Source organism: Desulfoconvexum algidum (genome assembly GCF_055382125.1).
The window spans coordinates 5,648,498-5,706,168 of record NZ_AP042394.1 but is presented as its reverse complement, the minus strand read 5'-3'; the positions used below and the strand labels follow the sequence as shown (position 1 = coordinate 5,706,168).

48 protein-coding genes and 1 other RNA gene (1 of these 49 cut by a window edge) are annotated in these 57,671 nt (G+C 45.5%); 36 read left to right on the top strand and 13 right to left on the bottom strand.

Annotation, left to right across the window (positions count from 1 at the left end):
- From ACZ45G_RS25745 to ACZ45G_RS25725, 5 genes are all read left to right on the top strand, one after another.
- Position 1, top strand: a 1-nt sliver of a protein-coding gene (locus ACZ45G_RS25745) for an ABC transporter substrate-binding protein (protein ID WP_464173442.1). The gene continues 803 nt to the left of window position 1, outside the view; just 1 of its 804 coding nucleotides falls inside the window; the start codon falls outside the window, past its left edge; the stop codon is cut by the window's left edge — 1 of its three bases falls inside, at position 1.
- A 101-nt stretch (positions 2-102) separates the two neighbouring features.
- A complete protein-coding gene (locus ACZ45G_RS25740; RefSeq protein ID WP_464173441.1) occupies positions 103-771 on the top strand; it encodes an amino acid ABC transporter permease in 669 nt (222 codons plus the stop codon).
- Positions 772-773: 2 nt separating this feature from the next.
- Complete coding sequence (locus tag ACZ45G_RS25735) at positions 774-1,430, top strand: amino acid ABC transporter permease (RefSeq protein ID WP_464173440.1); 657 nt, start codon at positions 774-776, stop codon at positions 1,428-1,430.
- Positions 1,431-1,502: 72 nt separating this feature from the next.
- The gene (locus tag ACZ45G_RS25730) at positions 1,503-2,231 is read left to right on the top strand and encodes an amino acid ABC transporter ATP-binding protein (protein WP_464173439.1); all 729 of its coding nucleotides are present in this window, start codon (positions 1,503-1,505) and stop codon (positions 2,229-2,231) included.
- An 87-nt stretch (positions 2,232-2,318) separates the two neighbouring features.
- Entirely contained in the window at positions 2,319-3,302 is a 984-nt protein-coding gene (locus ACZ45G_RS25725; RefSeq protein ID WP_464173438.1) for a D-cysteine desulfhydrase family protein, read from the top strand.
- 18 nt (positions 3,303-3,320) lie between these two features.
- Here the strand turns inward: ACZ45G_RS25725 and ACZ45G_RS25720 are convergent, their stop codons facing one another.
- Both ACZ45G_RS25720 and ACZ45G_RS25715 read right to left on the bottom strand, forming a co-directional pair.
- Positions 3,321-3,815, bottom strand: a complete 495-nt coding sequence (locus tag ACZ45G_RS25720; RefSeq protein WP_464173437.1) for a universal stress protein — start codon at positions 3,813-3,815, stop codon at positions 3,321-3,323.
- 237 nt (positions 3,816-4,052) lie between these two features.
- Positions 4,053-5,645, bottom strand: coding sequence for an N-acyl-D-amino-acid deacylase family protein (locus ACZ45G_RS25715; RefSeq protein ID WP_464173436.1), 1,593 nt, complete (start codon positions 5,643-5,645; stop codon positions 4,053-4,055).
- A 145-nt stretch (positions 5,646-5,790) separates the two neighbouring features.
- Here ACZ45G_RS25715 and ACZ45G_RS25710 point away from each other — a divergent pair, with 145 nt between their 5' ends.
- The 15 genes from ACZ45G_RS25710 (at position 5,791) to ACZ45G_RS25640 (ending at position 25,860) form a co-directional block, all read left to right on the top strand.
- A complete protein-coding gene (locus tag ACZ45G_RS25710; protein ID WP_464173435.1) occupies positions 5,791-6,441 on the top strand; it encodes a GntR family transcriptional regulator in 651 nt (216 codons plus the stop codon).
- 35 nt (positions 6,442-6,476) lie between these two features.
- Complete coding sequence (locus tag ACZ45G_RS25705) at positions 6,477-8,060, top strand: ABC transporter substrate-binding protein (protein WP_464173434.1); 1,584 nt, start codon at positions 6,477-6,479, stop codon at positions 8,058-8,060.
- Positions 8,061-8,165: 105 nt separating this feature from the next.
- Positions 8,166-9,095, top strand: coding sequence for an ABC transporter permease (locus tag ACZ45G_RS25700; RefSeq protein WP_464173433.1), 930 nt, complete (start codon positions 8,166-8,168; stop codon positions 9,093-9,095).
- 13 nt (positions 9,096-9,108) lie between these two features.
- Positions 9,109-9,945 carry an ABC transporter permease gene (locus tag ACZ45G_RS25695; protein ID WP_464173432.1) on the top strand — a complete coding sequence of 279 codons (837 nt, stop codon included), beginning with the start codon at positions 9,109-9,111 and terminating at the stop codon, positions 9,943-9,945.
- A 19-nt stretch (positions 9,946-9,964) separates the two neighbouring features.
- Entirely contained in the window at positions 9,965-10,966 is a 1,002-nt protein-coding gene (locus ACZ45G_RS25690; RefSeq protein WP_464173431.1) for an ABC transporter ATP-binding protein, read from the top strand.
- A gap of 3 nt (positions 10,967-10,969) precedes the next feature.
- On the top strand, positions 10,970-11,953 hold the full coding sequence (locus ACZ45G_RS25685) for an ABC transporter ATP-binding protein (RefSeq protein WP_464173430.1): 984 nt from the start codon (positions 10,970-10,972) through the stop codon (positions 11,951-11,953).
- 1 nt (position 11,954) lies between these two features.
- Positions 11,955-13,547, top strand: a complete 1,593-nt coding sequence (locus ACZ45G_RS25680) for an amidohydrolase (protein WP_464173429.1) — start codon at positions 11,955-11,957, stop codon at positions 13,545-13,547.
- Positions 13,548-13,659: 112 nt separating this feature from the next.
- Entirely contained in the window at positions 13,660-14,571 is a 912-nt protein-coding gene (locus ACZ45G_RS25675; RefSeq protein WP_464173428.1) for an AAA family ATPase, read from the top strand.
- 59 nt (positions 14,572-14,630) lie between these two features.
- Positions 14,631-16,034 carry a VWA domain-containing protein gene (locus ACZ45G_RS25670; RefSeq protein WP_464173427.1) on the top strand — a complete coding sequence of 468 codons (1,404 nt, stop codon included), beginning with the start codon at positions 14,631-14,633 and terminating at the stop codon, positions 16,032-16,034.
- Positions 16,035-16,065: 31 nt separating this feature from the next.
- On the top strand, positions 16,066-17,214 hold the full coding sequence (locus ACZ45G_RS25665; protein ID WP_464173426.1) for an acyl-CoA dehydrogenase family protein: 1,149 nt from the start codon (positions 16,066-16,068) through the stop codon (positions 17,212-17,214).
- Positions 17,215-17,329: 115 nt separating this feature from the next.
- The gene (locus ACZ45G_RS25660) at positions 17,330-17,947 is read left to right on the top strand and encodes a TetR/AcrR family transcriptional regulator (protein ID WP_464173425.1); all 618 of its coding nucleotides are present in this window, start codon (positions 17,330-17,332) and stop codon (positions 17,945-17,947) included.
- A 28-nt stretch (positions 17,948-17,975) separates the two neighbouring features.
- Positions 17,976-19,976 carry an oxidoreductase gene (locus tag ACZ45G_RS25655; protein WP_464173424.1) on the top strand — a complete coding sequence of 667 codons (2,001 nt, stop codon included), beginning with the start codon at positions 17,976-17,978 and terminating at the stop codon, positions 19,974-19,976.
- Between the two features lie 102 nt (positions 19,977-20,078).
- Complete coding sequence (locus tag ACZ45G_RS25650) at positions 20,079-21,473, top strand: efflux transporter outer membrane subunit (RefSeq protein WP_464173423.1); 1,395 nt, start codon at positions 20,079-20,081, stop codon at positions 21,471-21,473.
- Between the two features lie 47 nt (positions 21,474-21,520).
- Complete coding sequence (locus ACZ45G_RS25645) at positions 21,521-22,705, top strand: efflux RND transporter periplasmic adaptor subunit (RefSeq protein ID WP_464173422.1); 1,185 nt, start codon at positions 21,521-21,523, stop codon at positions 22,703-22,705.
- Positions 22,702-25,860 (top strand): efflux RND transporter permease subunit, encoded by a 3,159-nt coding sequence (locus ACZ45G_RS25640; protein WP_464173421.1) that lies wholly within the window; start codon positions 22,702-22,704, stop codon positions 25,858-25,860. The genes ACZ45G_RS25645 and ACZ45G_RS25640 overlap by 4 nt, the downstream gene beginning before the upstream one ends.
- Before the next feature lie 636 nt (positions 25,861-26,496).
- On the opposite strand, the gene ACZ45G_RS25635 is transcribed toward ACZ45G_RS25640, so the two are convergent.
- Entirely contained in the window at positions 26,497-27,339 is an 843-nt protein-coding gene (locus ACZ45G_RS25635; RefSeq protein WP_464173420.1) for a hypothetical protein, read from the bottom strand.
- 770 nt (positions 27,340-28,109) lie between these two features.
- On the opposite strand from ACZ45G_RS25635, the gene ggt reads away from it, so the two are divergent.
- From ggt to ACZ45G_RS25600, 7 genes are all read left to right on the top strand, one after another.
- Positions 28,110-30,125: a gamma-glutamyltransferase gene (ggt, locus tag ACZ45G_RS25630; RefSeq protein ID WP_464173419.1), complete on the top strand. Its 2,016-nt coding sequence runs from the start codon at positions 28,110-28,112 to the stop codon at positions 30,123-30,125.
- A gap of 94 nt (positions 30,126-30,219) precedes the next feature.
- Positions 30,220-30,354 carry a PEP-CTERM sorting domain-containing protein gene (locus ACZ45G_RS25625; RefSeq protein WP_464180019.1) on the top strand — a complete coding sequence of 45 codons (135 nt, stop codon included), beginning with the start codon at positions 30,220-30,222 and terminating at the stop codon, positions 30,352-30,354.
- Between the two features lie 608 nt (positions 30,355-30,962).
- The gene (locus ACZ45G_RS25620) at positions 30,963-31,985 is read left to right on the top strand and encodes a MarR family winged helix-turn-helix transcriptional regulator (protein WP_464173418.1); all 1,023 of its coding nucleotides are present in this window, start codon (positions 30,963-30,965) and stop codon (positions 31,983-31,985) included.
- Between the two features lie 57 nt (positions 31,986-32,042).
- Entirely contained in the window at positions 32,043-34,076 is a 2,034-nt protein-coding gene (locus tag ACZ45G_RS25615; RefSeq protein ID WP_464173417.1) for a urocanate hydratase, read from the top strand.
- Positions 34,077-34,096: 20 nt separating this feature from the next.
- Entirely contained in the window at positions 34,097-35,350 is a 1,254-nt protein-coding gene (gene hutI / locus ACZ45G_RS25610) for an imidazolonepropionase (RefSeq protein ID WP_464173416.1), read from the top strand.
- A 56-nt stretch (positions 35,351-35,406) separates the two neighbouring features.
- The gene (gene ftcD / locus ACZ45G_RS25605; protein ID WP_464173415.1) at positions 35,407-37,023 is read left to right on the top strand and encodes a glutamate formimidoyltransferase; all 1,617 of its coding nucleotides are present in this window, start codon (positions 35,407-35,409) and stop codon (positions 37,021-37,023) included.
- 17 nt (positions 37,024-37,040) lie between these two features.
- The gene (locus tag ACZ45G_RS25600) at positions 37,041-37,625 is read left to right on the top strand and encodes a HutD/Ves family protein (protein WP_464173414.1); all 585 of its coding nucleotides are present in this window, start codon (positions 37,041-37,043) and stop codon (positions 37,623-37,625) included.
- A 34-nt stretch (positions 37,626-37,659) separates the two neighbouring features.
- Here the strand turns inward: ACZ45G_RS25600 and ACZ45G_RS25595 are convergent, their stop codons facing one another.
- The 8 genes from ACZ45G_RS25595 to ACZ45G_RS25560 form a co-directional block, all read right to left on the bottom strand.
- Positions 37,660-37,974 carry a PilZ domain-containing protein gene (locus ACZ45G_RS25595; RefSeq protein ID WP_464180017.1) on the bottom strand — a complete coding sequence of 105 codons (315 nt, stop codon included), beginning with the start codon at positions 37,972-37,974 and terminating at the stop codon, positions 37,660-37,662.
- A 46-nt stretch (positions 37,975-38,020) separates the two neighbouring features.
- Complete coding sequence (locus ACZ45G_RS25590) at positions 38,021-41,575, bottom strand: hypothetical protein (RefSeq protein WP_464173413.1); 3,555 nt, start codon at positions 41,573-41,575, stop codon at positions 38,021-38,023.
- Between the two features lie 21 nt (positions 41,576-41,596).
- Positions 41,597-42,925 carry a hypothetical protein gene (locus ACZ45G_RS25585; protein ID WP_464173412.1) on the bottom strand — a complete coding sequence of 443 codons (1,329 nt, stop codon included), beginning with the start codon at positions 42,923-42,925 and terminating at the stop codon, positions 41,597-41,599.
- A 22-nt stretch (positions 42,926-42,947) separates the two neighbouring features.
- Complete coding sequence (locus ACZ45G_RS25580; RefSeq protein ID WP_464173411.1) at positions 42,948-44,555, bottom strand: hypothetical protein; 1,608 nt, start codon at positions 44,553-44,555, stop codon at positions 42,948-42,950.
- Positions 44,556-44,772: 217 nt separating this feature from the next.
- Entirely contained in the window at positions 44,773-46,116 is a 1,344-nt protein-coding gene (locus tag ACZ45G_RS25575) for a sigma-54-dependent transcriptional regulator (protein WP_464173410.1), read from the bottom strand.
- Positions 46,109-48,658 carry a sensor histidine kinase gene (locus tag ACZ45G_RS25570; RefSeq protein WP_464173409.1) on the bottom strand — a complete coding sequence of 850 codons (2,550 nt, stop codon included), beginning with the start codon at positions 48,656-48,658 and terminating at the stop codon, positions 46,109-46,111. Before ACZ45G_RS25570 ends, ACZ45G_RS25575 begins: the two co-directional genes overlap by 8 nt.
- Positions 48,659-49,009: 351 nt before the next feature.
- Entirely contained in the window at positions 49,010-49,534 is a 525-nt protein-coding gene (locus ACZ45G_RS25565) for a gamma carbonic anhydrase family protein (protein WP_464173408.1), read from the bottom strand.
- Between the two features lie 27 nt (positions 49,535-49,561).
- On the bottom strand, positions 49,562-50,713 hold the full coding sequence (locus tag ACZ45G_RS25560; protein ID WP_464173407.1) for an acyl-CoA dehydrogenase family protein: 1,152 nt from the start codon (positions 50,711-50,713) through the stop codon (positions 49,562-49,564).
- 178 nt (positions 50,714-50,891) lie between these two features.
- Between ACZ45G_RS25560 and ACZ45G_RS25555 the strand changes: the two genes are divergently transcribed.
- The 3 genes from ACZ45G_RS25555 to ACZ45G_RS25545 all read left to right on the top strand — a co-directional run bounded on the left by ACZ45G_RS25555 (position 50,892) and on the right by ACZ45G_RS25545 (position 52,500).
- Positions 50,892-51,032: a hypothetical protein gene (locus tag ACZ45G_RS25555; protein WP_464173406.1), complete on the top strand. Its 141-nt coding sequence runs from the start codon at positions 50,892-50,894 to the stop codon at positions 51,030-51,032.
- 139 nt (positions 51,033-51,171) lie between these two features.
- Positions 51,172-51,783: a ferric reductase-like transmembrane domain-containing protein gene (locus tag ACZ45G_RS25550; protein WP_464173405.1), complete on the top strand. Its 612-nt coding sequence runs from the start codon at positions 51,172-51,174 to the stop codon at positions 51,781-51,783.
- Between the two features lie 129 nt (positions 51,784-51,912).
- Positions 51,913-52,500 (top strand): YceI family protein, encoded by a 588-nt coding sequence (locus ACZ45G_RS25545; RefSeq protein WP_464173404.1) that lies wholly within the window; start codon positions 51,913-51,915, stop codon positions 52,498-52,500.
- A 9-nt stretch (positions 52,501-52,509) separates the two neighbouring features.
- On the opposite strand, the gene ACZ45G_RS25540 is transcribed toward ACZ45G_RS25545, so the two are convergent.
- Positions 52,510-53,043 carry a class I SAM-dependent methyltransferase gene (locus tag ACZ45G_RS25540; protein ID WP_464173403.1) on the bottom strand — a complete coding sequence of 178 codons (534 nt, stop codon included), beginning with the start codon at positions 53,041-53,043 and terminating at the stop codon, positions 52,510-52,512.
- Positions 53,044-53,254: 211 nt separating this feature from the next.
- Here ACZ45G_RS25540 and ACZ45G_RS25535 point away from each other — a divergent pair, with 211 nt between their 5' ends.
- Both ACZ45G_RS25535 and ACZ45G_RS25530 read left to right on the top strand, forming a co-directional pair.
- Positions 53,255-53,794: a DUF255 domain-containing protein gene (locus tag ACZ45G_RS25535; RefSeq protein WP_464173402.1), complete on the top strand. Its 540-nt coding sequence runs from the start codon at positions 53,255-53,257 to the stop codon at positions 53,792-53,794.
- A complete protein-coding gene (locus tag ACZ45G_RS25530; protein ID WP_464173401.1) occupies positions 53,781-54,650 on the top strand; it encodes a hypothetical protein in 870 nt (289 codons plus the stop codon). The genes ACZ45G_RS25535 and ACZ45G_RS25530 overlap by 14 nt, the downstream gene beginning before the upstream one ends.
- 191 nt (positions 54,651-54,841) lie before the next feature.
- Here ACZ45G_RS25530 and ssrS read toward each other — a convergent pair.
- Positions 54,842-55,027, bottom strand: a non-coding RNA gene (gene ssrS / locus ACZ45G_RS25525) — 6S RNA.
- Positions 55,028-55,232: 205 nt separating this feature from the next.
- On the opposite strand from ssrS, the gene ACZ45G_RS25520 reads away from it, so the two are divergent.
- From ACZ45G_RS25520 to ACZ45G_RS25505, 4 genes are read left to right on the top strand one after another with little or no spacing between them, the layout of a single operon-like run.
- The gene (locus ACZ45G_RS25520; protein WP_464173400.1) at positions 55,233-55,838 is read left to right on the top strand and encodes a TetR/AcrR family transcriptional regulator; all 606 of its coding nucleotides are present in this window, start codon (positions 55,233-55,235) and stop codon (positions 55,836-55,838) included.
- A gap of 26 nt (positions 55,839-55,864) precedes the next feature.
- On the top strand, positions 55,865-56,269 hold the full coding sequence (locus ACZ45G_RS25515; protein ID WP_464173399.1) for an SCP2 sterol-binding domain-containing protein: 405 nt from the start codon (positions 55,865-55,867) through the stop codon (positions 56,267-56,269).
- Between the two features lie 32 nt (positions 56,270-56,301).
- Entirely contained in the window at positions 56,302-56,973 is a 672-nt protein-coding gene (locus ACZ45G_RS25510; protein WP_464173398.1) for a DUF2148 domain-containing protein, read from the top strand.
- A gap of 23 nt (positions 56,974-56,996) precedes the next feature.
- The gene (locus ACZ45G_RS25505) at positions 56,997-57,647 is read left to right on the top strand and encodes a DUF2148 domain-containing protein (RefSeq protein ID WP_464173397.1); all 651 of its coding nucleotides are present in this window, start codon (positions 56,997-56,999) and stop codon (positions 57,645-57,647) included.
- The last annotated feature ends 24 nt before the right edge of the window (positions 57,648-57,671 follow it).

Here is a 57,671-nt window from a genome sequence, read left to right as displayed (position 1 = left end):
GATTCTGTCTAAAAAATATTTGATCTTTGTGTTGGTAAATTTCAGTAAATGGTGTGCGCCGGTTTTTGCGGCGCACATCCCCTAACCCAAACGGACAACACCATGCTGACAGATTTTAATTTTAGAATTATAATGGAGTATCTGCCCCTTTTTCTGGGGGGCCTTAAAGCCACATTTTTCATATCCATTGTCTCCATCCTGCTGGCATTGGCCACGGGAATCATCGCCTGTTCCGCAAGGATATCCAGTATCAAAGCCCTAAAATACCCGGCCATTGCCTATATTGAGATCATCCGGTCCACCCCTTTACTGGTGCAGATATATTTTCTTTATTTCGGGCTGCCCACCCTGGGGTTGAGAATTCCCGAGCTCCAGACGGGGATTTTGGCCCTGACACTTAATTCCGGGGCCTATATTGCAGAGATCATCCGGGCCGGGATCAATGCGGTGGAGCCTGGCCAGCTTGAGGCCGGGGTCGCTTCGGGTTTAAGCTATCTCCAGCGGATGCGCTTTATTATCCTGCCCCAGGCCCTGGGGGTCACGGTACCGCCCCTGTTGGGCCAGGCCATTGTCCTGGTAAAGGACTCGGCCCTGCTTTCCCTGATTTCTGTGGCGGAATTGACCCGAGCGGGCCAGACCATGACATCGGAACGATTCATGCCCTCGGAAGCCTTTTTTACGGTGGCTTTCTTTTACATGTGCATCTATTTTGTCCTTAAAGCCCTGGCAGACTGGTCCCAGAAACGATTGATTTTCAGGGAGGCATACTGATTATGATGTCTTTTTATTTTAGCCGGCTTGTGGAAATTTATCCCTTTTTCTTCACGGGGCTGTGGATGACCTGCAAGATCGCCTTTATCAGTCTTTTAACCTGCACCATCATCGGGTTTGTCCTGGGCATTTTTCGGGCCGGAGACAATAAGATTCTCAAATTTATCATCGGGATTTATGTTGCCTTTGTCAGGGGCACCCCCTTTGTGGTCCAGATTTTTATTATTTTTTTTATTCTGCCTGAGTGGGGAATCCAGCTGGAAGCATTCCCTGCCGCATTGGTGGCCATGGCCATCATGGGATCGGCCTTTATTTGCGAGATTGTGGCCGGTGGTATCAACGCTGTCCCAAAAGGCCAATGGGAGGCAGCTGTTTCTTCCGGCTTAAGTTTTGTCCAGCAGCTGCGCCTGGTGATTGTTCCCCAGTCCATGCGGGTGATTCTGCCCCCCCTGGTGGGCCAATATGTGCTGTTGATAAAAGACACCTCCGTGGTATCGGTCATCGGTGTCATGGAACTCACCCGGGTGGGGTGGGTGACCGTGGTCAGAATCCCCGAGGGGCTCATGGTCTTTTCATTGGTCGGAATCCTTTATTTTTCGATTTCATACCCCCTGATCCTGTTGTCCAATTATCTGGAGCAAAGAATGGCGGTTAAATAAGCCGTTTGCACCAAAGGCATCGGGAGATACAGGGCAAATCAGGGATATAAACTTAAAAATTTGGGAAAAATTATGATCGAATTTAAAAATGTAAACAAATGGTATGGCAAGCTTCATGTGTTAAACGATATCAATTTAAAAATAGAAAAGGGGGAGGTGCTGGTCATCTGTGGCCCCAGCGGTTCCGGAAAATCTACATTGATCCGGTGTATCAACCGGCTTGAAAAGATTCAGAAGGGGAAAATTACGGTCAATGAGACCGCTGTTCACACGAGGACAATTAACCTGACAAAACTGAGGGCCCAGGTGGGGTTTGTCTTCCAGCAATTCCATTTGTACCCCCATATGACAGTGCTGCAAAACATCATGCTGGCACCGGTCAATGTCAAACATATCACCAAAAGCCGTGCGGAAGAAATTGCCAGGGAAAAATTGGCACAGGTGGGGATGCCGGAAAAATCAGGTGCCTATCCGGCCCAGCTTTCCGGCGGACAACAGCAGCGGGTGGCCATTGCAAGGGGGCTTGCCATGTCGCCTGAAATCATGCTCTTTGATGAGCCAACGTCTGCCTTGGATCCGGAAATGATCGGCGAGGTTCTGGATGTCATGGTTAATCTGGCATCCGAGGGCATGACCATGTGTGTGGTCACCCATGAAATGGGGTTTGCCAAGAAGGTGGCAGACCGGGTGCTGTTCATGGATGAGGGGAAAATCATTGAAACCGGTACACCGGTCCAGTTTTTTGACAATCCCCAAACCGAGCGGGCAGCGGATTTTATCAGTAAGATTTTGACCCATTAATCCTTGCCAACAGATGGCAGCAAACACTATTTACCAATTGTACAAAATTTATCAATCTAACCCAATTGACCAGAAGAGGGGGGCGTTATGAAACTTGCAAAATTGCCACGATTTAATCTGGCTGAATTCCCAACACCCATTCATTTCCTTGAAAGACTGACCAAATCTTGCCAGGGTCCTGACATCTATATGAAGCGCGATGACCTCACCTCTCTTGGGATGGGGGGCAATAAAACCCGAAAACTGGAATTTTTGGTGGGTCAGGCCCTATCCCAGGGGGCCGACACTCTGGTCACGGCAGGCGGGATTCAATCCAACCATTGCCGCCTCACGGCCGCTGCCGCCTGCAAGGTGGGGCTTGATTGTGAACTGGTGTTAAACGGCACAAAACCAGGCATTCCCAACGGGAATTTGCTGCTGGACACCATTTTTAAGGCCAGGGTTCATTATTGCCAAAGAGAGAACCGGGATGAAACGCTTGTCCAGGTGGCCCAAGATCTTGCTGCCAGCGGGAAAAAGCCTTTTGTGATCCCCATCGGGGGCTCCAACGGCATCGGATCCGTGGGCTATGTGAATGCCATGGTTGAACTTAAGGCCCAGCTTTCCGCCATGGCCCTCAAACCCGTCGCCATTGTCGTTGCCAGCAGTTCCGGCGGCACCCAGGCAGGGCTTGCCCTGGGGGCGAAACTTATGGGGTTTACCGGTGAGATCCTTGGTATCAGCATTGATCAGACCAAAATTGGGGAGGATTCTTTTTTGCCGGTTCTGGCAGAAATTGCCAAAGAAACCGCCACAAGAATCGGTAGTGACATGATGCTCAAAGAGACAGACTTTTCACTCAATTGTGACTACCTGGGGGCAGGGTATGCAAAACCCGGAGACCTGGAGTTCAATGCAATTGAACGTCTGGCCCAAACCGAAGGGATTCTTCTGGGTCCTGTGTACACGGCCCGGGCCATGGGCGGATTGTTGGATTTGGTCCAAAAAAAGGTCTACACCAAAGGGCAGTCCATTTTGTTCTGGCACACCGGCGGCACCCCTGAATTGTTTGCCTGGGCAGACAGGTTTTAAAAATACCCACCCGGACCTCTATTTTTTTTTGGGCAGGCGGATGACCATGACAGGAACTTCAGAGTTTCTGACAACTTTCCGGGCAGTGCCGCCAATTAAGGCATCCTTGAGTATGTTGTATCCATGGGTTCCCATGACAATGAGGTCTGCCCCTATTTTCTGGGATGTTTCCAGGATAACTTCCTGGGGATTCCCCCGTTCAATTAGGATATTTTGACCCAAAAGTTGGTAGGAATCATGGCGGGTTGCCATTTCTGTGCAAAAAGTTTCCACCCGGTCCTGAATTTTCTGGACCAGGTATTCCTGTTTTTGTCGTTTGAGTTCTTCCCATGTTTTGCGTCCCACCATTTCACCGACCTGCACTTCCGAAGTGTAATTCAGATTTTCCATTACATAGAGGATGGTAAGTGTGGCCTTGTATTTGGCGGCCAGGTCCGCGGCATATCCAAAGGCATGCCGGGCACTTTCAGACAGGTCTGTTGCATAGAGTATTTTATTGATGTCAGGGGTCATGATTTTTCTCCTTCTTTTATATTTTAATAAGAATGCATCTTATATGCCGCTGGAGAATAGTTTTTTGCTTTTATTGTAGGGGGGGGGATGGGCCCTTTCAGGCAGGAACGATTGTAAACAAAACAATCTGGAAAAACACGGCTATCTTTATTTTATCGGGGCGGTCTGGGTATAAAAATGATTTATTTTACAGGTAGTAAAGGTTTTTGACATTTATTCGATTTTGTCCCCAGGTCGTCAGTTGCGAAAATCAAATTTGCCTGGTTTTTCCCCTGTGTGGACACCCTTGTTTATCACAACCTTGCCATTGACAATAACCCTATTTATTCCTGAAGGGGATTGGCATGGATCATGGTAGGTGGCTTGGTCACAAATGGTATCAGGATCAAACAGCACGGCATCTGCCTGGAACCCTGTTTTAATGAGGCCTGCATTTTTGAGTTTAAGACGAAGGGCAGGCAGTCCGGTCATTTTATGGATGGCTTCCTCAAGGGTTAGAATTTTTAATTCCCGGACAAAACGGCGGATTACCCTGGGAAAGGTTCCATAAAGCCTGGGATGTGGTTTGCCTTTGGAAAAGTGGCTGTCCGAACCGACCATGGCAAAGGGAAGTTTAAGAAAGGCGGCCACATTTTTTTCATTCATGGTCTCGGAGATGATTTTAACCCCTTCACCTTCTTGTTCTATGAGGTCCAGGATAAGTTCAAAGGGATCGGCATTTTTCTGGCTTGCTATCTGTGCAACGGTTCTTCCTTCAATCTCATTTTTTCCCGCAGAATCGAACTGGGAAATAGTGATTTTTTCCCACCCGGCATTGTGGTACATGTCTTCCCAGCCGGGAATTCCGTATTTGATGTCATGGATTATTTTTTTCCTTTGCACGGCATCATGCATCCGGGGGATCAGATTTGCCACCCCACCTTCAATGGCCCAGGGGGGGATCAATGCCGTTAATGAGGTTGCAGAGGAGAAATAGGGGTATACGTCACAGGTCAGGTCCATACCGTTTTTCCTGGCATTGAGCAATTTTTCAATGACCTGGTCCACAAGATCCCAGTTCCGGTTACCGGTTATTTTGAGATGAGAAATCTGAATGGGAATTTTGGCCTGTTCTCCAATGAAAATAGTTTCATCAATGGCTGCAAGGACTTCTTCTGCCTCATTGCGCATATGGGAAGCATAAAATCCGCCTTTTTGGGCAACCACACGGGAAAGGGCAACAATTTCATGGGTTTTGGCAAATATACCCGGTGCATAAATGAGCCCTGTGGACATACCCAGGGCACCCTGGTCCATGGCCTCATCCATTATGGCTTTCATTTTGTCCATCTGATCGAGATTCGGAATTGCATCTGAAAAACCCATGACGGCTATGCGAAGGTTCCCATGGCCTATGAGCCCCATTAGATTATTGGAGAGCCCTTTTTTCTCAAGCAATGTTCTGTAATCTTTGAATGAAAACCCATCCAGGGGGTTTTTATGTTTTTCAAGACCGACCAGGGCGTCCTTAAAATCAATATGCCGAGATTCTGGGTCCATGGGCGTAAGAGAAATACCACAGTTTCCGATGACTTCTCGGGTTACCCCCTGTTGCAGTTTGATCTCACAAAGAGAATCCTCCACCCAGCAATCATCTGAATGGGTGTGAATATCAATGAATCCGGGCGTTAACACCATACCTTTTCCTTCAATTACAACCCTTGCCGTTGCAGTCGCAAGGGAAGATTCAATTGCAGAAAATTTGTCATTTTTTATGCCCACATCTCCGATCCATCCGGGTTTTCCTGTTCCGTCAATGATCTTTGCCTGTTTGATTATCAGATCATACATTTTGCATTCACCTTAATATATTTAAGCGCCAAGCCTTTTTATCCAAACATAGAATAATAATTTTTTCTTGACCGATATTAATGCGCTTGTTAATGTGCGCATTAATAAATGGCGTAACATATGGCGAATGAAAGGGCAAGAGCATATGAAAAAAGAAAACCTTGAAGAATTTGCTTATAATGCCATCATGGAATTAGTCCTGGACAATCATTTTCAACCAGGCGAATTTTTGCTGGAAACTGAAATAACGGATCTTTTAGGCCTTAAAAGCAGAACACCAATACACCATGCCCTGGGCCAACTTGTGGCAAAAGGATTTCTTGACCGTAAAAATAAAAAAGGGTGTTTCATTCCTTTCCCCACACCTGAGGATGCAGAACATGTTTTTTTCGTGCGGGAAAATATTGAGTCCCAGTCTGCAAAATCTGCAGCCATCCATGCATCGGATGAAGATATTAACGAACTTGAACTGATTATTGAAAAAGAGGCAACTATCAGGAAATCCCAGGATATTGTTGCCTATTCCGCAATTAATGAAAATTTTCATGGGTGTGTGGCAAAAATATCTAAAAACCGATACCTGCAGCAATTCAGCCAATATATTTTCTGGCGATCCAATATCTATGTTTTTTTTTATCACTATAAGTTCAAACTTAAACACAAAGGGGAAGAGCTGAAAAATTCGCCCTTGCAGCACATGAAAATTTTAGAAGCAATTAAAAACAGAAAACCAGAAGAAGCCGGAGAACTGATGTTAGAGCACGTTCGCTGTACTTACAATAGTATTTGGTCCTAGGCTTTAAGTATTAATCCACAAAAGAGGAGAAAAAAATGAAAAAAATTTGTTTGTATCTTTTAACCGTTGTTTTAATTGCCGGAGCGGGCAGCATGGATGCATTTGCTGCCAAATCTGGTGGAACGTTCAAGTTCTGCCTTCCCTATGGAGGACAGGTTTTTGGTCTTGATCCCCACAAATCAACCAGAACCCAGGACCGTATTGTTGAACTTAATATTAACCAAAGCCTTTACGAGTGGGATGCCGCTACGAACAAGCCGGTGCTGGCCCTGGCCGATAAAGTTGTCATTTCCGGGGACAACAAGGTATATACCTATTTTCTCAAGAAAAATATTAAATTTCACAATGGCAGAAATCTCATTGTAGATGATATCATCTGGTCCTACGAAAGGATCATGAACAAGGAATTTGCCTCGCCTGCGGCCGTGGATATTAGAATCATCAAAGGTGCAAAAGAATTGGAACAGGGAGAGGTCAAGACCATCGCAGGTCTTAAAAAAATTGATGACTACACCCTTGAGATCACCCTGGTCAATCCAGTGGATCCTTCCTACAATCTCTATCAGATTCAAACAGCCATTCTTCCCCAGGAAGAGGTTGCTAAAAAAGGGGATGCCTTTACCATAAGTCCTGTGGGATGCGGCCCTTTCATGTTTGAAAAATGGGTAAAGGGAAGTCAGGTTGTTTTGAAAAAATTTCCCGACTATTATGAAAAAGGGTTGCCTTTTCTTGACAAGGTTGATTTCAGGATCATGAGCGAAGGGGCAGCAAGGGACATCGCATTTAAGGCCAAAGAGCTTGATGCAACCATTGTGGGTGCAAACCAGTACCTGCCCTATAAAAGGGACCCGAAGCTTTCCAAAAATATGATCGAGGTGGCTGAGATGTACACCCGGTTGATGGTTTTTAACTTGGATCATAAGCCGTTTAACGACAAACGGGTCCGTCAGGCAATCAATTATGCCATTAAATCAGACCTGATCATTGAAAAGTTCCTCAAGGGAAAAGCCTTTCCCGCTGTCAGTTTTCTGCCAACCACCTCCCCTGCCTTTGATGTCGACCAAAAGGGATATGAATACAACCTTGAAAAAGCAAAAGAACTCATGAAAGCTGCGGGTTTGGAAAAAGGGTTTTCCTTTGAGGTTCTCTGTACCACCAGTAAATCTTACGGCGTAGGGGTTGTTGAAACCATGATCCCCTTCTTGAAAAAAATAAATATAGAAGTAAAACCCCAGCTAGTGGAAGGTGCTGTCCTTGCTGAGCGGGCACGTGCCGGAGATTTCCAGGCGGCAACCTGGTCCCTGGAATCAGGACCGGACCCATTGCAGGCCCTCATGCGGTTCCATGCGGATAATCCGAGAAGTGCAAGCAACTATGCGGGCTACAAAAGTGCGGAGTTTAGCGGTCTTCTGGACCAGGCAGCCAAGGAACGCAATTATGATGCAAAAATTTCCCTTATTAAAAAAGCCGATGCGGTGTTTAAAGAAGATGCGCCCGTATGGTTCTTTAATTATAACAAGGCCATCATAGCGTACCACCCCTGGGTTCACGGGGTTCAGTCCGTGGCCCCTGAAATGATGTATCAGGATCTTTCAAAGATCTGGCTTGATGCGAAATAAGCCTTTTTTCTGATTCATTCAGGGTATCAAAAAAGGCCCTGCCGGGTTTTGTAAACCCATTGGCAGGGCCTTCATTTAACTTAAACGCTGAACAAGGATTGACTTATGTTCGCCTATACTGTGCGGCGGCTATTGCAATTTATTCCCACCATTATTGGCATCTCGCTTATCATGTTTTGCCTGCTCAACGTTCTTCCGGGCAATGCAGCCCTCATGGCCGGTGGAAAACGGGAGCTTGCCCCGGAATTAATTGAACAGATGAAAAAAGAATGGGGGCTGGATAAACCCCTGTATGTCAGATATGCAAGCTATATGAACGGCCTTGCCCATGGCGACCTGGGAAAATCATTTCTCAGACGGGAAAAGGTTACGAGCTTGCTGGCAGGCAGAATCTGGCCCACCCTGAGGCTTGCTGCCACTGCAATGGCAATCGCCCTGGTCCTAGGCATCCCCCTGGGCTTTTTTTCGGCCCTCAAGCAGGGGACATGGTGGGATAGCGCATCAATGATCCTGGCGGTTTCCGGGGTTGCCATGCCCCAGTTCTGGCTGGGGCTTTTGTTCATGCTGTTTTTTTCTGCAAAAATGAATTGGTTTCCAACCTCTGGTTATGGAGATGGGGATTTTATGCATCTTGTGCTTCCGGCGGTCACCCTGGGGCTTGGATCCATGGCGCTTTTGGCCCGTACTACCCGGGCCGCTGTCCTGGAGGTTTTAGAAGAAGACTTTATTCGCACGGCAAAATCCAAGGGATTGAATAGTTTTTTAATCAATCGCAGGCATGTATTCCAGAACACACTTGTTTTGATTCTAACCACGGCAGGACTTCAGTTTGGCGGTCTCATCGGCCAAACCGTCATTGTTGAAAAACTTTTTTCCTGGCCCGGTTTGGGTTCCCTGTTGGTTGATTCCATCTTCCTAAGGGACATCCCCGTGATCCAGGGGGGGATCTTGATGATAATTTTGGCTTTTCTCATCGTGAATCTGGTTGTGGACCTTTTGTACTGTGTCATAGATCCGAGAATTAAATATCAATAAAGGGAGAGGTTGGGTGAAAGACACCATCGATAAAATTTTAAGAAGAAAAAACCTTGTGGTGGGCATTGTCATAACGCTTGCCGTGGTTTTCATGGCAGTTTTTGCACCTCTTATCTCGCCCTATCACCCGGTAGATGACGCGGATCTTATGGTATCGGATCAACCGCCGAGCAGGCAATTTTTGTTTGGAACCGATGAGCAGGGAAGAGATATCCTGTCAAGGGTTATTTATGGCGCAAGGGTTTCTTTGGCCGTCGGACTTTTGAGCCAGGCCATGAACAGTGTCATCGGTGTGATACTCGGGCTTGTGGCCGGCTTCATGGGCAAATGGTGGGATGATATTATCATGGGGGTGACCAATATAATGCTTTCCATACCTTCGCTGGTATTCGCCCTGGCCATCATGGCATTGCTGGGCCCTGGACTGATTAATGTGTTTCTCGCACTGGGATTTACCAATTGGGCCTATACCTGCAGAATAACCCGTTCCCAGGTACTTTCAGCCCGGGAGCTTAATTTTGTGAAGGCAGCCAAGGCATTGGGATATGGTAAAAGAAGAATCATGCTCACCCAGATCCTGCCCAATATTGTGGGGCCGATTCTCGTGATGGGCACCCTTGGTGTTGCCGGGGCCATCCTGATTGAAGCAGGCCTTTCGTTCCTGGGTCTTGGCACACAACCGCCCACCCCCAGTTGGGGAGGTATGCTGGCCACAGCAAGGGAACAGCTTTTTACATCCCCCTGGATTTCGATCTTCCCCGGGCTTGCCATTTTTATAACGGTTTTGGGACTTAACCTTTTGGGGGACGGATGGCGGGATTATCTGGATCCCAGGATTTCAAGGCAATAAAAGGTAAGGCAGGTTTAATATGGATCATGATGATGCACTTTTGAATGTACGAGACTTAAAAACATATTTTCATACCTTGGATGGCACTGCAAAGGCTGTGGATGACGTCTCATTTTATCTGGATAAGGGCGAAACCCTGGCCATAGTGGGAGAATCCGGCTGTGGAAAAAGTATCACCGCGCTTTCCATTATGGGGCTTGTGCCCCAACCCGCCGGGAAAATTGTAAATGGGCAAATTTACCTGAACAACGACAATTTACTTGAGTATCCTGAACGTAAAATGCAGGATATCCGTGGTGATAAAATTGCCATGATTTTTCAGGAACCCATGACCTCTTTAAATCCGCTTATGACCGTTGGCAGCCAGATATCGGAAATGATACAGCGTCACCGAGGCGTTAGTAAAAAAGAAAGTTGGGAACGATCTGTTTCAATGCTTGAGAAAGTTCAGATCCCTTCTCCGGGAAAAAGAGCCCGGGATTATCCCCACCTGCTTTCAGGGGGGATGAGACAGCGCGTCATGATCGCCATGGCACTTTCCTGCAACCCCCAGGTTCTCATCGCAGATGAGCCCACAACCGCCCTTGATGTAACGATTCAGGCCCAGATTCTGGACCTGATGCTCAGGCTCAAACAAGATTATAACACATCAATTATCATGATTACCCATGATCTTGGGGTTGTGGCTGAAGTTGCCCAGAGAATTATTGTCATGTATGCCGGGAAAATCATTGAGGAAGGCAATGTGTTCTCCATATTTGAAGATCCCAGACATCCTTATACAAAGGCGCTTTTAAAATCTATCCCAAAATTTGGCAACCGAACGGAACATGGGCGTGAACCCCTCCAGGAAATTACCGGGATTGTTCCAAATCTATACACGCTTGCCTCGGGGTGCTCTTTTCATCCGCGATGCAAGGAGGCCATGGATATCTGCAAACTCAAAGAAATCCAATTAACAGATGTCGGGGATGGGCATCGCGTTCGCTGCCTTCTATGCGATCAAAAAGGGGAGAAATAATTTTTGGAACCGATTCTTGAAGTAAAGGACCTGAACGTCCACTTTCCCATAAAAAAAGGTATTTTTTCACAAACCCGGGGGTATGTTTATGCGGTTGATGGCGTCTCCTTTACCCTTAATAAAGGTGAAACCTTGGGTATTGTTGGAGAAAGCGGCTGTGGCAAAACAACGACAGGAATGGCAGTTCTGCAACTTCTGGATATAACTTCCGGCAAAATTGTTTTTAATGGAAAAGATATCTCTGACATCTCAAAGATGTCATTTGATGAGGTCATTGAATTCAGAAAAAAAATGCAGATAATTTTTCAGGATCCCTTTTCTTCATTGAATCCCAGGATGACCGTCGAGCATATCATCGGTGATCCCATGAGAATCCATAAAATGTTTGGGGAAAAGGAAATTAAAGAAAGAGTTGCCTACTTGATGAAAAAGGTAGGCCTAAGACCGGGGCAGGCAGATCGTTATCCCCATGAATTTTCTGGCGGCCAGCGTCAGCGCATTGGAATTGCTCGGGCCCTTTCCATGGGACCTGAAATAATTATCGCAGACGAACCGGTTTCAGCACTTGATGTGTCAATCCAGGCCCAGATAATCAACCTGCTGGTGGAACTCCAGGACGAATTTAATCTTTCGTTTATTTTTATTGCCCATGATCTGGCAGTTGTTGAACATATCTGTGACCGAATTGCTGTCATGTACCTTGGAAAAATTGTTGAAATGGCATCCTATGAGGAATTGTTTTTAAATCCGAAACATCCCTATACCCAGGCCCTTTTTTCGGCAATACCCATACCGGATCCCAGGATAAAAAAAAACAGAACCCTTTTGGTGGGCGATGTCCCAAGTCCCCGGAACCCGCCCCCAGGATGTTCGTTTCACCCACGGTGTCCCGACTGTTTTAATCGTTGTAATGTTGATGACCCTGTTTTAAGGGATATGGGCAATGACCATTTTGTTGCCTGCAATTTATATGAGGGGGAAAACTAATATGAATGAATTTATCATTTTATCTGCAAATATATTTACAGGTGATCCTGCAAACCCGATGGCCCAGGCTGTCCATATCAAAGGGAACCAAATTGCTGCCCTGGGCACCAACATAATGGTGAAAGATTCAGCGCCCGGTAATGTAAAAGTAATTAACCTGCCCGGATGCCTGATCACCCCTGGATTGATCGAAGGACACTGCCATTTTACCAGCACGGGTTTTTCACTTCAAAATCTCAATTTCCGGGATATTACCTCAATTTCTGAATGCCGGCAAATGGTAAGGGAAGCTGTTTTGACGGCAAAGCCAGGAGACTGGATCATCGGCCGGGGCTGGAATGATAACTTGTGGGAAGAAAACCGTGAACCTGTCAAACAGGATCTGGATGATATTGCCCCTGACAACCCTGTTTATTTGACCCGGGTATGTGGTCATAGTGTATGGGTGAATTCAACCGCCCTTGAAATCGCCGGTATAACCGCCCTGACAAAAGATTCCTTCGGGGGTAAAATTGATAAGGACCCCTTAACCTGTGAGCCTACGGGAATTATAAGGGAAACCCTGGAACTTATATCCGTTCATATCCCCCCAAAAACAAACGAGCAGTTAAAGCAGGCCGCATTAACCGCACAAAAAGAGATGCTGCGCTTTGGAATTACCAGTATCCATTCCCTGGAAGATCTGGCCAGCTTTAAGGCGGTCAGGGAGCTTGATCGGGATAACCGCCTGAAACTTCGGGTATATCATTCGCTTCATGTGGAAGATATCAAAGCGGCTGAACAAGAAGAATTTGACATCAACCAGAACACAGACCATTTGTGGCTTGGGCATGTTAAGCTTTATGCCGACGGGTCCCTTGGTGCAAACACGGCCCTTCTCCATGAACCCTATGATGATCAGCCCGAAAATTTTGGCCTTGCCTTTCTGGATCAAAAAAACCTAACGGCAGGCGTAGAATTTGCCTATGAGCGGGGATATGGCGTAATGATACATGCCATTGGTGATAAAGCTGTTACAAATTCTCTTGAATCCATCGGTAATGCCAGAAAAAAATACCCCTGCCAGCCACGGGACCGCATTGAACATGTCCAGCTTTTTCGTCCCAAAGATCTGCAATTGTTTAAGGATCACGCTATTACAGCATCGGTCCAGCCTGTTTTCCTTGCCACTGACAGATTTACAGCCGAAAAAAAATGGGGAATGGAACGATGTCGGAATAGTTATGCCTGGCGGACTTTATTGGACAATCAGATACCCCTGCAATTTGGTTCTGATTCTCCTGTTGAACCCGTAAATCCTGTTTTGGGAATTTTTACTGCTGTTGAAAGAAAGGATCATAAAGACACCACCCAGACAACCTGGTTTGCCGAGCAATCTTTAACACTTGAAGAGGCGATAATCGGCTTTACAAGGCAGGCTGCGTTTACATCCGGAAAGGAAAATGAATTAGGGATAATCGCACCGGGAAAACTTGCGGATTTAACCATTTTTAATAAAGATCTTTTTTGTACTCCAAGGGCTCAATGGCCGGAAATTGAAGTGGAAATGACAATCATAAACGGCGAAATAGTATATAAGAAGTCAGCCATATGATGGTTGATGGGGTTTGTCATAGAATTGTTGATTCGGTTTCTGGCTTGCCCTTTGTCACTATTGCTGGTATTTGTTTTCTTTTTGATTTTATGTAAAAGACAAAGGAAGAAAAATGTCGTTTAAGAGCGTCCAAGATGTTCAGAACAGGATGGAACAGACCGGGTATATCCCGTCACAGGAAATTTGCACCATTGTTTTTCTGGCCCAGGAAACCCAAAAGCCGATTTTGATAGAAGGACCGGCTGGTGTGGGCAAGACAGAGCTTGCAAAGAGCATTGCCGCCTGCCTGGGACAAGAGATGATCCGGCTGCAGTGCTATGAAGGTCTGGATGAATCAAAGGCCTTGTACGAATGGGCCTATGCCAAGCAATTGCTTTATACCCAGATGCTCAAGGAAAAAATTAATGATGTCATTTCCACCACAGCCAGCCTGGCCGAGGCCGTGGATGAGATCGCAGAACACGAAGACGCCTTTTTTTCCGACCGCTTTCTCCAGACCCGGCCGCTGTTGGCTGCTATTTCTTCAATAGATCCCGTGGTTTTGCTCATTGACGAAATTGACAAATCTGATCCGGAGTTTGAAGCCTTTTTGCTGGAACTGCTCAGTGATTTCCAGGTCACCATACCCGAACTTGGCACCATTGTTGCCAAAAGTCAGCCCTTTGTGGTCTTGACCTCCAATAATTACAGGGACATGAGTGATGCCCTGAAACGGCGCTGCATACACCTTTACATTGACTACCCTGCCATTGAAACCGAGAAAGAGATTCTGCGGATGAAAATCCCCGGTATTCAGGAACGATTGCTGGGAAAAATTGTTGCCACCGTGGCCAAAATCCGGGAACTGGATTTGAAGAAAAAACCCTGTATTTCGGAAACCCTGGACTGGGCAAGATCTTTGATGATTCTTCAACAAGATGATATCACCGAAGATGCCATCTTTAAAACCCTGAACACCCTGTGCAAGCACCGTGCGGATTATGGGGTGGTCCGAGAGAATATTGCACACCTTGTAAAGGGCTGATCCTTTTGTCTATGGTCAATGTGATTTTAAAATTTGTATCCTGCTGTCGGGCTGCGGATATGAGGATTTCCACGGCAGAGGTCCTGGATTGTCTCCGTCAATTGGAGATTGTGGATCCCTGTGACGAACGTCAGTTCAACACGGTGCTGGGGGCTAATTTTGCCAAAAGCCGCCGGGAACAAGGGGAGTTTGATCGGCTTTACCATCTTTTTTTCCATGGGATGCAGTCAGGTGTCCCATTGGACGGCGAATTGCCCGAAGATGCCCTTACCCAAAAGCCAGAGGTACCAGATGTCATATCAGATAAAATGGCAGAGCTGATTCGCCAGGTGAGGGATCAGGAGGGGGCAGAACACCCAGATAAAATAAAGGGAAATGAACTGGACCAGGCGTTGATGGACTTTCTGGCAGGCAATCCCCTGGCCTTTATCCAGGAGGTCCAGAAAATACAAAATCAGGATGAGCAGACAAGCCAATTCTTTAAATCAAACCTGGGCCAGCTTTCCAGCCGCCTTGAAATAATGCTGCGGATCAATCGCATGAAAACAAAGATGGTGCAGTTTCTGGGGAGTCACGATGCCTTTATTGACTGGGCGGAATCCGATGTTACGGGCCTGAAAAAAAGGGTGAATAGCCAATTGACCAAGGCCCTTGATTTTTTGAACACAGAGCCCCGGCTGGACAATGCCGGGCTAAAGGAAACAGGGGCCCGGGAGCTGCATTATAAAAGTCTTGGCGAGATTCCCTTTTCCAACCTGACCCCCAAGGAAACCCAGGCAGTCAAAGAGGTTATTAATCGATTGGTCAGAAAGCTGGAAGAGATCACTTCCCGACGGTTTTCGGGTGCCAACCGGGGCATGGTGGACGTGAAAAAAACCATCCAGAGATCCGTAAAATACTTGGGGGTGCCTCTTGAAATCGTGCACAAGTCCCGGCCCCCCCGCAAGGGGAAAATTGTGACCCTTTGTGATGTCTCAGGCTCTGTCTGGTCTACCGCCAGGTTCATGCTCAATATCTTATATTCCCTCCAGACCTGCTTTAGTCGGGTGAAAAGCTATGTGTTCATTGAACGTCCAGTGGATGTGACCTCTTTTTTCATGTCCAATGAACCCAATGAGGCCATACAAAAAATTTTAAATGATCCCCGGATTAATTACAATGCCAGGACCGATTACGGCATGGCGTTTCAGCAGTTTAGGGATGATCATCTCAGGGAACTGGATAAAAAGACCACCCTTATTATTATCGGGGATGCGCGTTCCAATTATCTCAATTCCCGGGAGCCCTTGCTGGAAAAGATGCGGGATCGCTGCCGTCGCCTGATTTGGCTCAATCCTGAACAAAAAAAATTCTGGGGAACCGGGGACAGTGAAATGATGCGGTACCAGGACCATTGCAACGAGGCCAGGGCCTGCGGTAACTTAAATCAGCTCATCGATTTTATTGAAGCCCTTGTCCTTTAAGGGGTATCCGGGAAACCAAAGGGGAGAAAACATGACGATTCCAATCGAGACGGTGAAATCCATTGAAGCCCTTTTCTCCGATTTTGCCCGGGCTCATATTTTGGCCCTACCCGGCCTGGGCGAGCAGACCTTGTTTCCAAAGGATCTCTGGGAAGAAATGGGCCAGGCAAACCTGCTCAATCCCGCCCTGTTTACGGACCCGGCTCTGGAAGATCGTTCCTGCCTGGCAATAACCCGGGCCGGCAGCGCATTGGTATCTGGCGGGGGCAACCTTGGCATGGCCCTGTCCTGGATGGTCCACCATCTGGTGGCCCGTTATCTGCTGTTTCAAGAGGGGAACAATGAGCGTCAAGAAGTGCTTGAGCAATTGGGCAAAACCATGGCCCCGGGGGATGCCACGGTCTGTTTTGCCGTGTCTGAACCAAAGGCCGGGGCCCATCCCAAATATATGGCAGCCACGGCCCAAAAAACAAACACCGGTTATATCCTCAATGGAGAAAAAACCTATCTTACCAACGCTCCCATTGCCCAGGCCTTTATTGTCATTGCCGTGACCGGGGTTGAACGAGAAAAGAAACAATTTTCCGCCTTTCTTGTCCCCAAAAAAACCAAAGGGCTTAGGGTTCTGCCTCCCATGGCAATCCCGTTTTTTAACCCTTCCCCTCATGGCAGTATTTATCTCAAAGAGTGTCAAGTGCCGGACAATGCCCTTATGGGAAGGCTGGGCCATGCCCACAAGGATATGGTGCTTGCCTTCCGAAAGGTTGAAGATGCCGCCATGACCGGTCCTGTTACCGGTGCCATGGCCTTTCTCCTGGATGCACTGGCCCGGGAAATGGCCAATGGCAAAAATCCAGGTGAACAAGATATTGAACAGCTCGGGGGGCTGGCAGCCTTGCTGGAGACAGCAGATCTTTTGTCCTGGAATGCCGCCATGGCTGTGGATGATTCGGCTGCTTGTTCCGAGCCGGTAGCAATCCTCCTGCAGTTTAAACGTCTGGTTGGCCAATATGTGGCTGAGCTGGACGCTTTGGTGGAAAAAACAAATTTGATCTTGCCCGCTCCCTGTGGAATTTTGATCCATGATCTTAAATCCTCGGCTCAAATGGGCAAGAATAATTCCCGGATACAACAAACGAAACTTGGCCGTGTTCTCCTTAAAAAAAGCGGTAAACATTAATTTATATAGTTCTACATTATTTTTATTGACAAAATAAAAGCCGAACCCTATAAAATCACATGATTCCAGGATGAATTTGGATAAATGAACGCTATTTTTAAAAAAAAGGTGGGGTATGGCATTAAGCAAAATAGAGATCAGAAAAAAAAATATTATTGATACCGCCACAAGGGTATTTTCCCAAAGAGGCTTCCAGGAAGCCACCATCACGGAAATTGCAAAGGAGGCCAAGGTTTCAGAGGCCTCTATCTATGAATATTTTTCAACCAAGGAAGGGCTTCTATTCTCCATTCCTGCGGAATCCAGCCAGACTCTTTTCGATCTCATGGCCTTTCATCTGAAATTGATCCGGGGAGCTGCTAACAAACTGAGGGCCATTGTCTTCCTGTTCATGGATTCCTACCAGAATAGTCCTGATTTTGCAGCGGTTCTCATGCTGTTTTTAAAACACAATAAGAAGTTTCTGGATACAAAGGGCCATCATGCCATCAAAGAAGGCATTAAGCAGATTACCCAGGTCATTGAAGAGGGGATTGCAGCCAATGAATTTAGAAATGATCTGAATCCCTATCTGGTAAGATCCATGATCCTGGGGACCATTGAACACCTGGTCACCAATTGGGTCATGACCGGAACTCCCGAAACCCTTACCGATTTTGTGGATCCCTTGATTGACAATATTATTCTGGGGATTGAAGCGTCCCCTTGTCACCAAAGGACCAACACGCCCTAAAGGACCAACATGCCCAAAAGGAGTAGATATGTATCCCCATCTGTTCAGTCCCATTACCATAAATTCTCTGGAAATTAGAAATCGGATTGCCTATCCCTCTCTGGGACTGCTGTATTCCTATGACACCAAACTTAATGATCGATATTACCATTTTTATGACGAGATTGCCCAGGGAGGTGCCGGGATTGTCACGGTTGGCCCTGTTGGGGTGGATTTTATCGGATCAGGGTTTGTCCCGTTGTCCCTTGCCCAGGACGAGGCCGTTGAGTCGTTTGCCAAGGCCACACAAATGATACGGGCAAGGGGTGCCAGTCCCTGGATTCAACTTTTCCATGGCGGTGCCTATACCCATCCCTTTCTCATCAACAACGACATCCCCATGGCGCCGTCGGCTGTATTTTCAAAGTATTCCAAGACAACCCCCCGGGAAATGACCACTGAGGACATCCGTGGAGTGCAGCAGGCCTTTGCAGATGCTGCCGGAAGAGCCATGGACGCCGGGTTTGAAGGGGTAGAAATCATCGGGTCTGCGGGGTATTTGATCACCCAGTTTTTATCTCCTTTGAAAAATTTGAGGCAGGATGAATATGGGGGCAGCTTTGAAAACAGGGTGCGGTTCCCAAGACAGATCATTGAGATGATCCGGGAGCGCGTGGGGCCAACCTATCCCATTGGTGTGAGAATGGCGGGCAATGATTTTGTGCCGGGTTCCACCAGTGATGACCTCACTCCTGAGATCGCCAAGGTCTATGAACGGGCCGGGGCCGATGTGCTCAACGTCACGGGGGGATGGCATGAATCCAGAGTTCCCCAATTGCCCATGGAACTGCCGCGGTCCGGGTTTTCTTTTTTGGCCATGAATATCCGGCAAGCGGTTTCCATTCCAGTCATGGCCTCCAATCGGATTACCACACCTGCCCAGGCAGAACGAATTCTTGTGGATGGTCAGGCAGACATGGTGAATCTGGGCCGGGTGCTCATCGCAGATCCCTTCTGGCCTGCCAAGGCGAAAGCGGACAGGGCCGAAGAGATCAGGCCTTGTGTGGCGTGCTCCCAGGGGTGCACCGATGAATTGTTCAATGGCAGGCCGGTCTCCTGCATTGGAAATGCAAGGGCCGGGTTTGAAGGAGAACGGATTATTAAAAAAACGGCCAGTCCCAAACAGGTGATGGTGGTGGGCGCAGGGGTTGCAGGTCTTGAAGCGGCCATAACCGCCAAACAGGCAGGACACCGGGTGGAAATATATGAAAAGACCGGGGAGATCGGGGGCCAGATATGGATTGCGGCGGCTCCCCCCCATAAACAGGAGTTATTGGAATTTATCCGGTATTACCGGGTCATGGTGGAAAAACATGAGATCCCCATCCATTTGAATACCTGTGTGGATCTCCCATTGATTAAAAAGATTAACCCGGACCATTTGATCATTGCCCAGGGGGCTGCTCCCCTTATTCCGCCCATTGACGGAACGAATGATAAAAGTGTGCGTACGTCCTGGGAGGTGTTAAAGGACAATCTCTGCCTGGGCAAACGGGTGGCGGTTATCGGCGGCGGAGCCGTGGGCCTTGAAACCGCCCATTTTGTTGCCAAAAAAGGAACACTTTCACCTGAAATGCTCCACTTTCTGATCACTTACGAAGCTCTGGAAATGGACAGGATAAAGCACTATATGTTTAACGGCGCTTCCAGGGTGACGGTATTTGAAATGCTGGAAAAGGCGGGTCAGGATGTGGGTAAATCCACTCGCTGGATTCTCATGAACAACCTTACACGATATGGGGTGAAAATTTTGACCCAGTCAAAGGTGGTCTCCATTAAAGAGGGCGTGGTCAGCTATGAAAGGGAAGGGGCGCTCTGTGAGGAAAAATTTGACACCGTGATCCTGGCTTCAGGCTCAAGGCCGGTCCAAACTCTGGAAGAAAATATCAGGAATCTTGACATCTCTTTTTGCGTTATTGGAGATTGTGTTCGGCCTGGGAAAATCAATGATGCCATCCACGGCGGATTTTTGGCGGCGATTTCATTGTAAAAACGAAGGTTTTCCGGGGAAAAACCCAGTTTATCTCTTGATCAGTATTGCTATATTTTTACTTCTGAATTAATTTAGGGTTTTAACCATATGGAAAAATGAATGATAAAATCTTTTTTTTTGATGTTGCTGATGAGCATGGTGCTTTCTACCGGTTGTAAAACCCTTGAACCGTCTGGGGATCAGCCCCTTCCCCTGAAGATTCCCGGCAGTTTTTCCGCGCAGACAGATGGCTTTGAGCCCGTTAAGAGCTGGTGGCTTTCCTTTGACAGTGATGAACTCAATACACTCATCGAGGATGCACTGGATAATAATTTTGATTTAAAAACTTTTAAAACAAAGATTGCCCAGGCAAAAGCCAGTGTGTCAAAGGAAAATGCAGCCCTGTTTCCGGATTTGTGGTTTTCCTTGGGCGGACAGCAAAACCGAACACAGACCAAAAAGAGCACCGGAAGTTCCACACATGTGGATAGCCATTCATGGGATGGATCATTGAGCGGGTCTTATACTGCGGATGTCTGGGGGGAAGCCAATGCACAAATAGAGTCTGGCATGTCAATCCTTAGGGCGGCTGAGCTGGATTTAAGGGCATCCACCCTTGATTTGACGGCACAGGTTGCTGAAACCTGGATTGATATTATTGCTGCCCGGAATAAAAAGAGTATTTTAGACAATCAGATCAAGAACAACCAAACGCTTTTGAAATTGCAGAAATTAAGGTTTACCCATGGAAAGGCGAATGCCCTGGATGTCTCCCAGCAGCGCGAAGTACTGGCAGCGGCAAGTTCCCAGGTGCCTTTGCTTGAAAAGCAGGAACAACTTTTATTGAACAGCCTGGCCTTTTTGTCTGGTAAAACCATGGCGGAGCAGATCCAGATGAACACGAAAATATTGCCGGATCCTGTGCCGCTCCCAGGGGTTGGGATTCCATCGGATCTTTTGGAAAACAGGCCGGATATTCAGGCGGCCAAGATGCGGCTGTCCTCAGCCCAGTGGGAGATCACAGCTGCCCGGGCAGATCTTTTGCCATCCTTCAGCCTGACAGCCCAGGCATTATTTTCAAGTGGAACCCTTGACCTTTTGTTTCATAACTGGATCGCAACCCTTGCCGGAAGCATTGCCGGGCCGATTTTTGACGGCGGATTTCGAAAAGCGGAGGTGGAACGGGTCAAGGCGGTTGCCCAAGAACAGGTAAACCTCTATGCCCGGACAGTGGCCAAGGCGATTCAGGAGGTTGAAGACAGCCTGGTCAGCATTGAAAAACAAAAGGATTATATCAGGCTGCTTGAAGAGGAGCTGAATGTGGCAAGACTGACCATGAAGGATGCCATGGTACAGTATCAAAACGGTCAAAGCACCTATCTGTCCTATCTGGTTGCCTGGACCAGTATCCAAAGACTGGAAAGGCAGTTGGTGGGTGAACGGGCCAGCTATATCAAAGAGCGGATCGGTCTTTATCGCGCCCTTGGATGGATGCCTGTTCCTGGAATGAAATAAATAGTGATTAAACCGGCTTGAATAGATGAAGATGTGGAGTAGATAAGATGAGCGTTGTTAAAAATAGGGGTTCTGCAACCCGATTGCTGATAAAAGTTGTCTTGCCTGTTTGCCTGATTCTGGCAGGTGCAGCCGGATGGAGTTATTTTAAGTCCAAAGAACCCAAGATGAAACGAAAGCCGCCAACCCAACAGGCGGTTGTGGTGGAAACCATTTCCATGGAGCCGGGAAATTATCAGAGTTCGGTACACGCAATGGGTACGGTGATACCGGACACACAAATTTTCTTGAAATCCAAGGTGGCAGGAGAAGTGGTTTCCATATCCCCAAAGTTTGTCCTGGGGGGATTGATGAAAAAGGGAGAGAGGTTGTTAACCCTTGATCCCTCAGATTATAAGATAGAAGTCCTGAAAGCCCGGAGCGCTCTTGCCAAGGCGTTGTCAGATCTGGCCATTGAACAAGGCAGCCAGCTGATTGCAAAAGAAGAACTCAAATTGATCGAGCAGGCTGATCTAGGCGAGATTACGGCAACGGATCTTGCCCTTAGAAAACCCCAACTTGTCCAGGCAAAGGCAGCCATAGACAGCGCCAGAGCTGATCTTGAACGAGCCAATTTGAACCTGTCCCGGACAAAGGTCATGGTTCCCTTCAATGCGCTTATCCTTGAAAAACAGGTTGATTTTGGGTCTCTTGTGACAACCCAGGGGACAATCGCCACCCTGGTGGGGGTAGACACTTACAGGGTTGAAGCACTGGTCCCGCCGGACCGTCTGTCAGCACTTACGGTGGATGAAACAGCCGGTAGCCCTGCGTTTATCCATTCTCAATATTCAGAAGAACCCTGGCAGGGACGGGTGGTTCGGACCACCGGGAAAATGACCAGCAAAAGCCGGATGGCTGGCGTGATTATCTCCGTGGCCGATCCCCTGGGATTAAAGCGACAGGGAAATAACCCGCAATTGCTGCTGGATGATTATGTGGATGTTCGGATTTTAGGAGAAATGCTTGAAAATGTCTTTTCCATTCCCCGGGCCATCCTAAGGGATGGGAACACGGTCTGGGTTTATAATTCAGGCGTTCTTGAGATTAGAGCGGTCGGTTTTGCCTGGAAGGAAGACGGGCGGGTGTTTGTCAGAGCCGGTATCAGTCCGGGGGATAGGGTAATCACATCTGATCTGTCGGCTCCGGTAAAGGGGATGGCCCTGCAGTTGGCGTCTGGAGACCGTCCATGACCCAGGATATGGATCAATTTACGGGTCAGCCTAAAGCCCAGGGACCCATTGCCTGGATGGCAGGCAATACGGTTGCGGCCAATCTGATGATGGCCGTGCTGCTCATTGGCGGGATTTTCATGGGGTTTAATATCAAGCAGGAGGTATTCCCGGAGTTCAGCCTTGACAGTGTGAGTATTTCGGTTGCCTATCCCGGGGCAAGTCCGGAAGAGGTGGAAAATGGCATTCTTCTGGCCATTGAAGAGGCGATTCAGGGCGTGGAGGGGATTGATGAAATTACAGCCACTGCCAGTGAAGGATCTGCCTTCATCATGGCGGAAGCCCTTGAAGGAACAGATATCAACCGGTTGTGGCAGGAGATTAAAAGCGAAGTTGACCGTATCCAGACTTTTCCGGATGAAGCTGAAGAGCCCCAGGTCTCCATTAACGCAAGGAAAAGGGAAGTTTTGAGACTTGCCCTGTATGGGGATGCAGCTGAAACAACCCTGCGGGCGGTTGCAGACCAGATTCGGGATAAGCTGCTCAAGGATGAAGGGATTACCCAGGTGGAACTTGACGGCGTCAGGGACCGGGAGATCCATGTCGAAATATCCAAACAGACCCTGAGGCGCTATGGCATTACCCTCCAGGATGTGGCATCGACCATCACCCGAGCATCGGTTGAACTTGGTGGCGGCAGCATTAAAACAAAGGGCGGTGATATCCTCCTGCGCGTCAGGGATCGCAGGGATTATGCCAGACAATATGCTCAGCTGCCCGTCATTACACAGGAAGACGGCTCAAGGGTACTTCTCGAAGATATTGCAAGTGTTGCAGAAGGATTTGAAGATACCGATAGCTGGGCATCTTTTAACGGAAAAAGGGCCGTCATCATAGAAGTTTACCGGGTGGGGGATCAGACACCGACCCAGGTAGCGGCTTCGGGAAAATCTGTTGTCAGCCGTATCAACGAATCCCTGCCCGACGGGGTCAGGTTGACGGTGTTAAGGGATATGTCCAAGATATTTGGACAGAGAGCGGATCTTTTGCTTCGAAATGCATATCTTGGTCTTGGGCTGGTCTTTTTTTTCCTGGCACTCTTTCTTGAAATCCGGCTGGCATTCTGGGTCAGTATCGGTATTCCCATCTCTTTTCTGGGATCATTCCTTTTTCTGGCACCCACGAGTTTTTCCATTAATATGATCAGCATGTTTGCCTTTATCGTCACCCTGGGGATTGTTGTGGATGATGCCGTGGTGGTGGGGGAAAATATTTATTTTTGCCGGCGCCAGGGTCTTCCCATGCTGGAAGCTGCGGTCAAGGGCACCAAAAGCATTGCCATGCCCGTGGTTTTTTCCGTGATTACCAACATGGTGGCATTTGTGCCGCTCATGTTTATTCCCGGGTTTATGGGAAAAGTATTTAAAACCATTCCCTTTGTGGTGATTGCGGTGTTCGGCGTTTCCCTGATTGAGAGCCTGTTTATTTTACCGGCCCATTTGAGTCACGGGAATCGGCGCCCCTTGTTTTTTCCTTTAAACTATCTTGAACGCTGGCAGGAAAAGTTCAGTTTGTTTTTTGAAAAAATCGTTAAACGCTATTATGGCGGATTTTTGTTCTGGCTTCTGAAATATCGGTATACGGTCATTGCCTTTGGCATCGCCCTGCTCATGGCCACTGCCGGTTTTGTCTCCTCGGGCCGGATGGGGATGGTCATGTTTCCCAAGGTGGAGTCTGATTATGCCTTCTGTGAAGCATTTTTACCCTATGGGACACCCGCTGTAACCTTGAAAAAGATTGAACATCGTCTGGTGGAAAACGCCCGTCAGGTGATTGAAAAAAATGGAAAACAAGACCTTTCCACGGGTATTTTTTCCCAGGTTCGCGATAACCAGGTCCGGGTCAGACTTTATCTTACAGACCCGGATGTCCGTCCGTTAAGTACCTCTGAAGTGACCCATCTCTGGCGGGAAAAAGTTGGCGTCATCCCGGGAATTGAAACCATTACCTTTGAGTCCAACCGGGGCGGCCCAGGATCGGGTAAAAACCTGACGGTGAGCCTGAGCCACAGGGATATTGCCATGCTGGAAAGGGCAGGGGAGGATTTGGCCCAAAGCCTTTCAGGTTACCCCATTGTCCATGATATCGATGACGGATCTGCCAAGGGGAAAAAACAATTTGACATCACCTTGAGTTCTGCCGGAAAGCGGATGGGGTTGACCTCCAGGGAAGTGGCCAACCAGGTCCGTCATGCATTCCAGGGCGTATCTGCCGTAAAAAACCAGAGGGGGAGAAGCGAGGTCACGGTCAGGGTCCGGCTGCCGGAACAAGAAAGGATGTCGGAATCCACCTTTGAAGACCTGGTGCTGCTGGGACCCAATGGAGAAATTTTGCTTCGGGACGCCATGGAAACGATCGTCGGCAGGGCCTATACCTCCATAAAGAGGACAAATGGAAGACGTGAAATTTCTGTTACCGCCAATGTCCGACCGCCCCCCCAGGCGGAAAATATCGTAAAGGATATGAAACTGACCATCCTGCCGGATCTGTTGGGTAAATATCCCGGCCTGTCCTATGATTTCAAGGGGCGCCAGGCAGATATAAAGGAAAGTGTCACTGCTCTTTTAAAGGGGCTTGGAATGGCCATGCTCATCATTTTTGCTCTTCTGGCCATCCCATTCAAAAGCTATCTGCAGCCGCTTATTATCATGTTTTGCATTCCCTTTGGAATGATCGGTGCCATTGTGGGCCATGTGATCATGGGCTACTCCCTGTCTGTCATGAGTCTGTTCGGTCTGGTGGCCATGTCCGGGGTTGTGGTGAACGATTCATTGGTCTTAATTGATTTTGCCAACCGCCGTTATCGTCAGGGAGTTCCTGTTTTATATGCAGTTCATTCGGCCGGGATCCAGCGGTTTAGACCTATTTTGCTGACCACATTAACGACCTGCGGCGGGCTTGCCCCGATTATCATGGAAACCTCCCGTCAGGCGAGATTTTTGATTCCCATGGCCATTTCCCTGGGATTCGGCATTTTATTTGCCACCTTTATCACGCTGATTATGGTGCCCTGTCTTTATATGATACTTGAAGACTTAAAGGGCTTGTTCATTTCAAAAGAAGATCAAGAAGATGAAAAGGAGTCCCCGGTATTGATGGCAAATCAGGAAAAATAAGATGATGAAAAGGCCCTGTTGATTTATTCTTTGCTGTTGAAGCATGGGGCCGGTCTTCATCAGGAAGGCTTGATCCTCGGTGATTAAGGTTTAAAATAATGCCGGCTATTGGCAGGTTATGCATACCAATCGCTATTATCCATGAAAAGATACCCCAGTAAACAATCAAGGAACAAGAAGGGCAAGTTCGTGATTTGGGGCATCGTATCTTTGGGAAGAAAAGAGAAAAGACCCAAAACCCAAGCGCCCTCGAGGTCAGCAACCTGGCAGTCGTGGGCAGGGACTTACCGAGCGTTCCAATTTTCCAGTGAAAGAAGAAGCGATCTTCTCTGAAGCTCCAATATGCATGTATGCGGGAAACATTACATTCCCGATGAGGATAAAGTGAATCTCCAATTAAAACGTAATGGAGTCTTGATCAATTTGATTATGCCATTTTCCCAGATGAATCTCACATGAAAGACTGAAAATCTTGTTTATACAAGGATGTGGTATTCTGGAAATATTTAAAAAAAGTGAAACTGGTCGATGACGCGCCCATCTCCTTAAACTATCAGTCAGTGAAGACCTCACCCCACAGGATACCCAGGTGTGATGGCAGACAAACCAGACGAATAAAATTAGAAATTAAGTTTTTCAGAATCGAAAGGTCACATATATCTGGGGGCCAAAATACTCATAATCCAATGCCCCCTTCCAATCATCATCTTCCACATCAGCATCTAAATCAAAATAGTTCACTGCTGCTCCGATACCTATATTCTTAAATAGCCAGTACTCGGTCTTTACCCCTAAATTCAATAAACTGCCGGAAAAATCCAATGAACTGCTGGATCCTTTCAAGTAAAAAGCTTGTGCCATGGCACCGGCAGTCCAACGTTCGGTAAACCGATATTCATAGGCAAATCCAATGGCGGGCAGGGGCAAATTAGCATCAACGGAAGCATCTGCTTCCGCTGGCTCTGCCCCTGCATGGTCGTAGCCAGCTATTTTGAACTCCGCTTTGTACCAGTGAAGCCCTAAAATAACGGTCAACTCATGTTTTTCATTGTTAATAAAAGAATAACCATAGGCAATCGGTATGATTTTAAGATTAAACTCGGACGATATGCCAGCGCCCACGGGGAAAACCTCATCCCCAACTTCGATTTCTTTGTTTAATTGGGCCGATGAATCCCTGTCGAACACGAAATAACTGGCATACAGGCGATGATGCTTTGTAAACCGCCAATATCCGCCAAAAAGGTAGGTGATGGTCGAATCATCGTAATCGAGATCATCTTCAAGATTGATATCTGTTCCTTGCCCAAATGTTTTACTGTCTATCCGTAGGGTGGTATCAAAGGCTGCTAAAAAAGCCCCTGCATCAAACCTAAACTTTTCTTCACCGGGCTTAATCCAATCTCCGGCCAGACCAGTCCCTGTAAAGGACAACCACATTCCAAGAGCTACCAATAAAAATAATTTTACCTGTTTCATAAAGCCCCCATGAGTTATTCAAATATCACATTTTTCCAATAATTTGAACTGATTCTCTTAGCAATAATTCTCAAGCAGGTCAACGGCTTAACACGCACCGGATATTCCCTTTACGGTTAGAGTTTTGATTCAACTTTATAAACTTTAAGCTTTGTCATAAGCTATCCTTTGGCATTCTACTCTATATAAATCACATTTTGGCAGATTCTTGGAAAATAATTTCCGGGGCCTGGACAAAAATCCGGTTACTCTCCAATTAAATTTAACGGAGCCTTGATTCATATGGTCATGGGGTTTCCCATATATGAATCTCACATCAAAGGCAGAAAGTTTTGTCTATACTATATGTGGTATTGTGGGAAAATCTTAAAAAAGAGAGTCCTTCACGTTATAGTCATAGCCGTCCAGATCCTGGAACCCAACCCATGACACAGTTTTTTGAAAAACTCCTCCATTTATTTACAAAGTGAAGTAAGGGTTCGATCTAAATTATTTTAATTATATGTTATAAATTCAGATACTAATACACTTTTTCAACATTGACTAAGATAGGCTTCAATGATTTGATTGTTGTACTTGACTTAATACCAATTCTATCCTATTCATATTAAATAGCACTTATTTCGCAGTACTTGACTTTGCCTTATTCTCAATTCATTTACCAAAATCTGCTCCTCCCCACTGTACGTTTGCGTGTTTGTGCTCCATTGTTCCAACCACATAGCAACTTTGTTGCACCGACATCCCTTAACCCGAAAGGAGGACAATTCATGAGTATCAGATCTTTAGTAATTGCATTTGTAGCAATCTGCTTAGCCGTAACAATTGGCTGGGCACAGGACGATTCGGACTTACCTACCGCGGTCACCACTAAGCGAGAGATGGTAGTGACCGCGAACCCGCTGGCAACCGAAGCCGGTGAGAAAATTCTTAAGATTGGAGGAACAGCCACTGATGCTATGATAGCCGTACAAACAGTTCTTGGGTTGGTTGAACCACAGTCCAGTGGGCTTGGTGGTGGCTCCTTTGTTGTGTACTATGATGCCAAAACCGGCAAAACAACCACCATTGATGCCAGGGAAAAAGCACCCTCAGCGGCTGAAAAAGATCGATTTAGTGACTTCGGTTGGACTGAAGCTTGGCAAACTGGGTTGTCTGTAGGGGTGCCCGGTACGCCGAGAATGATGGAATACATGCATGACCGATATGGAAAGTTGCCTTGGTCAAGACTCTTCGTACCCGCAAAGACGCTGGCACAGAAGGGATTTGAATTAACGGAGCGTACTAGTTCACAGGTAGCTGGCCTGCTGGCGCATAATTCTTCCTGTGAAGATGGAGAAAGGTTTTTTTTCAGAGATCCCACAACGTTCGAATATTTTGTCGATACCGATGAATGTACAGCTAAACCAGCCGGGACATTGATGAAAAACAAAGCATATGCTGACACACTTAAAGCACTTGCCCAAAAAGGTGCAGACGCTTTCTACTACGGGCCAATTGCCAAGGATATCGCCGATGCAGTTCAGGGTGACTTGAGTTTTCCCGGAGACATGACAGTCGACGACTTGGCAAATTATGAGGTAGTCGAACGTAAACCCGTTTGTGTCGAATATCTGGGGTATAATGTTTGCGGCATGGGCCCTCCATCTTCTGGTGGGCTGGCAGTTGGGCAGATACTTGGAATAATGAAATACCGTCCTGAACTCATGGGATCTTCACCGCTTGATGTAAACACTGTACACTTGTTCACACAAGCCGGTCGACTCGCTTTTGCGGATCGAAATAAATATGTCGCTGATACTGATTTTATCACCGTCCCGGTGGAAGGTATGTTAGATGAGGACTATCTCGAATCCCGTGCAGCACTTATTACCAAAAAGGACATGGGTACTGCCGATGCCGGAGTTCCCCCGGGGAATTTCGATCCCTACGCCCCAGATCCCAGCGCCAAACTGAGTGGAACAACTCACGTGTCTATAATAGACAGATACGGAAACGCCCTTTCCATGACTTCGTCGGTCGAAAGTTCTTTTGGCAACGGTGTTATGATACGAGGATTTATGCTCAATAACGAGCTTACGGACTTTTCGTTTGAATCCGAAGATGACGCCGGGGTTCCTATTGCCAACCGTGTCCAACCAAATAAAAGACCCCGCAGTTCAATGTCGCCGACCATCGTTCTTGATGGTGACGGAGACATAGCATTGTTGACGGGTTCACCAGGTGGTTCCCGTATCATCATGTACACCGCACAGTCGATCATGAATGTACTGAACTTCGGCCTTGATCCTCAGGAAGCGATCAATATGCCCCATTACATGAACCGCAACTCGAATACGGAGCTCGAGACACCGACCCCGGGGATTACCCTCGATTACGATGCCGATGCCCTGGCCCTAGAGTTGCGAGATGAATTCGGGCACAGCGGTGTGAGTATCGGGACCAAGACCAGCGGACTATCGAACATTCAAGTTGTCGATAATACTGAAATTCCTATGTGTTTCGCTGATTTTGACAGTGATAATGACGTTGATGGATTTGATCTTAATCTATTTTTACAAAATTTTGGTGATCAAAATTGCAATTGCACAGCTGATTTGGATAATGATGGTGATGCGGATGAAGTAGATTTGTTTTTGTTCAGTGAAGAATTTGGAAGGATATGTGAGGATCAATCCGATTGTGAAAAGCCCGGAAAATGTCACGGGAAAAGGCCTAAACATAATAAGGCAATGCTTGTCGGCGGCGCAGACCAGCGACGCGATGGTGCGGTGGGTGGCCAGTAGAATAGTTGCTCTACCGGGATCTGGCTGGCCCCTATTTTCACTTGGCGGATGACAAAATTTTGGCGGGCATGGCGTAGATGCTCTTGTTGATGATATCTTTATTTATGATCGGTTTCTCACAGCAGAAGAACTTGAGCGTGTCTTTGCTCCTGTACCCGAACCTGCCACAATGATGTTCTTTGGCATTGGCCTTTTAGGACTTGCAGGAGTAGCCAGAAGAAAACAATAGTAAGAACATTTGAATCAACATTAAAGGCAAGGTCAGTAATGGCTCTGCCTTTTTTCTTTATAACCTTCCACGTTGTTCTCAATTCAGATTAATCTATATAAGCCAGAAATAGTACTATAAAACATTCTTCCGCATTGTTTTTTATAAAGTACCAATATATAGAGTTGAAAATTTGAATTTGGTAAAATATTATCAGAGTTTATGGACGTCCAAGGCTGGATATTAAACTTGATTTTTAAGAGGGGGAAATCCTGTGGACTATCTGTAACTGTTCGCTTTTTTTATGATTTTTAGACCACCCAATATGGTATCCTCAAATCCTTTGACCCGAAGGTACAACAGCTCACTTATTTGGAGAATAACAGTCCTGTCTGGATATCTGCGACAGGGATATTTCTAAATAACTTAAAGCCTTTTGAAAATGGATCAATCAACAGTCGTCTCACCTTGCCTATATCGACTTATGCATTATCTTGAATGAAAAGTTCTTAAAATCAGGCGCTTAGTTTGATTTTTTTCAAAACTTAAAAACAACTTGACTAAAATAGGTTTTGGTTTTATAGGTTATTATGTAAGTACTTATATAATTAATTAACTAAAGGGTTAATGTGTCTGTTTATAAAAAAACAGGGGCCTTGTTTCTCGGCACCCGGTTAAAAAGATTGAGTGATAAATTTTTTACAGATCTTTCAGAGATTTATAAAGCAGAAAATATCAGTTTTGAAATCTCCTGGTTCCCGGTTTTTTATCTGCTTGACAGCCAACATGAAGTAACAATTTCATACATTGCCAGGCAGTTAGAAATTACCCATTCAGGTGCCAGTCAGATGGTGACATCCCTGAAGAAAAAGGGGCTTGTTCAGATATCGAAGGTCTGTGAAGATAAACGTATTAAAACCGTGACTCTCACGGCCCAGGGAAGGGGAAAACTGGCCCAAATCAAGCCGATATGGAATGCACTCCAGGAAAGTATGGTGGATATGGATCGGGTCGATCCTGATGGGCCTAAAATTCTTGGGCTTTTGGATGACCTGGAAGAGGGGATGGCAGGCATCAACCTGGTCGGCCTGGTTCAAAAGAAGCTGAGCTTGAATCAGTTTTTAGAAAAAATTGAGATCATTGAATACACAGATGAGTTTCATGAATCTTTTATGGCGCTGGTTTTGGGCTGGATTTCAGAAAATCCAGAGGCAATGCCTGAAAATATCAACTGGATCAATCATACCCGACAGGCGGTTCTTGAAAACCAGGATACCGTTGTTTTTTTGGCGGTCCATAAGGGAGTTATGATCGGCGCCTGCGTTGCAAACATGAATCCGGGAAAGGACCCTGAAAATCATGATTCGGAATCATTCCTGTCGGAATTAAGCCGGTCTGAACTAACCCGGTCGGAATTAACACTGATGGTTGATAAAATCCGGGGTTCTGACAATATCGTCCAGGTGTTATTGGGCAAGATGGTCCATGAACTGGAAAAAAGAAGGGTGACTTGCATCAATTCCAAAATAGACATTAATAATTCTGGCCTTTTAAAAAGGTTTCAGAAAAATAAATTTAAACTCATGGAAATTAAGAAAAACGGGTCCGGGAAAAATACCTGTATGCGGCTATCCCGAATACTGGTTTCTTAAATTTCATACCCAAATCATATGCCCAAATCATATAAAAGATAAGGAGAAATAAACAGGATGAAAAATATTGATATTTCAAATGCAATGACCGTTAAAATGGATGATATTTTTACACAGTTTCCCCCCATGCCGGATTTTGAAGAAGGGATCAGAAGAGCGCCAAAACGGCCCATGACCCTTAACAAAGGTGAAGTCCAGCTGGCCCTTAAAAATGCCTTGCGTTACCTGCCCGAAGCCTGGCACGAAAAAATGGCGCCTGAGTTTCTCGACGAACTTTTAACCTATGGCAGGATCTATGGGTATCGATTCAGACCTGTGGGCCGTATTTTTGGCAAGCCGATTGACCAATACCAGGGAAACTGTGTTGAAGGCAAAGCCTTCCAGGTGATGATAGAAAACAACCTGGACTTTGAAATCGGGCTGTATCCCTATGAAATGGTGACCTATGGTGAAACTGGCCAGGTATGCCAGAACTGGATGCAATATCTTCTCATTAAAAAATATCTTGAAAACCTCACCCAGGACCAGACCCTTGTGGTAGAATCCGGACACCCCCTGGGCCTTTTTAAATCTTCTCCCATATCTCCCCGGACCATTATTACCAACGCGCTGATGGTCGGGCTTTTTGATGACCAGGAAAACTGGGAACGGGCCATGTCCCTGGGGGTTGCCAATTATGGACAGATGACAGCCGGTGGATGGATGTATATCGGTCCCCAGGGGATTGTACATGGCACCTATGGTACGCTTTTAAATGCAGCCAGGCTTGAGCTGGGGGTTCCTGAAGATGGAGATCTTACCGGAAAACTGTTTGTCACATCAGGCCTTGGCGGCATGAGCGGTGCCCAGGGAAAGGCCATCGAGATTGCCAATGGGGTTGGCATTATCGCAGAAGTGGACGAATCCAGAATTAATACCCGGTATGACCAGGGCTGGGTCAGCATGGTTACAAAGGACCCGGGTGAAACATTTGCCGCAGCAAAAAAGGCAATGGATGAAAAAAAAGCCCTTGCCATTGCCTTCCACGGAAACGTGGTGGATCTGCTGGAATATGCCGTAAACAATGATATTCATATTGAGCTGTTATCGGATCAGACATCGTGCCATGTGGCCCATGGCGGTGGATATTGTCCCCAGGGCCTGACCTTTGAACAGCGGACCGCCATGCTTACGGATGATCCTGAAAAATTTATTGAATTGGTGGACGCCACCCTTGTTCATCACTATAAACTTATCAAAACCCTTGTGGACAAAGGGACTTACTTTTTTGATTACGGCAATGCATTCATGCGCTCTGTCTTTGATGCAGGGGTGAGTGAAATATGTAAAAACGGGGAAAATACCCTGGACGGTTTTATCTTTCCCTCCTATGTTGAAGATATCATGGGGCCCTTGATGTTTGATTATGGGTACGGCCCCTTTAGATGGGTATGTCTCAGCGGCAAGCAAGAAGATCTGCTGAAGACGGATAAGGCTGCCATGGACTGTATCGATCCGGACAGAAGACCCCAGGACCGGGACAATTATAATTGGATCAGGGATGCCCATAAGAATAAGCTTGTTGTGGGAACCCAGGCAAGAATTTTGTACCAGGATGCCATGGGCCGGGTGAACATTGCCCTTAAATTCAACGATTTGGTGCGAAAAGGCGAGATAGGTCCCGTGATGCTGGGCCGGGATCACCACGATACCGGTGGAACAGACTCCCCCTTCAGGGAAACGGCAAACATCAAGGACGGCAGTAATATCATGGCGGACATGGCGGTTCAGTGCTTTGCCGGAAACTGTGCCAGGGGTATGAGTCTTGTGGCCCTTCACAATGGCGGCGGTGTCGGCATTGGCAAGGCTATCAACGGCGGGTTCGGTCTGGTCCTTGACGGAAGCTCACGCATAGACGATATCATAAGACGGGCCATTCTCTGGGATGTAATGGGCGGTGTCGCAAGACGTTCCTGGGCACGGAACGAAAATTCCATGGAAACCTGTGTGGAGTTCAATGAGATGTGCAAAGGGGAAGCCCATATTACCATCCCCTACCTTACCGATGAGACCATGATCCAGGCGCTGGTGGATGAAAAATTAAAAAAATAAAAAATGCCGGGAGAAATAAAATGAGTGGAAATCTAATTATAAAAAATGCTTCCCAGGTGGTTACCTGCAGCGGATTTAAGGCAAAGCAGGGAAAGAAGATGTCAGATCTTGGCATCATCGAAGAGGGTGCCGTGATCATCCAGGACGGTATCATCCAGGACGTGGGTAAATCCAGCGAAATTCTCAAGGATTTCAATACCGAAGGGTTTGAAGTGATTGACGCCAAAAACAAGGCGGTTTTGCCCGGGTTTGTGGATTCCCACACCCATTTTGTCTTTGGGGGGTACCGGCCGGATGAGTTTGCCTGGCGGCTGCGCGGTGACAGTTACATGGATATCATGAACCGGGGCGGTGGCATTGCAAATTCGGTCAATGCCACGAGGGATGCTTCAAAATTATCCCTTGTGGACTCAGGGTTAAAGCGACTGGATTCCATGCTGGCCTTTGGGGTGACAACCGTTGAGGGCAAGAGCGGTTACGGCCTGGAGCGTGATACGGAGATAAAACAGCTGGAGGTGATGAAAGAGCTGGAAAAAAAACATCCCATGGATATCGTATCCACCTTTCTGGGTGCCCATGCAACCCCTCCCCAATTCAAGGGAAAAGAGGACGACTTCATTGATCACATCATTGATATGCTGCCTGAAGTGGTTGAAAAAAAGCTGGCGGAATTCTGTGATGTTTTTTGTGAGAAAAATGTTTTTTCCCTGGAGCAGTCGAGACGATTGCTTTTACGGGCAAAAGAACTGGGGCTGGGTGCCAAGATCCATGCAGACGAAATCGTGCAGTTAGGCGGTGCAGAGCTTGCTGCCGAAGTGGGGGCTGTTTCAGCCGATCATCTTCTACAGGCATCTGACCTGGGCATAAAGAATATGGCAGAAAAAGGGGTTGTGGCAACCCTTTTGCCGGGCACGGCATTTAGTTTAAAAGAGTCCTATGCCAGGGGACGATTTATGATTGACCAGGGGTGCGCGGTTGCCCTGGCAACGGATTTTAACCCGGGCTCCTGTTTTTCAGAGTCCATTCCCCTGGTTTTTGCCCTGGCAACCTTGTACATGAACCTGAGTCCTGAAGAAGCCATAACAGCGCTGACCATCAACGGGGCTGCGGCCGTCAACCGGGCCCAAAGTATTGGGAGTATTGACCAGGGAAAGCTGGGAGATCTGGTTATTCTTGAATTCCCTTCCTACCGGTTTATTCCCTACCATGTGGGGGTCAATACCGTGGAAACGGTCATCAAGAAAGGGAAGATCGTTTTTTCAAAAGAGAAATAAAACAACTATTTTTTGTAACCATGAATAGTGTGAATTGAAATATTGGAATAAAAAAAATGAAAAAAATAATCGAGTGTGTGCCCAATTTTTCCGAAGGGCGGGATGAGGCAATCATTAATGCCATTGCAGATGCCATCCGTGATACCGACGGGTGTACCCTATTGGATGTGGACCCGGGCAAATCCACCCACCGAACAGTTTATACCTTTGTGGGGGATGAGAAAACCATTATTGAAGGGGCGCTTGCAGGTGCAAGGGTGGCAAAAGAAAAGATAGATATGGCCCGTCACCATGGGGAACATCCCCGTTTTGGTGCCATGGATGTCTGTCCCTTTATCCCGGTGGCCAATGTGACCATGGAAGAGTGTGTCCAGGTTGCCAAGGAATTTGCCAGACGGGCTGCAGAAGAACTTGAAGTTCCCTTTTTCCTCTATGAGGAAGCAGCAAAACAGGAATTCCGGCGCAAGCTTCCCGATGTCCGCAAAGGGGAGTACGAGGGACTGGAAAATAGGTTAAAGGATCCCCGTTGGAAGCCAGATTTCGGCCCGGCCAGGTTTGTACCTTCCTGGGGCGCAACCGCTACGGGGGCAAGGATGTTTCTCATTGCCTATAATGTGAATATCCTGGGAACAGCCAACCAGGCCCACCGCATTGCCCTGAACCTGAGGGAAGCGGGCCGGGGGGAGGACGAGCCCGGAAGACTCAAAGATGTTAAGGGAATGGGCTGGTTTGTGGATGAATATAACATGGCCCAGGTATCGGTTAATCTCAATAATTATAACGTGACCCCCATTCATCGGCTTTTTGAAGAGGTCAAAGTGGAAGCGGCCAAACTCAATATTGCCGTGGCAGGTTCTGAGATCGTGGGCATCGTCCCCCTGGAATCCCTTGTCATGGCGGCTGATTATTATATTGAAAAAGAAGGGCTTTTTATCTACGAAGAAGAGCAGAAGGTGCGGCTGGCAATCGAGCGCATGGGACTCAATTCCGTGGCACCTTTTATCCCCAAGGACAAAATCATCGAATATATCGTGGCGGAACCGCCGGAAGAACCCCTGGCATCCATGAGCCTGCGGGGGTTTATCCAGGAGATCGCCGCCCGCACATCCGCTCCCGGAGGCGGGTCTGCCTCTGCTGCTATGGCAGCCATGGGAGTAGGACTTGGGTCCATGGTGGCCAAGCTCACCCAGGGCGTGAGAAAATTTGAAGCTGTGGAATCCCATATGCAGAAAAGCATCCCGGTTCTTCATGAATTGACCCGAGAGCTGATCCCCATGATTGATGCGGACACCTCTGCCTTTAACGAATACATGGAGGGCCTGAGACTGCCAGAGGGCACCGAGGCAGAAAAGCAGGTGCGAACGGCGAAAATGCAGGCCGGCCTTAAGGCAGCTATCCAGATCCCTCTGACCACCATGCGTCTGGGGGACAGGGCATGGGAGGCCCTGTGCGAGGTGGCCAAATATGAGAACCCTGCATCCAAATCAGATGTCCAGGTGGGGGCAAAAGCCCTTGAAACCGGTATCTGGGGGGCATTTCAAAATGTCCTTATCAACATGAAAGATATTCAAGACCCGGTTTTTCGGGATGAAACCATGGCCGAAGCCACGGCCATTGAAACGCGCTCCAGGCAAATGTGCGCCAGGGTGCTTGAAATACTGGAAACCGTTTAAGTTTAAAGGACACGTCAATGGCTCTGGAATATCAAATTATCCCGCCAGAAAATTTTAAGGACATTTCCTGGAAAAACGGCCAGGGGACCACCCGTGAACTTCGGGTCTGCCATGGAGACGTGGGTGAAGGATTCCTCTGGAGAATTAGTCGGGCCCAGGTCACCTGCAATGGACCCTTTTCCGATTTTTCAGGATATGATCGGATATTGGTCCTGTTGGCAGGCAAGGGCATGGATCTTTTTCACCAGGAGAGCGAAGGCTGTCATTTATGCCGGGCATTTGATTTGGTAGGATTTTCCGGAGATTGGAAAACCCGTGCTTTTTTAAAGGACGGGCCTGTTGAAGATTTTAATATCATGACAAAACAGGGCCATTGCACGGCAAAGGTGACGGTATTCAACTCCTTTGGAGAAAACGAACTGGCTGTTGATGCCCGGCATTTGCTGGTATATGCCCCCTACCATGAAACCCTTATGGAGGGTCCTGATGGCGAAATTGTTTTGCTACCCCCGGGCCATTTGTTTGATCTCAAGGGGCCGGTATCATTGCCATGGAAAATAAAGGGGGAGGGTGTGATCTGCATCCAGATTCGTTTTTCCTGATGTGTTTGCCCCAAAATAAGACTGGGTACGAAGGTTATTCTGTCGTTAAAATTTCCAGGCCGATTCTCTTTTTGTTCTTGTCCTGCCAGATCACACGTCCGGCCAATTTAACCGGTTCAGGTTCGGGGATAGAGGAAAAAAGGAACCCCTGTTTTGGAAAACACAGCATTTCCACGATAGCGTAAATTTCCACTTCGGGCAGGGAATCAGCCTCAATGGTTACCCCCTCAACACTGATGCTTTTCGTCACCCCAATGTGCCAGGACCTCTGATGGGTTGCGGCATTTTTGCATTTGATCGACACGGGGATCTCGATATCATGCCGTGGAAATTTTCGCTGTGTGAAAATTTTATAAGCTCTCTTTTATGAGTTCAGAATGCGCATTGATTTAAAATCATTGCCTGTACCAAAATCTTCCACTTAATGTTCTATTAATTTTAGGGATATCATTTTCAAATATGATTTCTTCAGATACAGAAGATTTTTCAATCCGGGTGATGTCCATATCAAAATTTTGGCCTGATATGGTGACTTCATAGCTAGCAACAAATACATCTTTAGATTTCTTGCTCACATTTAAATTTGAAATAGAATATTCAATAGAATCATATACTGAAAACATATTTCTAAAATTATCTTCTAAATCTGTCAACGTGGTCTCATCACCTGAATCCCAATTTTGGGAAAGGAAATCAACCAATTGGTATTCATCCATCTGTTCATAGGCTGCTTTAAAATCCGCATATAAAGTTTTAATTTTTTGTATAATTTCTTCTTCTATTCCTTCATATTTTCTAAATAGATCTGCAAAATTCGTGTCATATGATTTCAGAGAAGAGCTGAACCCCGAATCTTCGGCTATTTTATCATTAAAATATTTTGTTCTTAAATCCCAGTATTTTTGATAAAGGGTATCAATTGTTTGTTTTTTGATTTCTGTTGAATGATATACGCTATTAACCTCTGATTTAATTGTTTCAAATTCTTTTTTGTATTCGGCAAGGCGTTTTTTTGATTCTTCGGCCTGGAATTTATCGCTTCTTTCTTTTTGGAACAGATGGCTTTTCTTAAGCCTGATCTCTTGGATTTTTTTTCTAAGTTTTATAAATCTTTGACCCAGTTCAAAATCTTTAAAATCATCTGTATACAATTTCTTCCAGACCCCCATTGTATTTTGCCACTCAAGTTCATAGTTACTTTTCTTTTTGTCCGACTCAGTTTTTTCAGGGAAAGACAATATACTGGGAAACAATAGTGCAATTTCTTTTAATTTTTTTGTAAAGTCAAGATCTTCAGCCGACATTCCTGCGAGAAGTTTTTCAGTGTTTTTAATATCGCTTTCCCAAACCGGCGTACTGCCTATAATAAAATTTTCCTCTTTGGCAATAGTATAATTTGCACCGTTAAATTGAGCGTCTAAAAATTGTTTTAAATTTGGCATAGAAGTATTTATGAGTGTATAAACTCTAAGATTCTCGAGATCTGTTTTGGCTCTAACCAGTTTTTGATTTGTGCTGAAATCTTTTTGTGTCGCAAAATGAGAAAAAGGCTCGTTTACTATTGCATAACCTGTATCATGGTCTTTTTTGAAGCCAAAAACATAGGTTCCTGATCTGTTATCAAGATAAATTGTTTCTTCCTGCTTTTGTTTTTCAAACCAGGCGTTCCATTGTCTTTCCATGAGTTCAAGATATTCAATATCTTTGCTTCTATTGTTTATATTGGTCTGGGCAAGTTGAATAAAGCTGTTTGCAGCGCTTTTAATAGATTCCGGACGGATGCCGTTTAATTGTTTTTTTACGGAATTAAGTTCCGCGTTGTAATCCAGTTTTTGATACCCAAAATCATTATACAATTCAATGGTCTGGGCTTCCAGTCGTGGGAACTCTGCCCATGTTTTTTTAACTTCCTGCGCGGCATATACCTGGGCATCCACGACATTAAGGGCGTTTATCCGTTTTTCAAGTTGGTACAATGGCGTTTGAATTACATTTTTTTTGCCTCTGATTAAATAGCCAACACTTTGAAGGCCTATTCTTGAAGGTTCATAGATCTTGCCAATGGCGATGTATGTATTCTCTGTCAAATATTTATTATAGTTTTTTAGGTAGCTGTGAATATAAATCTTCCATGCGCTTTCTTGTATCCTACGAAGTTGACTGATATTTCCTTCAACGGTGGCCCCCACTTGAGCTTTTTTGTGGCTGTAAATATCCAACATCGCATTTGCAGTCGTCAGATCATCTGAGTATTTCAGATTTCTTACGCTCGCCACTGCACCTAAAGAGGCATTTGTTTTGTCCCTTGCTTTTTTCCAGTATTTGTCCCGCGCATATACAAGTGTTCCTTCATAGCCCCTATAGTCCCAGCTGGTGTTTTTCGGTACAATACGCTTGGCCGAATCAGGGGAAGGTTTAATTGTTTCTGCGGCGAAAAGCTCTTTTTGAGCTGCCATACCGGCTTGATTAAAGAAGTTATTTGTTTGAGCCTGCCATTTATCTAATATTCGTGTTGCCTCCTGAATATCATTATCGGAAAGAGCAGTTTTAATCTCGTTAAAAGGCGCCTTGGGAATTCCGGCAAGCGCTCCCCTGTACTCAGGAATTACATTACTAAAATAGGACAGCATGAATTGTTCATATTGTACTCTCTTGGGATCTACATCGTAAGATTTACGCCAACCGTAAATTTTAGTTTCCGGAGCCGATAGCTCTGATATCATCTCATCTTCTGAGGATCTTGTTTCTTTGTCAATTTCGTTGATAAAGGTTAAACACATAGTCTGTAGCTTTTCAAAATTATCCTGCATGGTAAAGTCGTTTATTATAAGCGATCGCACTGAATATTTATGACACTGCTCAGCAATACTAAATAATTGTTTTCTTATTGACAGTTTTCCTTTGATTTGTGCTGGTTTTAATTGTTGATAGTTCGTTGTCAGCTTTGTTGTTTGGGTTTTGAATTTTGTAAGGTATTCGGGAAATTTATCTTTTTCTTTTTTAATCCGGTTCATATTGGCAAAATAAGCCATTGCAGCATCTAAGTTTTTGAAGGTCTTTCCAATTTTGGCATAAAAAACTTTGAATTGCTCTCTTTTCTGATAGGCTCTTGTTTGGGCCCATTGAAGTCGAACCTGTTTGTTTAAATCTTCTATAAGTTCTTTTATCCACCGCCTTGAATTATTTTCAAATTCTTTGAGTTCTTGAAGTTCATGTTCGGCTTTTTCTGCATCAGAGGTAAACGTTACAGCGGCCCATATTTTTGAACTGGTCGAGATTTCCGGGAAATCTTCTCCCAGTTTATTTTTAACATATGTTTTAACCAGGGCTCTGGTTGACGCATTTACAATCAGATATTTATTGAAAAAATAGGTTGTCGTCTCTGAATTCACCGGGATGAGATCCGGTGCGTCACCATTATTTGTACCCACAAGACGTCTATCTTTATTTACGATTCCATACAGGGTTTCAATATCAAGGGCTGCTTTTGAGCTTTGAACCAGTTTGTGGGATTCATAGGTTAATTTTACAGCTTCCCACAAGGCATTGACAACCGGATGATTAATCAATCCGATTGCTGTATCAACGCCGGCGATAGCGGCGTCATCATATTCACCGCTGCCAAGTTTACTTGCAATCTCAGCCACTTTATCCAGGACCAGTTTTACTTTTAGAACATCATCTTTAAACTTTGGAAAAGCATCAGGATCACCATTTATAAGAAACTCTTCACCCTTTCCCATGACATCCCAGAGCACATCATACCCTAAAAGTTTTTCTGCCGCTTCTTTACCGTTTTTTTTCTCTGCTGTATATGTGGCAAAGTTCATGCCGTAAGTCGCCACTTTGGTAAATTCTGAAGAATTTGTCAGCAAGGAGCCTGCAAAAGCTGTAAGGGCGTTTTGAAGAACTATCGCTGTTATGAATAGTGAAGCTGTGAATCGTTTCATAGTTTTAAACCTAGCTGACCATCAATTGAATGTACGTGAGCCACTGGAATCATATTTGTAATTAAACGACACGCTGAAACTGTCCATGCCCAGATCAACCAGACTGGTTACTTTTAAGACGCCATAGGTGGCATTGGGTAATTTAACCGCAATTGCCTCCCCGAAATTTAATGCCGCAGAATCGCGATAGCCGGTCTCGGGAACTGTTATCCCGTCAATGCTGACGCTGCCTAAGTTTTTTAGAACCGTACCGTTGTTACCAAATAACGAGAGCATTTCCTTGTAAAACTCACTGTTATTGATCAATGTTGTTTTAGTGTCATTGGTAAAATTAAAGCCATCTGCCGTGGTACAAGGGGGAGAGCAGCTGATCAGCAGGGTGAATGATCCTGAGGTAGTATTGCTTGAAAAGCTAGAAAAAGAATTTCCGCCCTCAATGATTTCAATGGCCTCTGGGAACGGTTTTTGCTGCACATCACCATACTCGTTTACCAGCAGGATGGGATCATTTGTCCCTGAGTTTATGGTGCCTGTGGCAACATTGGAGGCATCACTGAGGCCAAACAGCAAGGGGTTTTTAATCCGGACCAGCTTGGGAATATCATTTTCCATGGTAAAGACAAATTCAGTGGCGCCATGGTCAGACAGCATCTCTCCTGATTTTGTTGAAATCACGGATCGGTTGTAGTTCAAGGAGACATATATACGGCTCCCACTGCCGGAAACAATCGTGTTGACCAGATATTGGATCTGGATATGATCAAAGGTGTTGAAATCTTTTCGGACAGCCGTGTCCAGAAGGGTCTCATCACTTTCGAAACTCGGACTGACATACCGCATGAATCGAGATGGATCCTGTTCCTGGTAGGCTTCAAATAATTTATCCAAAGATTTTCTGACCAGGTCTGAAACATCTGTATCGCTGACCTTTAGTTTTTTGTAGGTGGCATCCACATCATTGGTTTTTCCTGTGGTATCAATGATCTTGACAAAAATTTCATAGGGATTGTTAATTTCAGGGGCAAATGCAAACTGAAAAGATCCATTCCGGGATAAATTGGCTTTCTGCCAGGTCTCTTTATTATCCAATGTCACCTGGACAGAGCCGATTTGTCCATTGGAAGCACTTGCCTTGCCTTTGATGATCAGATTTCCGTCGATCAGGTTACCTTTAAAAATGGTGATGTCAGGATCAACCGAGCTGTCAAAGGAAACCTTGTTTAAGTACATATAATGGATTCGAACCCCTTCATCACTTTTGCCGAAGATCCACCATTTGGCCTGGCAGGTCCCAGACAGGCCGGCAATAAAACTTAGTAATATGACCAATATGACAGATAATTTTTTCATGGGTGCTCCTTGTTTTTTTAAATTATTTTATGCTGAGCGGAAAATTGATGCCAAAAGAAAGGCTTTTTTCAACAAAATTCCGGGTGGCTGTTGTAAAACTGTAATCATTTATAGCCCCTATCAGCGAGAAGGTGCTTCGTGTTAAATATTTTGAAAACTGCGGTTTGTAGTATATGCTAGCCCGTGCAAACCATTTGTCTGAATTGTCCTGGCCATAGGAATGTAATTTGTTCTGGCCAAAGGTGAACTTTGAATAGATCTTTTTTTTGGGAATATCCAGTCCCACTCCGACTGAATACTGCAGCACCTGGTTGGTTTCATTGATTAACTGATTTTCATAAAAAAAAGTACCTGCTGACAGCATGGGTTTTATGACAAAATCGCCTCGCTTATGCCGGGAGTTAAAGGTTGTATTGGCTGTATAATCCATTTGATCCCGTGTGGCATTGTTTGTATCAAAACTGTTAATACCAAGGCTGGTTGAATTTTCTAAAATTCCATACCGGTCGCTGTGGGTCAAGGTGAGATATTGATTTAAAGTGGTAAGATCATTTCCGGTTTTCTTTTCAAATTTATAGGACAGACTCGATCTTGCATACCGTCTGCCAAAAAGTTTTCTTATTGTAATGCTTGCAAAGGGCTGCCAGTTCTGGGTCGATTGTGGTGAGCTATCGATATAGTTTTTGAGCCATAAAAATTTTAGATCCGTGGTAATATTTTTAGTGTATTTATATCTCCAGCTGGAATTGACCCGTTCCTGATTTGAAATGGCAGATCCTGTGAGGGTTTTAAATTTTGGACTGATCCGTTCATATTTTAAAACCACCCGGCTGGGGTGACCATCCCCTATGATCTCAAGTTTTTGCGCGTTACCCGTATAGTCATCTGAAGGCGTTCCGCTGGAATCATTTTCCGAGGTGTCTGAAAACGCACTTTCTGCATTGATGGTCAGGCCGGGGATAGGCTTGTATTTTGCATCGATGGCATAGACCGTGGTATTAAAAAGGGTATCATCTATGTTTACAGGCTTGGAATCGTCACTGTGAACCACTGAGAAGCCGGCGGTAAAAACAGGATTGAAATCATGGGTAATGTTTGCACCATACACCTGCCTTTTGAGGGCGACAAGGTCATACCCGTCCCAGAGATTTTCCCATCTGGGATAGGCCACGCCGTAGACAAACGAGACATTGGGCAAATTGTCCGTCTCATTGTAATATTTATAGGAGGTGCCTTTGAGTGCGGAATCCAGGGAGAACTGTGAATAGGATTCAAAGACATCTCCTGCTGTCACCTGGTGGTCTTGATAGGTAAAATGGCCCTTCAGGGAAGTCAATGCAAATTCGGCCGTGTCATACCGTTTGTCATTTGTTGTCCGGCCTCCCAGGTTAAAAATGTATTTAAAATCGTCCTTATTCCCCCTGGAATAGAGATTGAGCGATTCGATATAGGTCGTCCCATCTGTCAGGGAGGAAGCGGAACGTCCCGGTCCTGACACATCATTAAAATTTACCTTTGTATCATTGATCAATCTGAATTCGTTTTGGTCACCTGTTTCTGCAAATCCGGTTTGGGCACAGATCAAGAAGAATAAACACAACAGGCAGATTCGGTTTGTTTTGAAGTTCATCACTTTTTTAACCCTCATTATTAAAGTTTCATTGCCATTACTATGAAGATCGCAAATAGTGTGCCTGGGACATATAAAAAATTAAAATGGATCTAAATCAGTAGGTTAGATCATGGGCGCTGCTTAAAAGACATCAATTGTGACTAAAAATCGGTGCATATGCACCACCGGGGTCCGGTGCATATGCACCGGAAATTGTTTTTTGACAAGGGAGCGTTTATTCCTGCAGCGAATTGCTTGGCTTCAAGTCATATTTTCCGATCCTGTAGCGAAGCGTATTCCGTGTAATCCCCAATCGGCGGGAAGCTTTTGAGATATTCCACTCGCAGGTGATCAGGGCCTCTTCAATCATTTCTATTTCATGGGCAAACAGATTTTTATTCAATGATTTTTCCGGGTGGGCGCCAGGGGGGGGCTTGTTTATTAACCCGACAGCCATGGCAGGGGTGATTTCTCGGCCTTCAGACACAAGCATCAGATATTCCAGAACATTTTTTAGTTCCCTTACATTCCCCGGCCAAGGATATCGGGAAAAATCATATAGTAATTCCTTTTGTAACACCGGCTTTGCCTGATGAACCTCTTTGCTGAAAAGCGTTAAAAAGTGATCGGTGAGTTCAGGAATATCTTCAGCCCTTTGTGTTAACGGCGGCATATGAATCATATAGGTATTCAGCCTAAAATACAGGTCTGGTCTGAATTTTTTTTGTGTAACCATTTTTTCAATATTTTGATTGGTTGCAGAAATGATTTTTACGTCTACTTTCAGCTGGTCCGACGATCCGACGGGCGTCACAACCTTATCTTCAACCGCATGGAGAAGCTTTGCCTGCAGTTTATAGGGCAGATCCCCGATCTCATCCAGAAACAGGGTGCCGGATTCTGCCTGGATCAATGCACCGATCCTGTCCTGTACAGCCCCGGTAAACGCCCCTTTGATATGGCCAAACAGCTCGGATTCCATCAATTCCCCGGGAATAGCGGCACAATTGAGGCGGATAAACGGTTTGTTACGTCGGGGAGACAGTGCCTGAATAGTCCTGGCCGCAAGTTCCTTTCCCGTACCCGAATCGCCCGTAATGAGTACAGATATCTTGGTGGCTGCCACGAGTTCAAGTTCTTTTTTAAGATGGATCATGGCGTTGGAAGACCCGATTAAAAACGGCAGATCCGGTTTCGGTAACGGGGGGCGTGATACTTTTTTGCAAAGGGCGGCTTTTGCTTTTTTGATGATGATGTCATTGTCTATGGGTTTGGTAATATAGTCAAAGGCTCCCAGCCTCATCGCATCCACAGCCGCTGGAATGGTCCCGAAGGCGGTGAGAATGATCAAGGGAGTTCCAGGATGTTTAAGATTTCCATATTTCAGCAGTTCCATTCCATCGGCCTTTGGCATTTTTAGGTCGGTAAAGACAAGATCCGGTTGAAAGGTTTTCCACTTCAAAATACCATCCTCACCGTCGCTGGCGGTTTCCACCAGATACTCCTGGGTTTCAAGAACAAGCTGAAGCACTCTTCGCATACGGGCTTCATCTTCAACAATTAAAATTTTTTCAGGCAAAATTTGATTCCTTTGTGTGGGGCTCAAAATTGTTGGAAAGCTTGACGGTTGTCAATGGTTCCCGGGGCAGATTAATCCTCAGTTTAACACCGCCTTGTTCCCCGTTTTCTATGGTGATATGTCCGCTGTGGGCCAATACAATCTGTTTACAGACCGACAGTCCTATTCCCAGTCCTTTTTCTTTGGTGGTAAAAAATTTTTTAAATGCATTCTCCAGGTCTTTTTGGGGCATGCCGGGGCCTGTATCGGAAATATGAATGTCAATGGTATCATCGGGTTTATAATTTACGGCAATGAAGATGTTTCCACCCTGGGGCATCACATCTTCTGCATTGGAAATGCAGTTTAAAAAGACCTGCTGCAATTGCTTGAAATCAGCAAATATTTCAGGGAGGGTTTCTGGGCAGGCAAGTTGAATAGATACAGTTTTATTATGGTTGCCGGAATGTATCCAGTGATCAATCATTGACGATAAATTCGCGCACAAATCAATGGCAGCGAGATCGGGAATCTTATACCGGGCAAGTTTCATCATATTATTAATAACAGATTCCAGGCCGTCCACTTCCCCGATAATATACTCGAGAAGTTCTTCACGGGTTTTTGTGTCTTTTTCATTTTTTGATAAATATTGAGCAGAGCTTCGGATTATACCCAGGGGGTTTTTAAGCTCATGGGCAAGAATAGTAGCCATTTCACCCAGGGCTGCCATTTTTTCCGACTGGACCACCTTTTTGAACATTTTTTCTATTTGTTTTTTGCTTTCAATGAGCGCTTCGTAGCGGATCGCATTTTCCAAAGCCAGGCCGGCCTCGTTTGAAATAGTGGTGAAGAATTCGATGTCCCTTCTGGTATAGGTTTTTTTGTCTTCCCTATTTCCAAGCAGGAGCAGTCCTGACAACCCCGTACTGCTTCTTAATGCAAAAATCAGTTCAATTCCCCGTGATTGCAGGAGGAGCAATTCTTTTTTTAAGGTATCATCATGGGGTGAAGGGGTGCAGAAGAGAAAATTGATTTTTGAAGAAAATTGGGTTTTTAAAAGACGAAGATCCAAAGATTTTTTATTGAAATCAGGATTTTCCGGATAAACATTTAATTTGTCTCCTTCAAAAAGAAAGATAAAAATATGGTTTATATGGAAATTTTTTGGGATGGTCTGAGTGAAAATTTTTAGTAGGTCCTTAAGATTGACGGATGTTCCAATGCTTTGACTCAGTGCCGGCAGCATATCATATCGATACAGGATTTTGGGAAGAAATAGTTTGTCCAGGGGAAATGAAATCAGTTTATTCGCCGGTTCAAATAAAACTGCCACAAGAATAATGTAGATTAAAAATATCTCTTCTGAGAAGAAGGCCCGCCCCATGAACGCTTTTTGCAGAAAAATTGAAAGATAGGAATAGGAGACCAGCAAAAGACCGATAAGCAGAAAATAAGACAGGGTCCGGGATATCATTTTGTCTACATCCAGAAGGCGGTATCGAATCAGGGCGATAAAATATGCGCCCGGGAGGATTATGCTTGAAAGGACGACCAGCTTGAAAGGTATTAAGGGATTATTGGTCAACATATTGGGGATGGCATAAAAAAAAATATAGGGACCAAAAGAGAGCCAGTAGGCACTGATAATAAGTTTTATCTGGCTCTTTTCAAGGGAGGATGTGACCTTGCGGTAATCAATAAAATGTTTCGTAAAGGCAGTCACCGCAAGGAATGGCAATGCCAAGTTTCTCAGTCGCTGGAGCCACCCCCAGAAATCTCCGGCACTATCAGCCAGTATCCATGCGCAGGTTATACTGATTAGCGGTGCAGACAAATAAAATACCGCGGTCACCCACTTTTTATTTTTAATGATATTCCGGTCAGCCGGGAAACTGAACACAAAATGAAGGCAGGCACCAAATGCAACCCAGTTGAAAAGGGTCAGGACAAAGAAACTCAAGGATATGGTATAGGGATCAAGAATGCCGAAATAAGACGGCAAGGTAGCTGAGAACAGGGTAGCAAAAAAGGAGGTGGTCATCAGGAACAAAAAGGTGGGTTGTTCACCTGTCGTGTGCAGGTAAGAACTTAAGCCCAGCAGGATGAGAATGGATATCAGCAGCAGATGCGGCCAGGCAGCCAAAAAAAATCTGAATGGAGAAACCTGCCTGAGTTCAAGCTTAAATTCAATGTATGTGTTTCCTTTCTTTATACGTATTTTTCCCTGTTTTTTTTTAAAATGGTCGGGTGAAACGAGAAGGGACAGAATCTTGTGATAATCCAGACCATTAATGCGAACAATCAACTCTCCGGTTTGAATCGGGTTCAATGGGTGGTGTATTTTTCCGATTTTTAATCCGTTTTGGGTTTTATCCACACGGAATTCAGGGGTGCCATAAAAGAAGACGGAAAAAGAAAATAAAAAAACCATGAACAGGGGGATAAAAATAATGATTACAGGCAGGATTTTTTTGATTTTTTTTTTCTGGGAGCTACCGGGCTGTCCTGTGAGCTTGTGCCATCCATAATGATATATCTCCCTGTGAAAAATCATATTCATCCCAAAAGTGTCCATCTATATCAACTAAAGTTTCACAAAAATTAAAGCCAAATCATCATGCAACCATGCGTGGTAGCATGTCAATGAAATCTTTTTTAAAGGCTTTGGGGTGACGATGGCAACCCGCATCAAAATTCTAAATCAATGCGGCTTTGACGATGATCTGTTTAACTGACAGATTCAGGTCCGTTGAAAATAGTGCAACCCATTGGGTTTTCCGAAAGACCTATGGGTTGGCAAAAGTTTTGCCCGTGGGCGCACACAGATTGTCCCCGGCGGGTCAGTTCGGTTTCGATTCTTTTTTTCTCTTGACCAGGAAAGCCTAATGTTAGGCCTTCCTGGTGAATCTATTTATTGAATAAGGGTCATGCCCTGGTCCAGATATTTTAAGGCCAGGTCCACATAAACTTTTTTACCATAATTCCACAGTTCCCGGTCCTGGTCCGTGACATCCCGGACCACCCGGATAGGATTTCCCACTGCCACCACTTGGGGGGCAATTTTCTGGTTGGCCCGGACCAGGGACCCTTCTCCCACAATGGTCCATTCTCCTGTTTCGGAAAAAATACTCAGGATAGCCCCCATGCCGATGACACAAAAATCTCCGACGACATTGCCGTGGAGAATGGCCCCGTGCCCTATGGTCACGCTTTTGCCGATGCGATGCAGACCCATGGGCGGCGAATGAATTACCACCGCTTCTTCCACGGCCGTGCCGTTCCCAATTTCGATGCGGCCGTAATCTCCTCTCAGGATGGCCCCGTGACCTACATAACAGTTGTCGCCAATCACCACATTCCCGATTACCTGGGCGGTTTCACTCACGTAGCTGTCCTTGCCAATGACGGGTGAATTTCCATCAAACTTAAAAAGCATGGTCTCTCCTTATTGGGTCTATGCCCATTAAAATCCATAGGTTTTGGTGATGATTTCGCTCATGACCTCGCTGGCACCGGCGCCAATGGAGATCAGGCGGGAATCCCGGAACCGTCGGGAAATTTTCATTTCATTCATGAATCCCATGCCACCGTGCATCTGAAGACATCCTGCGGAGACATCATTCAGCAGGTTTCCGCCCAATAATTTGCCCATGGAGATCTCTCTTGTGACATCCTGGCCTTCCATTTTCATGCGCACGATATGGTAGGCCATCTGTTGAAGACTTTCCGCCTGGGCAAGCCAATGGGCCAGGCGGTGGCGAAGTACCTGCTTTTTGATCAGGGGCTTGCCAAAGACAATTCTGCCCTTTAAATACTCAATGGTTTCAAAAATCATTTCCTTGATACTGACGTAGGTGAGGGGCAACGCGCTGAATCGTTCGTGCTGGAATTGCTGCATCTGCTGGATAAAGCCTTCCCCTTCGACCCCGATGAGATTTTCAACGGGGATTTTCATGTTGTCAAAATACAGCTCTGCCGTATCAGAGCTGCGCATGCCCAGTTTATCCAGTTTTTTGGAAACCTGGAACCCAGGCAGGTTGGTGGGTACCACAAAGAGGCTGAAGCAGTGGTAGCCGGGATCTTCACTGGTTCTTGCCAGAAGGGTGAGAAAATCGGCCTGGAGTCCGTTGGTGATATAGGTTTTGGATCCGTTGAGCAGGTAATGATTCCCCTGTTTTATGGCCGTTGTTTTGATGGCGGCCACATCCGATCCGGCATCGGGTTCGGTGACGGCAATGGCAGCGACCATTTCCCCTTTCAGGGCAGGCTTTAAATAGGTCTGTTTTAAATGTTCGGACCCGAATTCGTCAATGGCAGGCGTTGCCATGTTGGACTGGACCGAGATGGCCATGGGTACTCCCCCGCAGTCGATTCTTGCACACTCTTCGAGCACAATAGTCTCATACCAATAATCCAGGCCTTCCCCGCCGTATTTTTCATCATACCGGATGCCCAGGAATCCCAAATCTCCCATTTTTTTGAACAAGTCATGGAGGGGTGTCATGCCCGCTTCTTCCCATTCGTCCACATGGGGGTTGATCTCTTTTTTTACAAAATCCCTGACAGCCTTTCGGACCAGGTCATGTTCCTTGTTAAAGTACATCTCGCTTCCCATTTGCTATCTCCTTCCTCTATATTGTCTGTGCTTATTTGTTTTTGTCTTGAAAAATATAGCATGGCTTTTTTATTGTCAATAAAAAAAATGTCGAACTTGTATTTTTCTTTAAATAGTTATGTATCCACCATTCTGGTATTCCTATTAGGACTATGTTGAAAACGCAATCTTTGCTGGTATGATTACCGTATTTAATGATATCCTGGATTTTCCAAACATAGAAACAGGTAAGCTGGATCTGGAACCCATTCCGATTATCTACAAGGAAGCAGAGGTAACTGGTGATAAAAAACAGGCGATGGATTTGGGTGAACAATAAAAATTTGACAATCCCATATCTTTTGAATAAAATGTTTTCACCCATCGACATCAGATCTAATCCTATGAGTTGAAGACACGTCACATCGAGCAGCATCTGTCCATACCAATGGGGTCGAAATCTAAATCAAGGTGAATGTATGCCAAAAAAAAGTCTGTCAAAGTTCATTTCAATTTTTCTGCTGCTGGCTGTTCTTGGCGCTGCCGGTTCCATCCCTTTTTATTTTGAGTCGCCCTCTCTTTTTTATAAAACAGGCCTTGATAAAATCATGCTCAGAACCGGAAAAATTCTGGGTATCTTTACGGCACTCCTCTTGTTGATTCAGTTGGTGCTGATCAGTCGGTTTTCTGTAGTGGATAAACTCTGGGGGCTTAAACAATTATTTCACTTTCACAGAACCAACGGATTAATTATTTTAACCCTGGCCATTGTCCATCCGGTGCTGATACTGGGTGCCGATCATTTTGTTTTTTTTCCCGTTGAACCCAAATACTGGCCTGAATTTATCGGCATTCTTCTGTTAGTGATCCTGACCCTTTTTGTGGGGATTTCCCATTGGCAGAAAAAATTTGGAATTGGGTACAAGACCTGGCGGCTTTTTCATAAACTTGTGGCACCCCTGATCCTTTTTTTAACGGGGGTCCATGTTTATAATGTGAGTCGGACCTTTGAATCGGGTGTTCCCTTTTATGCACTGGGACTGGTTGCGGTTATGGCAGCCTTTTTAGTGATTCGAAAGTACCTCAGGTGAGGTGAAGTTTTTCCGGCATGGGTTTACAGGGAGGGCTTTCGGTCTTAGATTAAAAAAATACATGGAATAACCTATCGTAAAAAAGAGATAAATCGCTTCATTAACCTTTGAAACAACAGGAGAGAATCAATGAAAACATTGTTTAGATCTTTAATCGTGTTCAGCCTGTTTTTTTTCTCATCTTACGCGTCTGCATTCCAATGGACAATGGATGCAGATCATTCTGAAATCCGATTTAAAATAAACCATATCCTCACGACCGTTTCCGGTCAATTCACCGATTTTAACGCCAACCTGCTGTTCAACCCTGAAACGCCGGAAGCGGGGAAATTTGATTTTACCGTCACCGTTAAAAGCGTCGACACAAACAATGGAAAGCGGGACAACCACCTGCGATCAAAAGATTTTTTTGATGCGGACAAATTTCCTCAAATGACATTCAAGTCCTCTAAGATTCGTCATTTAAAAGACAATCGGTACGCATTGGAAGGTGTGATGACCATCAAAGACGTCAGCCAGAAAATACAGATTGAATTTGAATTCTTTCAACCCCAGCCCCATCCGTTTGATAAAAAGAAAAATGTCGCCGGGTTTCAGACCAATTTTACAATTCCCCGGCTCGCGTATCACGTGGGGAATGGAAAATTTGTAAAAATGGGGGTGGTCGGCAGGGATGTTGAAGTTGAAATCGCCATGGAAGCCTTGACGGAGAAATAACCGGATCCGTCACACTTTTTTAATTGCAACAAAATACACTGATTGATCAAATTTATCAGAGTGTTCTACTTTCTTTTCTTCGTAATAAACAACATGGAAAGACTCAAAAGCCTTTAGCAATTCATTCGGTGTGAGGCAATACTCTTTTTTTTTATCAATGAAGGATTCAAAAATGAGTATCCCGCCAGGTTTAAGGCCTTTTTGAATCATTGGAAACAATCGTCTGTCCATAAAGCGAATATTAATGATAATCTGATACCGATCTTGTGGAATTTGCCAGGTGTCTATATCCTGACAGATTGCATTTATTCGTGGATCCTGGCCAGCCAAATTATTTATGGCAATATTTGATATATCCACAGCATCCACCTGGAAGCCTTTTTGAGCAAGGAATCGACTGTTTCTGCCATTTCCACAAGCAAGATCCAGGGCGTTTCCACGGGATGCCAGAAAAATGTACTTTTCTAAGATTTCTGAAGGATCTGAATTTTTTCTATTCTTTAGATATTTTAAGTTCCATTTTTCTCGATCTTGTTCAGTCAATGTGTCTCCTCTCCAATATAATGGTTACGTATAAATATAATAACAAGGTCATAAAATGAAAAGTAGTTTAGACAAAAATTATATATCTTGCCAAACCATTGCTTTGTTGTTCTTTTTTTGGGCTCTGACACAGGTTATCATTGTGGATAGCGGCACTGCAATAGCAAAAAAGCCTCAAACGATATCTATGGAAAATGCAAAGGAGTTTAAGATGACAATGGAAAAAACACAGACAGAAACCATAACACATGCGCATCCTGGAATACCCGATATTGATTATAAACTTAATGAACAATTAAAAAATATGAAGGTCCAAAAAGGGGCCCGATATAAACCAAGGACGAAGCATCTTGATAAAAATGGCTGGGCACTTTATACCAATCGTCTTTTCCTGGAATCCAGCCCCTATTTGTTACAACACGCACATAATCCGGTTAATTGGTACCCATGGGGCGACACTGCCTTTAAAACTGCAAAGGAAAAGGGCCTGCCCATATTATTGTCCATTGGCTATTCCACCTGCCACTGGTGTCATGTGATGGAAGAGGAATCCTTTGAAGATATTGAAATCGCCACCTATTTTCCTGCCAGAGACGGCGATCGGGGTGTATCCATTGGTTTTTTAACCCTTCTTCAACGAATAAAAGAAAGCTATGTTCAAAAACCTGACCTGATTCACAAAACGAGCATGGATCTTACGAATAATTTACAAAAAATGCTGGTGCCGGTCCGGTCTATTGCTTGGCAATAGGGAGTACATTCAAATTGCAAAAAAAGCAGCTCTTTTTATTATAGACAAATTATATATCAATGGGGAGCTGTTTCGTTTCTATAAAGACGGAAGCGCAAGCCATCGAGCATATCTTAATGATTATGCATTCTTTACAGCAGCATTGTTAGACCTTTTCGAAGCCGATTCCGATCCGTTCTGGTTTGAGACCGCCCTGGCGTTTGACAAATACCTGGCCCGGCATTTTGAAGACCCGGTTGATGGCGGTTTTTTCATGACCGCAGATAATCACGAGGCCATGATCGCCAGGGAAAAACCAGGATATGACGGTGCCCTTCCATCGGGAAATGCCATTGCACTTATGAATTTATTCAGGTTCTACGAATTCACAACCATTGACACCTATAGAAAACGGGCAGTTGCTGCTTTTATTACCTTTTCCAGAATTTTTGAATCCACGCCCCTTGCGCTTACAGAGATGATGATGGCACTTGATTTTTCTTTGGATACGCCTAAAACAATCGTTATCGTCTCTCCAGGCGGACGAAAAATGGAAAGCAACCCCTTTTTAAAAGAGCTTGAAAGCACATATCTTCCCAATCGCGTTTTAATTCAGGTTGAGGCGGGTGAAAAGGCAAAAAAACTTGCCAGAATTATACCGATTGTAACAGGTAAAACAGCCATTGGAGGCAAGGTTACAGCATATGTGTGTGTGAACGAGGAATTTGTCTCTTGCCCGCCCATACTCCTGATGATTTTGCCACCCAGATCAAGGGTGTTGATTCTCTTCAAGCGTCTGAACTTTGAACATTGGGTATTTTCACAAACGCATTGCACCTGGGGCATGTCATCGCAAGGCTTGAAACATTTCCTTTGAAGAGAAGGTGATTACAGGAAGGGCATAGATAGGTCTTTGATTTTTTTTTGTCAAGATCGTTATTTATTTTATTCCAGCATTGATGACAGATACCTTCATAAAGGTTTTGGAACTCCTTATTGCATTTTTTGCAGATGCTTTTCATGTACCATTCCTAAAGGGTTCTGGCATTGAAAGTTCGATTCAATAAAAATACCCCCGAAACTGCCGTGTTGCCTGCTTAGACTTTGAACCGTTTGTTCAAAAGGTGGGCGTCCAATATTACCTTTAGGCTTCTCCATACCATCTGGATCCTGCACACCGGTAAAAGCGTGGACTCCCTTTCGCAAAATATTAGGGCAAAGACTTTTGCACAATCACGAACACCGCAGGGGCTAAATATCTTATACCAAATTTTGTATTCAATTAAAAGCAATGATTCACCAATTGCTCGCAAAAAAGGTTGAACTCATGAGCGGAGTTTTTTTTAAAAAAAAGGTTGACATTTTTTTTTGTTCTTTATACCTTTCTACCGACTGATCAGTCGGTAGAAAAACTGATCAGTCGGTTTTGTCTTTACACCATAAATGTAGAGGAAACAAAATGCCACCCATCCCAGAACTTGAAGAAATACGCATGGCCCAGATTCTTGATGCAGGGCTCATTACCTTGACCAGGAAAGGGGTTGCAAAAACGACCCTAGATGATATTTGTAAAACAGTCGGATTGTCAAAAGGCGGTCTTGTCCATTACTATAAGACCAAACGGATTTTGTTTTCAGCTGTTTTTAGAGAATTTTTCAAACGAATTTTTCAGAGAAGTGCTGAAACCATGGCCGCATTTGAGTCCCCCCTGGATCAGCTCTTGTCCTATGACTGGCTTTATGATCCGGATGACCCCCAGGCCAGTATGGGGTATCCTTTGCTGCTGGATTTAATGTCCCTTGCCGCCCATGACGAAGAATACCAACAGATAATGGAAGAATGGATTCATAATTGGGTAAAACTTCTGAGCGCCGCACTTGAAAAGGGAATCTCACAAAACGTTTTTAAACAGATGAATGTCACTGATGTCGCCAGGTCTATTTCTGCGATTTATCAGGGAATTGCCACCCGCTGGTATCTCGCTGGAGACAGCCATACCCGGCAATGGGCAATCGATACATATAAGAGGGGTATCCTGGGCGTTTTATCGCCCTTTATGACATAAATCGTTTAAACCAAAAAGGAGAAGCAATGTCCGTATTTGAGTCCAAGGAAAAAATGGTTGAAGTTCTGGGAGGTCTTTTTGACATTTTATTGAGTGATCCTGATGCCGGACCAAAGTTCGCCGGATCCAATATCACCATTAAATTTAGTATTTCCGATCCAAACGCGCAATTGTATATTACCCCCGGAGATGGGATAAAAGGCGAGGTCCTCTGGGAAGCCAAAGACATCAAGCCCGACGTTGAAATGACCCTAAGCGGCGACACCTGTCATAAATTCTGGCTCAAACAAATCGGAATGCCCATTGCCCTTGCCAAAGGGTTGATCAAGGCCAAGGGCCCCATGCCCAAAGTCCTCAAGCTTCTCCCCATATTAAAACCTGCCTTTGCAGCGTATCCTGAATGGGCAAAATCCCAGGGAATGCCCGTCTAATATAGCAAAGAAAAATTTAAAGGAGGTTTTAAATGGAACGGAGTATCAAACAATTTGAAACGGATCGCCTTGACGCAGTAAAAGTCGCATCGAAACTGATGCTGGCATCCGGGACCACCACGCCAAGGGTGGGAGGCGTCGGCGAATGTTCAATCCATATCATTGATGATGGCTGCGATATTGAAGATATCTGCCAGGCCCTTGAACGAATGGGGGAGATCAAAAAGAGCTGGAATTTTTTTAAACGGGATGCTGCCATGATCAGAGATGCAGATGCGCTTCTCATCGCCACATCCTTAAGAAGTCTCACGGACCCTTCTGATATTAACTGCAACATGTGCGGTAAACTTGTGTGTGAATATCTGCGGGAAGAGGAAAAGCTGCCCAAGGAAGAGGAGGTTGCCTTTACTGGTCCCTTGTGTACCTTCAGGGCGGCCAATATCGCCTATGCCATTGACGGCATGGTCAACCAGGCCAGAAATCTTGGGATTGATTACGGGGTATACTGGTCTTTGGGTGCTGCGGCCATACGAATGGGAATTCTGCCCAGGGACACGGGATTTGCACTGGGTGTTGCCATTTCCATAACAGAAAAAAGTCCGTTCAGGGATATTCCTGAAAAATATGCTGAGATTAACCAGCGTAGTATGACGGACAGAATGATTAACCGGCTGTGGCCCCAGTTCAGATCGATTTACAGCTAACCCGTTCACATCAGGAGATTGAAATGACAATAAAACAAATGGAAAGCCTTGTTGGAAATGGGATCGACAGGGCTGTGGAATTGATTTCTATGGCAGCCTATACCAGCTTCAGGTTTAATAACAGGAATACCATTAAACTGGTTGCCATAGAAAAAGAGGACCTGGAACAGATTGCAGAATACTGTTTTTCCCTTGGGGATATGTCCCCCCTGGCAGCCAGAGACGGCCGGAACCTTGTCCAGATGATGAAAGAACCCTGTTCCCTTCTGGTCATCGGAGACAAACGCAAGTCAGATTTTAACTATAACTGCGGTGCCTGCGGGTTTCGCACCTGTGCCGAGATGAACAAACAAGAAGAAGTGGAATCTTTGACTGCCAACGGTCCTTCGTGTGTGTTTAAAACTATCAACCTGGGCATTGCCGCCAATGCTGCTGCCAGCATGGCCCACCGCCTGGGACTTTATTGCCGGGTATTTTCCACCCTCGCATTCGGCGCCAAGGCGCTTGAAATTATAGAAGATATTGATATCTGCATTTCGGTTTGTGTCAGTGCTGGAAAAAAGAATCCTTTCTTTGACCGGCATGAATATTGGACAAAAGAACATTGGGATGAAATGTTTGCCAAGGAATTTCCCACCTATACCCGTGGTTTTATTGGTGCTGTCGAAGAATAACCCTTAAATTATTTATCTGAGTAT

Excerpts from the sequence above, each read along its gene's own strand:
- ACZ45G_RS25740 (WP_464173441.1), top strand. The coding sequence starts at position 103 with ATGCTGACAGATTTTAATTTTAGAATTATAATGGAGTATCTGCCCCTT.
- ACZ45G_RS25735 (WP_464173440.1), top strand. The coding sequence starts at position 774 with ATGATGTCTTTTTATTTTAGCCGGCTTGTGGAAATTTATCCCTTTTTC.
- ACZ45G_RS25730 (WP_464173439.1), top strand. The coding sequence starts at position 1,503 with ATGATCGAATTTAAAAATGTAAACAAATGGTATGGCAAGCTTCATGTG.
- ACZ45G_RS25725 (WP_464173438.1), top strand. The coding sequence starts at position 2,319 with ATGAAACTTGCAAAATTGCCACGATTTAATCTGGCTGAATTCCCAACA.
- ACZ45G_RS25720 (WP_464173437.1), bottom strand. The coding sequence starts at position 3,815 with ATGACCCCTGACATCAATAAAATACTCTATGCAACAGACCTGTCTGAA.
- ACZ45G_RS25715 (WP_464173436.1), bottom strand. The coding sequence starts at position 5,645 with ATGTATGATCTGATAATCAAACAGGCAAAGATCATTGACGGAACAGGA.
- ACZ45G_RS25710 (WP_464173435.1), top strand. The coding sequence starts at position 5,791 with ATGAAAAAAGAAAACCTTGAAGAATTTGCTTATAATGCCATCATGGAA.
- ACZ45G_RS25705 (WP_464173434.1), top strand. The coding sequence starts at position 6,477 with ATGAAAAAAATTTGTTTGTATCTTTTAACCGTTGTTTTAATTGCCGGA.
- ACZ45G_RS25700 (WP_464173433.1), top strand. The coding sequence starts at position 8,166 with ATGTTCGCCTATACTGTGCGGCGGCTATTGCAATTTATTCCCACCATT.
- ACZ45G_RS25690 (WP_464173431.1), top strand. The coding sequence starts at position 9,965 with ATGGATCATGATGATGCACTTTTGAATGTACGAGACTTAAAAACATAT.
- ACZ45G_RS25680 (WP_464173429.1), top strand. The coding sequence starts at position 11,955 with ATGAATGAATTTATCATTTTATCTGCAAATATATTTACAGGTGATCCT.
- ACZ45G_RS25675 (WP_464173428.1), top strand. The coding sequence starts at position 13,660 with ATGTCGTTTAAGAGCGTCCAAGATGTTCAGAACAGGATGGAACAGACC.
- ACZ45G_RS25670 (WP_464173427.1), top strand. The coding sequence starts at position 14,631 with ATGAGGATTTCCACGGCAGAGGTCCTGGATTGTCTCCGTCAATTGGAG.
- ACZ45G_RS25665 (WP_464173426.1), top strand. The coding sequence starts at position 16,066 with ATGACGATTCCAATCGAGACGGTGAAATCCATTGAAGCCCTTTTCTCC.
- ACZ45G_RS25660 (WP_464173425.1), top strand. The coding sequence starts at position 17,330 with ATGGCATTAAGCAAAATAGAGATCAGAAAAAAAAATATTATTGATACC.
- ACZ45G_RS25655 (WP_464173424.1), top strand. The coding sequence starts at position 17,976 with ATGTATCCCCATCTGTTCAGTCCCATTACCATAAATTCTCTGGAAATT.
- ACZ45G_RS25650 (WP_464173423.1), top strand. The coding sequence starts at position 20,079 with ATGATAAAATCTTTTTTTTTGATGTTGCTGATGAGCATGGTGCTTTCT.
- ACZ45G_RS25645 (WP_464173422.1), top strand. The coding sequence starts at position 21,521 with ATGAGCGTTGTTAAAAATAGGGGTTCTGCAACCCGATTGCTGATAAAA.
- ACZ45G_RS25640 (WP_464173421.1), top strand. The coding sequence starts at position 22,702 with ATGACCCAGGATATGGATCAATTTACGGGTCAGCCTAAAGCCCAGGGA.
- ACZ45G_RS25635 (WP_464173420.1), bottom strand. The coding sequence starts at position 27,339 with ATGAAACAGGTAAAATTATTTTTATTGGTAGCTCTTGGAATGTGGTTG.
- ggt (WP_464173419.1), top strand. The coding sequence starts at position 28,110 with ATGAGTATCAGATCTTTAGTAATTGCATTTGTAGCAATCTGCTTAGCC.
- ACZ45G_RS25615 (WP_464173417.1), top strand. The coding sequence starts at position 32,043 with ATGAAAAATATTGATATTTCAAATGCAATGACCGTTAAAATGGATGAT.
- hutI (WP_464173416.1), top strand. The coding sequence starts at position 34,097 with ATGAGTGGAAATCTAATTATAAAAAATGCTTCCCAGGTGGTTACCTGC.
- ftcD (WP_464173415.1), top strand. The coding sequence starts at position 35,407 with ATGAAAAAAATAATCGAGTGTGTGCCCAATTTTTCCGAAGGGCGGGAT.
- ACZ45G_RS25600 (WP_464173414.1), top strand. The coding sequence starts at position 37,041 with ATGGCTCTGGAATATCAAATTATCCCGCCAGAAAATTTTAAGGACATT.
- ACZ45G_RS25590 (WP_464173413.1), bottom strand. The coding sequence starts at position 41,575 with ATGAAACGATTCACAGCTTCACTATTCATAACAGCGATAGTTCTTCAA.
- ACZ45G_RS25585 (WP_464173412.1), bottom strand. The coding sequence starts at position 42,925 with ATGAAAAAATTATCTGTCATATTGGTCATATTACTAAGTTTTATTGCC.
- ACZ45G_RS25580 (WP_464173411.1), bottom strand. The coding sequence starts at position 44,555 with ATGAACTTCAAAACAAACCGAATCTGCCTGTTGTGTTTATTCTTCTTG.
- ACZ45G_RS25570 (WP_464173409.1), bottom strand. The coding sequence starts at position 48,658 with ATGAATATGATTTTTCACAGGGAGATATATCATTATGGATGGCACAAG.
- ACZ45G_RS25565 (WP_464173408.1), bottom strand. The coding sequence starts at position 49,534 with ATGCTTTTTAAGTTTGATGGAAATTCACCCGTCATTGGCAAGGACAGC.
- ACZ45G_RS25560 (WP_464173407.1), bottom strand. The coding sequence starts at position 50,713 with ATGGGAAGCGAGATGTACTTTAACAAGGAACATGACCTGGTCCGAAAG.
- ACZ45G_RS25555 (WP_464173406.1), top strand. The coding sequence starts at position 50,892 with ATGATTACCGTATTTAATGATATCCTGGATTTTCCAAACATAGAAACA.
- ACZ45G_RS25550 (WP_464173405.1), top strand. The coding sequence starts at position 51,172 with ATGCCAAAAAAAAGTCTGTCAAAGTTCATTTCAATTTTTCTGCTGCTG.
- ACZ45G_RS25545 (WP_464173404.1), top strand. The coding sequence starts at position 51,913 with ATGAAAACATTGTTTAGATCTTTAATCGTGTTCAGCCTGTTTTTTTTC.
- ACZ45G_RS25535 (WP_464173402.1), top strand. The coding sequence starts at position 53,255 with ATGACAATGGAAAAAACACAGACAGAAACCATAACACATGCGCATCCT.
- ACZ45G_RS25520 (WP_464173400.1), top strand. The coding sequence starts at position 55,233 with ATGCCACCCATCCCAGAACTTGAAGAAATACGCATGGCCCAGATTCTT.
- ACZ45G_RS25515 (WP_464173399.1), top strand. The coding sequence starts at position 55,865 with ATGTCCGTATTTGAGTCCAAGGAAAAAATGGTTGAAGTTCTGGGAGGT.
- ACZ45G_RS25510 (WP_464173398.1), top strand. The coding sequence starts at position 56,302 with ATGGAACGGAGTATCAAACAATTTGAAACGGATCGCCTTGACGCAGTA.
- ACZ45G_RS25505 (WP_464173397.1), top strand. The coding sequence starts at position 56,997 with ATGACAATAAAACAAATGGAAAGCCTTGTTGGAAATGGGATCGACAGG.